Consider the following 53585-nt stretch of genomic DNA (forward strand, 5'->3'; position numbering starts at 1 on the left):
CAGGGCAGAGGGGGGTATCATTGGCGCCAGGTGTATCAACGGCGCAAGAGCTAACCATACTCATCACTCCGCCTCATCCTCATACCCCACCAGATGCAGCGGCTTGGCCTTGATGCCCTGCAGCTCGCACCAGCGCACCAGCGCCTCCTCGCGCCCATGCGTCACCCAGACCTCGGCGGGGTGAAGCTCGGAGATCGTGTCTGTCAGTTCCGGCCAGTCGCAATGGTCGGAGATGACGAGCGGCAGTTCGACGCCGCCCTGCTTGGCGCGCTGGCGCACCATCATCCAGCCGGACGCGAAGGCAGGCAGCGGGTCGTTGAAGCGGCGGGCCCAGCGGTCGGCGAAGGCGGATGATGGGCCGACGACGACGGCGCCCTTGAACAAAGACTTATCGCGCCCCTCGACGGTTGCCGGGCGCAGTTCGCCGAGGTCGATGCCTTGGCTGACGTAGTAGTCGCAGAGCCGTTCCATGGCGCCGTGGATATAGATGGGCTGATCGTAGCCGGTGTCGCGCAGGAGGCGGATGACGCGTTGGGCCTTACCGAGCGCGTAGGCACCGATCATGTGGGTGCGCTCGGGAAACTGGCGGAGCGACGCATAAAGCTTGGCCATCTCGCCCGCGGGGTCCGGGTGGTGGAAGACAGGCAGGCCGAAGGTCGCCTCGGTGATGAAGACGTCGCAGGCAACAGGTTCATAGGGTGCGCAGGTCGGGTCCGGGCGCCGCTTGTAATCGCCCGAGACGACGATGCGCGTCGCGTCCTTTTCGATCGCGATCTGGGCGGAGCCGAGCACATGGCCGGCGGGGTGGAAGCTCACCTTGACGCCGTTGACGACGATTTCTTCGCCGAAGGCGGCGGCCTGCTCCGAGCCGCAGAAGTCCTCACCGTAGCGGATGCGCATGATATCCAGCGTCTGGCGGGTGGCGAGCACATGGCCGTGGCCGGAGCGGGCGTGGTCGGAATGGCCGTGGGTGATCAGCGCGCGCTCCACGGGCCTGACCGGATCGACATAAAATCGGCCCACCGGGCAATAGAGGCCCTCGGGCGCGGGATAAAGCAGCGCGTCAAATCTCATTAACATAGAGATAGCGGCAAATGGCGGAAGAACCAGAGGCCAGCATTCGACATGCCGCGCTGGAGGCTGTGCCCGATGCCTCGTATCGCCATGGCCTTCCAGCAAGCCGGGAGCAACGCGGCACCGAGATGCTAACAAAGCGTAACCGCGATGCGTGGGCTGTCCCGAAACGGAACAGAAATCGCGGCACGGTTCCTGCATGAGAAAGGCCATGAACAGATCGCCGCTCCTTTCGTCCCTCCCCCTGGCGTCCCGCCGCAACCTCTTGCGCCTTGCCGCCTGCTCCACCGTCGCGATGCTCACGCCACCCGTCTTCGCGGCGAGCCGGCAGCCGGATCTGCGCGGGTCGATCGATGCGGTGAAATACAAGGCCGCACCCGATCCCGGCGATCGCAAGAGCAGCAGCCTGCAGAAGATGATCGACGACGCATCGGCGGAGAACGTTCCGGTGTTTCTGCCGCCGGGTGTCTACAAGGTGTCGAACCTGACCTTGCCCGACAATACGCGCATCACCGGCGTGCCCGGCGCATCGCGGATCGTCTATACCGGCGACGGACGGCTGTTTACCGCCGAGAACGTCAAGCGCATCGAGCTCTCCAATATCGTGATCGACGGGCAGAACCGCTGGCTTGGCGATAATGCATCCGCGTTGGTGCAGTTCACCGGCGTCGACGACGTCGTGATCGACAATTGCGAGATCTCGGGAAGCCGCAAGCATGGGCTGCAGCTGGAGCGCTGCGGCGGGCGGGTCGAGCGCAGCCGGATCTCGGGGGCCGCGCAATCCGGGCTCTACGCGGTGGAATCCTCGGGCCTTTCGGTGACCAACAACGAGGTGTTCGATTGCGGCAATGGCGGCATCCTGATCCATCGCTGGAAGAAGGCGGCCGATGACAGCATCGTCAGCGGCAACCGGATCTACAGGATCGGCGCGACCGATGGCGGCACCGGGCAGAACGGCAACGGCATCAACCTGTTTCGCGCCGACAATGTCATGGTCGCCAACAACCATATCTCCGACTGCGCCTTCACCGCGATCCGCGCCAACTCGGCCTCCGACGTGCAGATATCGGGCAACCAGTGCCGGCGATCGGGCGAGACGGCGATCTATGTCGAATTCGAGTTCGAGGGGACCGTGGTCGCAAACAACATGATCGACGGGGCCGCCAACGGCATCTCGATCGCCAATTTCGACAAGGGCGGCAGGCTCGCCAGCGTCACCGGCAACGTCGTGCGCAATCTGAAGCTCGACGGACCCTACAAGCCGGATGTGAGCTTCGGCATCGGCATTGCCGCGGAGGCCGACACGCTGGTTTCGAACAACATCATCGAGGGTGCGCCAAGATGGGGCATGCAGCTCGGCTGGGGTCCCTACATGCGCAACCTGGTGGTCACGGGCAACGTCATCCGCAAGGCGCCGGTCGGCTGTGCGGTCTCCATTGTCGATGGGGCTGGGACGGCCGTCATTACCGACAATGTGTTTCAGGATATGGCCGAGGGCGCGGTGGTCGGGTTCGAATGGGACAAGAAGATGTCGGGAGAACTGGCGGATGGCGCCGGGGGCTACACGCATCTGACGGTCGAGCGGAATCGCGTGTCCTAACCCCCTATCAAAAGCTTTGATTGACCCATAACCCGTGGAAGCTTCCGCTTGATCGCCCTAGCCTCTAGGTTCGCGGCAGATTTCAAGAGGGGCACATCATCATGCTGACAATCTACGGCGTTTATCGCTCGCGCGCCTCGCGCGTCTACTGGATGGCTGAAGAGCTCGGGCTGGAGTTCACCTCCGTCCCCGTGCTGCAGGCACGGCGCCTCGACAACCCGCTGGCGTCGGATGCGCCGGTCAATACGCTGTCGCCTGATTTTGCCGCCATCAATCCGATGGCGATGATCCCGGCCATCAAGGACGGCGATCTCGTCATGCACGAGTCGCTGGCGATCACGCTCTATCTCGCCCGCAAGCACGGCGGCTCGCTCGCCGGCCAGAGCGTGGAGGAAGACGGCGTTCTGACCATGTGGACGATGTGGGCCGCGACCGAGGTCGAGATCCACACGATCAAGCTGGTGATGACCTACGACAATGAAAAGGAAGACACCGACGAGGGCCGGGCGACAATCGCGGTGGCCAGCCGCTCGCTGAAGCGGCCGCTGGCGGTGCTCGAGAAGCATCTCGCCACCACCGACTATCTCGTCGGCAACCGCTTCACCGCCGCCGATCTCAACCTCGCAGAAGTGCTGCGCTATGCCCAATCCGAGCAGGCACTGTTCGACGCGCACCCCAAGGTCGATGCCTGGATCAAGCGCTGCCAGGCCCGCCCGGCCTATATCGCCATGCAGGCAGCACGGTCCAAAGAGGCGGTGTGATCAGATAAAGAGCTTCAAGGTCTCGGCCATTTCGGCGCGGATCCAGGCCTTGAAGTCCCTGACCTTCTTCGGTTCGCGCACCCCGTGCGCGGTCACGAAATAGTGGCCGAAGCCGGTTCTGGCGCGAATGCCGAAGGGCGCGACCAGCTGGCCCTGCTGCAGCGCATAGCCGGCCAGCGTCTGCCAGGCGAGCATCACCCCTTGCCCGGCGATGGCGGCATCGAGGCAGAGCGAGGCGTCGTTGAAGACGTGGCGGGTCTCGAGCGCCGCACCCTCAAGTCCCGCCGCGCGCATCCAGACGTCCCAGCCGAACATCGCGCGACCATCGATGATCGCGGGCAGCGCCAGGAGGTCGGCGGGTTCGCGCAAGCGCTCGGCCATAGAAGGCGTGCAGACGGGAAACACCTCCTGCTCCAGCAGCAGCTCCGCCTTCACATCCGGCCAGCGACCATCGCCGACGCGGATGCCGATATCGACATCGCATAGCGCCGGATCGACCAGCTTCATGGTCGCGTCCATGCGCAGGTTGATATCAGGGTGGTGTTCGGCGAAACGATCGAGGCGATAGACCAGCCAGCGCGCGGCGAAAACGGGCGCCACCGAGATCGTCAGGATGCTGTCGTCGCGGCGCTGCGCAAGCGCCACCGCCCGCGACAGATGCGAAAAGCCTTCATTCAGCGCCGCCAGCAGCGGAGCACCCGCTTCGGTCGCCAGCATGCCCTTGGGCGTGCGCTCGAAGATCGTTCGATCAAGCTGCGCCTCGGCTTTGATCACCTGCTGGCTGACTGCGCCGACCGACACCCCAAGCTCCTCGGCCGCCGCCTGCAGCGAGCCCAGCCGTCCAACCGCTTCAAGCGCGCGCAAGCCGTTCAGATGTACCGAGTTCAGATTTCTCATATAGATTTTCTATATCAGAATTCCGTTATTCTCAATTGAAACCCTCCCCGCGTCGGGAGGATATTGCCTAGCATCACGCGTGCATCTTTCGCCTGCCAAGCGATCACCCACCGCAGGCAGAGACCGAGAAAGCGAGGTATCCCATGCAATGGCTAAAGTTTTTCTTGAACGAAGAGGCCGCCGAACCGCCTTATGGGGCGGACCCGGCAGGCGATCCGCTCTCCCATCCCGATCTCGCGCGGATGTCGCTGAGGGAGTTGGCGGACCTGCCGCTTGAGCGTTGCGAGCAGCCCAGCCACAGTCGTGACCAGCCCGAACTGGCGCTCTGCGCATAGGCTCCGAAATCTGCTAGGCTATCCCGGACGAGCACCGGGAGTTGACGCATGGCTGAGGATATCGACGCGATCTTCAAGCGGCTGCTGCGGCTTGTGGCCGAGGCGAAACTGCCGGGCGTCGAGGAAGGCACGTCCTACGGCAACCATGCGCTGAAGGTGGGCGGAAAGTCCTTCGTGGCCGTGAAGGATAACGAGACGATCGTGATCTCGATTTCGCTCGACGAGAAGGAAGCACTGCTTGCGCTGGCGCCCGAGATCTATTTCCAGACCCCGCATTATGTCGGCTGGCAGTATCTGCCCGTGCGTGTCGATGTCATCGGCGATGCGGAACTGACGGATCGGTTGATCGGCGCGTGGCGATTGCGCGCGCCGAAGAAGCTTGCGGCAAGTTACCAGAGGTGAAGCGGCTTACGCCTTTTCGCGGGCGAGCGCGCGCTGCACAGCCGGGCGCTCGAGCATGCGGGCGTAGTGGTCGGCGACCTTGGGGAAGCGTGCCGGGTCGACATCGTCGCTCGGCAGCCAGCCGGTCATGACGAAGAGATAGGGATCGGCGACGGAGTAACGCTCGCCCATCACCCAGGGACCGGCGAACATGCCGTCCTCGATCAGCGCGAAGCTCTCTGTCATGGTCTCCGGCATCTTGGCCTTCATCGCCTCATGCGCAGCAACGTCATCGGCCCAGCGGCTGGCGCGGCGGCCGTGGGCGTGGTTCACATGCACCGTAGAGCAGATGTAGCTGTTGAAGGCCTGCAGGCGGGCGAATTCGAAGGGGTCGTCGAGCGGCGCAAGGCCGGCCGCCGGCGCGATCGCAGCGATATAGGCCAGGATCGCCGGCGTTTCGGTGAGCACGCCCTTTTCGGTCATAAGTGCCGGAACGCGGCCCTTGGGGTTGATCTTGAGATAGGCTTCGGAGCGTTGTTCGCCATTGGCGGTATCGACCCGCTTCGCCTCGAAAGGAAGGCGCGATTCCTCGAGCGCGATGAGGCTGGCGCGGGAACATGCGCCGGGCGCGAAATACAATGTCAGCATGACGACTCCTGTTTTTCAGGAGAGCATAGAGCGCGCGCGACGGATTGCGAGCGAGAAAGAGAGACCGCATGCGCGGCCTCCCCGATTTGTCTCTGGCGCAGCTTCAAGCGGCCTTTGCGCAGCCCGGCACGTCTTCCAGACGGTACCAGACGGGAATGCCGCGCTCTCTCGCGATGCGGACATCGTTGTCGGCGCCCTTGGATTCGCCTTCCAGCCGCAGCACGCCTTCGCACAGTTGCAGCAGGCGGCCCGCAACGGGGTGGAATATCCGCTCGTAGAGATCATCGCCCACGCTCTTGCCGCCGGCGGCATGCCAGACCGGCAGGGCGACCCATTCGCCGATCATCGGCACGTGGCCGGCCTCGAACAAAGCGTGCGACGGGGCTTCCAGCCGCTGCAGGTTGGCCGCCATCTTCGCCGGATCGTCACCGGTGCCCGACCGATAGGGGCCCGCAATCAAGATCAACATGTCTCTTCTCCTCAACTCCCGGCTTCATGCACGGGATTGCGTGAAAATGCATGATATTTCTTGATTGTCGAATCGTTTCGTGCAAACTCAGGAAAATTCATTCAACTTCGTGAGCCTTATGCTGACCTCCCAACGCAAGACACTGATCCTCGACCTGCTGCGCCGCGACGGCCAGGTGATTGCCAAGCGGGTGGCCGAGGACCTCTCCGTGTCTGAAGACACGATCCGTCGAGACCTGCGCGAGATGGCGGCGGAGGGGCTCTTGAAGCGCGTGCATGGCGGCGCGATGCCACTCTCGCCGGAGCTGCCCGATTTTTCGACCCGCAAGGATGTGTCGCGGGACGCGAAGCAGCGGCTTGCGGCAAAAGCGATCGGGCTGATCAAGCCGGGCCAGATGGTGTTTCTCGACGGCGGCACGACCACGGCGGAGATCGCCCGGCAGCTGCCGCGCGGGTTATCGGTCACCATCGTCACGCACAGCCCGACGATCGCCGCCGAGCTCGAGCATCATCCGACCGCCGAGGTCATCCTGATCGGCGGCAAGCTCTACAAGCATTCGATGGTGGCTGTCGGCGCCGTCGCGATGGCAGCGATATCGCAGCTGCGGCCGGACCTGTTCTTCCTCGGGGTGACGGCGGCGCATCCCGTGCACGGGCTGTCGACGGGGGATTTCGAGGAGGCCGCGATCAAGCGGTATATCGCCGGCTGCGCGATCGAAACCTATGTGCTGCTGACGGCGGACAAGCTCGACCGGGCATCCGCCTGCCAGGTTCTCCCAGTCGCCTCGGTTTCGGGGTTGATCGTGCCTGACGATATCGACGAGGCGCAGCTTGCGCCCTATCGCAGCCTCAACGGCGCGATCCTTTCAGCATGAAGGGCGTCATCAGGCGGGCACGGAGGTCCTCGATGCGAGGGCCGAACAGGCTTGCCGCGAGTGCTGTCGAGAAGACGGCAAGGGCGAGATAGGCCAGCCGATCATCCAACGCACCGAGCGTGAGTGCCGTCTCCAGCTTCGGCTGCCAGATGGCCAGCAGGACCGAGAGTGAGGGCATGTCGAGCAGCCGGCCGGGCATCCAGGCAAACGTCGGTGTCTGCGCGAGCGCTATCATGGCGCCATACAGGGCCGAAAGCCGGATCGCGACGCGCAGCCAGCGCCAGGGACCGAGCGGCCTGCCCCCTCCATCCTCGAACGACCAGCCGATATAGGTGCAGAACACCACGAGGAAGGGGAAAGCCACCGGCAGGTTCTCCATCACCATTTCCGCGTTCATCTGGCCGGTCCAGACATTGGCGAGCAGGAGCGGAAACGGCGCCGAGGCGCCGAAGAGGACGAGCAAGAAGAGGCACCATAGCCAGCTCATGCCGATGTGGTGAATGCGGGCGAAGGTGACGACGAGGATGATGCCGCCGGCGATGTAATAGCCGATCGGCTTGATCGTACCGGTCATCAGCAGGATCAGCGGCCCACAGGAGCCGGCAACCCGCGCGCAGCTCGATGTCGCGACCGTTGCCCAGGTGACGTAATCGAAGCTCATGGCAAAGAACAGGAAGACCGCCAGAGCGATCAGCATCCACCAGAGATAGCGGCCTGCAAACATATCCTGCCCTCATGGCAATCGATGTACTGCGCCAAGAGTAGCTTAACCGGATGAAAGCGCACGCGCCGTCATCCGGTTCAGTTTCGCATATATTAGAATTGGCTATCTTTGATATTCAGAATGTATCGTTCCGGCACGCCTTAATCAAAGAGTACCGCCGCCGCGCGAATGTCGCCAACGTGAATACCATTCCAGTTGTGCATGCTTGAAGTCGCCAGCTCTGCCAGACCGACGCCGATGGCGCTGTCCTTGTCGAAGAAGCGGGCAAGGGCCGCGGCAACCATGCTTTCGGCGGCGCGCGCATGGCCGTCGTCGCATTTGACGGCGATCGAGATGCCCTGGTCGGGAATGGCGGCGCAGAAGACGCCCTCGGCACCGGTCTTCGCGAAGATGCGGCCGGGCTCCAGCTGCATCAGCTTCGTGCAGAAACGGCCGGTGCCGGCGACATAGAAGGGCTCGGCCATGCAGGCATCGAACAGCCGGCGCGAGGCTTTCGCGCGCAATGGCTTGAGGCCGTTGCCGGTCGCCATCCTGGCGAAGCCATGGGCCAGCCCCTTCAGCGACACGGCGTAAGTCGGGATCGAGCAGCCGTCGGTGCCGCAATTATCATGGCCGAGCACGGCGCCGGTCAGGTTTTCCATGGTGGCGCGGATCTCGCGCTGCAGCGGGTGATCGTAACCGATATAACCCTTGGGATCGACGCCCTGGTGGACGCAGGTGCAGACGAAGCCGGAATGCTTGCCGGAGCAATTGTTGTGCAGCGCCGTCGGCTTCTCCATGGTGCGGGCCTGGTGGATCAGCACTTTCTGGCTCGACGACCAGTGGCCGCCGCATTCGAGCGTTTCGACATCGCGGCCGGCACGCGCCAGCATAGAGGCTGCGACGGCGACATGCTCGTCCTCGCCATTATGCGAGGAGCAAGCCAGCGCCAACTCCTTGTCGCCGAAACCGTAAGCATCGGCGGCGCCGCTTTCGACCAGCGGCAGCGCCTGCATGGCCTTGCAGGCCGAACGCGGAAAGGTGGGCGCCTCGACATCACCCAGCGAGAAGACGACCTCGCCATCGCCATCGACCGCGATGACGGCGCCGCGATGCCGGCTTTCGACGCGCGCGCCGCGGGTGACTTCAACGGTGACGGGATTGGTCATGGGCTTATCCTGATATTCTGAACAGGCTGTCACGCATAAATGATGGGCGCGATAAAGCAATCGGGTTCATGTTGAAAAAGAGCGGCGCAATTGCGCCATCTTGCTCGTCACATCCTTGGCCGCAACCGCACGTCAGCAAAGGTCCCCGGCGTTTCATGCGTCATCTCAAACGGCTCCTTCTTCTCATCCTCGTCGTCTATCTGCTGCCGGCCCTGGCGTCGGCCGGGTGGTGGTCCCTGCAAAATCATCCGAACTCGTGGCGGGAGGCCGAATGGGGCACATCGGGCGTGCTGCCGAAGGCCGATGCCAGCGGCGACGCCAAGATCTACATCATGTCGGCCAGCACCGGCGGGCTGAAGGGCGCGGTCGCCAGCCACTCGTGGATCGTCACGAAGGCCAAGGGCGACGCGACCTACAATCGCTACGACAAGGTCGGCTGGGGCTCGCCGATCCGCCGCAACAACTATGTCGCGGACGCCTACTGGTATTCCAACACGCCTCATATCGTGAAGGAGATCTCGGGCGACGAGGCCCAGAGGCTCATTCCGGCCGTCGAGGCGGCGATCCAGTCCTATCCCTATGCCGGCGTCGGCGACTACCGGATCTATCCGGGCCCGAATTCCAACAGCTTCGTCGCGCATGTGCTGCGAACCGTGCCCGATCTCGACGCCGTGCTACCGCCCGATGCGGTCGGGCGCGATTTCCTCAGCGACGGGCGGATGTTCGCGATCGATGCCGACGGGCGCGACATGCATGCGACGCTCTACGGCCTGGTCGGCATCGCCGCCGGCCAGCGCAGCGGCTTCGAGGTGCACTTCATGGGCTTGGTCGCCGGCATCGATGTCGCCAATCCCGGCGTGAAGATTCCGGCGATCGGGAGGATCGGGCTTTAGCGGGCTAGCCCACGCTAATCCGATACGCACAACGCCGCGCGCCGTGGAGGATGTGTTCCTCGCGCTCGACGTTCGCGCCAAGGATGCTGCGGAAGGTTTCGAGTTCGGAGCGGCAGAAGCCGGCGCAGGCGGTGGCGGCGGCGCAGATGGGGCAGTGGTTTTCGATCAGGAGCAGCGAGTCATCCTCTTCCTGCCAGCTGTCGGCCATGTAGCCTTCGTCGGTGCGGATGCCGGCCAGCTGGCGGACGCGGGTGGGGAGATCTTCTGCCGTGATCTCGCTGAGGTAGCGCGCCAGCGTATCAGCCTCGCGGGCGGCGATGACGGTGTCGAGCGCCTGGGGGCCGAGGCTCTCGACCATGGTTGCGAGAAGCGTCGCGGTCAGTTCGGCGTGACGGTCTGGGAAGCGGGCGTTGCCTGATGGCGTCAGGTGCCAGAGCTGGCGGGGGCGGCCCCTGCCCGGCGCGGGCTCGGAAACGGGTTCTACCAGTCCCTCCTCGGCCATCTTCGCCAGTTGCTGGCGCGCGGCCTCGCCGGAGATGGACAGCGCCTCGCCGATGGCCGATAGGAGTTGCGGCCCTTCGGTCTTGAGCAGCATCAGGATTCGGTTGGCTGATGATTGGCGCATAGGCTGATATTTTTCCAAGCTTGTTCTTGCTTTAATAGCGCGGCTGTGTATTTTTTCCAAGCTATAACTTGTAAAAAACTTTCCCAAAAACTCTCCAGGAAACATTCAAGGCATTCCGCATGAGCAGCATCGACGACGTCGCGACGGAGCGCTCCTCCGTCTTCCATCTCTTTTCAAGACCGGTCCTGGCAGCCACGCTGATGCTCGGCGGCGGCGTGACGCTCTATGCGGTCGAGGCCTATATCATGGCGACCATCGCGCCATCGATCGTGCGCGATATCGGCGGGCTGGAGCTGCTCTCGTGGGTCACCACCCTGTTCGTCGCGGCTGCCGTGCTCGGCTCCATCTTCGTCGCGATGCGGCCGCGCGGCATCGGCCTGCGCACGGTTTACGTGGCCGGCGCGCTTATGTTTGCGGCCGGCAGCCTAATCTGCGCGCTGGCGCCCTCGATGCAGGTCATTCTGGCCGGACGCGCGGTGCAGGGATTTGGAGCAGGCGCGCTGGGCGGGCTTGCCTATGCATTCATCCGCTTTGCCTATCCCGAGCACCTGTGGCGCAAGGCCTCGACGCTCTATGCGGCGATCTGGGGCGTGGCGACGTTGCTCGGACCAAGCCTCGGCGGCCTGTTCTCCGATGGCAGCACCTGGCGCCACGCCTTCATGCTGCTTGTTCCCGTGAGTGTGCTCATGGCTATCCTTGCGCCCGTACTGCTGCCGTCGGCGCATGATGATCGGGCTCCCGGGCGCACGCCGATCACGCAGATCGCGCTGCTTCTGGCGGCCGTGCTTCTGGTCAGCATCGCCGGCACGATCGAGACGACGCAATCGAAGGCGCTGCTGGTTGCGGCATCGCTCATCGCCGTGGTCGCCATGCTCGGCATAGAGCGGCGAAGCGAGAACCGGCTGCTGCCGACAGGCGCCGTGGCCCTCAGCATGCCGATTTCACGCGTCTACCTGATGATGTTTCTGCTGATCCTGGTGCTGACCAGCGACATCTACATCCCCTATTTCCTGCAATCGCTGCACAATGTCAGCCCACTGGAATCCGGGTACCTCACGGCGCTCGTCGCGCTCGGCTGGACGGTGGCAGCGTTCCTCAGCGCCTCGTTCTCCGGTCCCCGCGCCGGACGCGCGATCGTTATCGGCTGCGTGATCGAGACGTTTGCGGTCGCGGCGCTGGCGATCTTCCTGGCACGCGACAATCAGGCAGGCAGCATTGCGCTGCTCGCGCCGGCCGTCGTCTTCATGTTTCTCATGGGGTTCGGGGTCGGGCTCGGCTGGGCGCATCTGGTGACCAAGGTGCTGCGCCTCGTGGCGACATCGGAGCAGGACAAGGCCTCGGCGGCGATCACCACCGTGCAATCGCTCGGAAGCGCATTCGGCGCAGCCTTCGCGGGCGTCATCGTCAACAGCACCGGCCTGCTTGCGCCAGGCGGCGTTACTGGCGGCATATCCGCGGCGCATTGGCTGTTCGTGCTGATGGCGCTGCCGGGGATCGTGACGATCCTGATCTCGCTGTCGATCCAGAAGTCCGGCAACGAGACGCAAGTGACGGCAGCGGCGTGATCGTCAGACGCGCAGCATGATCTTGCCGATATGGCTGCTCGATTCCATCAGCTTGTGGGCTTCGACGACATCTTCGAAGGCGAAGGTCTTGTGGATCACGGGGGCAAGCTTGCCCTCGTCGAGCAGCGGCCAGACCTGCGACAGGAGATCGTCGCGGATGGCGCGCTTTTCTTCCGGCGTGCGCGGGCGCAGCGTCGAGCCGGTTACCGTCAGCCGCTTGACCATGATCGGCGCGAGGTTGGCCGTTTCGGCAACCGCGCCGCCGAGGAAGGCGATGATCGAGAGGCAGCCATCCTTCGCCAGCGAGGCGAGGTTCTTCTCGAAATAGGCAGCGCCGATCATATCGAGGATCATGTCGACGCCCTGGCCGGTTTCGGCCTTGATCACCTCGGCGAAATCCTCGGTCTTGTAGTTGATCGCCCTTCTCGCGCCGAGCTTGACGCAGGCGTCGCATTTCTCCTGAGAACCAGCGGTCGCGTAGACCTCGGCGCCGAAGGCGCGGGCAAGCTGGATCGCGGTGGTGCCGATGCCGCTGGTGCCGCCGTGGATGAGCACCTTTTCACCTTCGGTGAGGCCGGCCATCTGGAACATGTTTGCCCAGACGGTGAAGTAGTTTTCAGGAAGTGCTGCCGCCTGGACCGCATCGTAACCTCTTGGGAACGGCAAGGCTTGCCCTGAGGGAATGAGGCAATATTCGGCATAGGCGCCGCCATTGGTGAGGCCGCAGACCTTGTCGCCGACAGAATAACCACTGACGCCGGGCCCGATCGCGACCACTTCACCTGCGATCTCGAGGCCGAGGATCGGGCTTGCGTCCTTCGGTGGCGGATAGGTGCCCTGGCGCTGCGCGACATCGGGACGGTTGACGCCGATCGCCTGGGTGCGCACGAGGATCTGCCCCTCGCCCGCCACGGGTATTGGCCCGCTCGATATGGTCATCACGTCAGGGGCGCCGAAGCGGGGCAAATCGACAAAACGCATAAGCGCAGGCAAAGACATCACCGGTCTCCTCATTCGGATAGCAGTGAGATAGTTCAGCAACGCGGCGTTGAGAAGGGCGGAAACGCCGGAGCGTCAATTCGCCTCGCCCAACCGATGGAAGACCAGGCCTTCCGCGCTTTCCTTCGCCAGTGCCTTGATATGCGCGATGGCGGCGGAGACGCGGCTGATGTCGTCGATGACGAGACCCTTGGGGAGCTCCAGAACGCCGATCGAGCAGCGCATCAGCGGGAAGAAGGCTTCGACGCCGGCGCGATCGTGGCCGCGAATGCGGCCAGCGGCGCGGTCGATCTCGGAATAGAGATCCTGGGCATCGTCGTGGAAATCGCCGATCAGCCGGTCGAGGATTTCCGTGAGCTCCTCCTTGGTCCAGCCCTGCACGCCGATGAAGAAATCATCGCCGCCGACGTGGCCGAGGAAATGGCGCTCGGCGAAAAAGTAGCGTCGCATCAAGGCTGCGAAGAGCGAGATCGCGTGGTCGCCAAGATGGAAGCCATAGGCATCGTTGAAGGGCTTGAAGTTGTCGAAATCGCAATAACAGAAATGGCGGGTCTCATCGCTGTCGCGGCTCGCCTCGCGCATGAAATCGCGGATGGCGTGGTTGCCGGGAATGCCGGTCAGCGGGTTCTGGTCCTGCGCGGTCTTCAGCTTCTTCTCGTTCATCACCTTGATGAGCGAGGCGGCCGAGACGACGCCGGCATAGCGCATGTTTTCCGTCAACAGCAGACAGTTGGCGCCTTCCATGTTGGCGAAGATGGTCATCAGCTGCTCTGCATCGGAATCGAGGCCGACGATCGGCGCCATTTCGACGAAGTGCGAGATGGTGCGCTCATACATCTTGTTCTTCAGCAGATCGCGGCCGAAGGGGTGGTAGATATATTCCTTTAGATGGCGCTCGTGCAGGATGCCGCGCGGCTCGCCATTGGCGTTGAGGACCGGGAAGAAGGCGTTCTGCGGATGGCGGCGGAAGACCTCGAAGACGCTGTCGATCGTGTCGTTTTCATAGACCGTCGGCAGCACTTCGATCTGCTTGCGGATAAGGATTTCGTCGAGCGACTGGTTGTTGCGCTTGCTCTTGCCGAGTTCCTGCAGATGCGGGAAGGACGGCACCAGCTCGGAGACATGCGTGGTCGGGCGCGAGATGAACCAGCCCTGCACGAGATCCACACCATATTCGCGGCAGGTGATGAACTCGGCCTCGGTCTCGATGCCCTCGGCAATGACGCGGGTGCCAAGCACGTGGGCGATGTGCACGATGTTCTTCAACAGGTGGCGCTTGCGCGCGCTGCCATCGATATCGGCGATGAAGTAGCGGTCGATCTTCAGGTAATCCACCGGATGATCGCAGAGCAGCTTCATCTCGCCGTGGCCGACGCCGAAATCGTCGATCGCCAGCTTGAAGCCGCGCTTGCGCAGCAGCGACACCAATGCGGCGAATTCGGGAACCGAGGTGTTGTCGAAGCGCTCGGAGAATTCGAAGCAGATCGAGGATGGCGGGATATTGGCGAGCTTCAGATGCTGCAGCAGGTTTTCCACCAGCTGCTCGCCATGCGGAATGAGGCGGACATCGAGATTGAGGAACAGCGTCGCCGTGGCGAAATTCGGCAGTGACGCGAACTTGGCGAGCGCACGGCTCGCCACCATCTGCTCAAGCTGCAGCAACTGATCGCCGCGCTGGGCCTCGTCGAGAATTTCGAGCGGCGAATTGAAGCCCAGCCGCTCCTGGCCGCGCATCAGCGATTCATAGCCGAAGGCAACACCGGTGCTGGCTTCGACGATCGGCTGGAAGGCGTTTTCGATAACGAGTTTGGCGAGGGTAATGATTTGATCGCTGGTGTAGCGACGAATAAGGGCGGGCTCTACGGTGGCAGCCAACGACATGCCATTCTCCACTATACGGCATTCATATTATTATTTTTCGCGCGGAGACTAAGGGCGAAGCGTCAACGAACACTTTCCCCAATGTGAAGCTTTTGTGAAAACTGGCGTTTTATCAAATGCATGCCGCAACCGCCGCACGGGCGGCGGTCATAAATAGGCCGCGTTCAGGCGGTGCGGCGATGCTCGTGGTCGGCGAACATGTCGGCGACGCATCTGGCATCGGCGGGGGCGCAATCGCGCGCTTTCGGCAGGCCATCGACCTTGCGGGCGGCATCCCACAGCCGGAGCGCTTCGCGCACCACTTCGCTGCTGGAAACATAAGTGCCATCGTCGATCGCCGCGCGGATATCGGCCGCCTGCAGCGGAGAGATGGAAACGGTTACCATCGGCATGACATCACTCCCATTGCCTCGTGGTCTCCCATCGCCTCGTCGGGCAGACGCCTGCCCGGTCGAGGAACGGATACACACTCGCTTCGGCCGCCCTTCCGGTCGCGGGTGCTGGGCTGTTAGCAGCGTCGCTTCACACGTTTGCGACCTCTGCTATGAGGTTAATTTTAGTCTTCACTCACATTCTTGTCAAAAAAGAAACAGTGCGTGATGAACAGGCTGTGAATAGCGGGCACAATCAGCGGCGGATGGCGAGGCCGAATGCGAGCATCGACCAGCCCTGCAGCAGCAGGTCGCAGGCAAGGAAGAGGCCGAGGATCCACAGGCTATTGACCGGCCAGCCGAGCACGATGACGAAGCCCGCGAGCGCCGTGATCAGCCCGCTCAAGAGCACCCAGCCCCAGCCTCTCGACGGGCGCATGCGCCAGCCGACGAAGACACGGAAGATGCCCGCCACCAGCAATGCCATGGCCAGAAACAGCGTGAGCGCCGCCGATGCCAGAATGGGATTCATGAAGGCGAAGACGCCGGCCAGCACATAGAGCACACCGCTCAGCGCCCAGAAGAGCAACTGCTCCCACTCGCGCACCTGAAAGGCATGGGCGAGATAGACGATGCCGCCGACCAGCATGAGCAGGCCGACGTAATAGACGGAAACGACAGTGGCGAGGAAGACGTTGGCGGCGGCGATGGCGCCGAAGACGATCAGCAGCGCGCCAAGGACCACGAACCAAACCCATTTCGATCGCAGCGAGGAAGACGAAGGCATTTCATTGGACATGTCTGTCATCATGCACCTCCCGGTTGTTCATTGAGTATGGCGCAGAAACGGCGGATGGAAAGAGATATCTTACGGAAAAGGCGATCAGATTTTTATTGATTGATCAGTCAATCAAAATTATGCTGGCCCTATTGCAGGAGAAAGACCGTGCCGAAAGTCGGAATGGAACCGATGCGCCGCAAGGCGCTCGTCGATGCAGCGCTGCGCGTGATCGGGGATCACGGCTCGCTCAGCGTCACCATGTCCGAAATCGCCAAGCAGGCCGGCGTTTCACCGGCGCTCGCGCACCATTATTTCGGCAGCAAGGAGCAGCTGCTGATCGAGACGATCCGCTCGCTTCTAAAGCAGCTGCGCGACGACGCGGTGACGGCGCTGAAGGCGGCCCCCACGCCGCGCGCGCGGCTTTCGGCGGTGATCCGCGTCAGCTTCCACGCCGACCAGTTCGCGCCGCAGACGATCGCCGCCTGGCTCGCCTTTTACGCCGAGGCGCAGCGCTCGGAAGAGACGCGCCGCTTCCTCGTCATCTACGCCAGGCGCCTGCGCTCCAACCTCGTCGCCAATCTGAAGCCGCTCTGCCCCGCCGATGTCGCGGAACATATCGCCGAGGGCGTGGCCGCGATGATCGACGGGCTCTACATCCGCCAGAGTCTCGGCTCGACGCGTGTCGGCGCCGAGGCCTCAATCGCGCTGACGGAGGATTATGTGACGATACAGTTGGCTCGCCATTTGCCTTTCTTTGAGCGAAGCAAACGCGGCCCCCTCATCCCCGGTGCAACTTGTTGCACCTGAGCCTTTCAGGCCACCTTCTCCCCGAGGGGAGAAGGGAAAGCGAACTCAAGCACCGCAAGGACATCTGACATGAGAGCCCAGCCCACAGCATCGCACTTCATCGACGGCGAATATGTCGAGGACGATGCCGGCACCGTGATCGAAAGCCTTTATCCGGCGACCGGCGAAGTCATCGCGCGGCTTTACGCGGCCACGCCCGCCATCGTCGAAAAGGCGATCGCCGCTGCCAAGCGCGCCCAGCCGGAATGGGCGGCAATGAGCCCGACGGCGCGTGGTCGCATCCTGAAGCGCGCCGCCGACATCATGCGCGAGCGCAACCGCGAACTCTCGGAGCTCGAAACGCTCGACACCGGCAAGCCGATCCAGGAGACCATCGTCGCCGATCCGACGTCCGGCGCCGACAGCTTCGAGTTCTTCGGCGGCGTGATCGCCGCCGGCCTCAACGGCTCCTACATCCCGCTCGGCGGCGATTTCGCCTATACCAAGCGCGTGCCGCTCGGCGTCTGCGTCGGCATCGGCGCCTGGAACTATCCGCAGCAGATCGCCTGCTGGAAGGCTGCACCGGCGCTTGCCGCAGGCAACGCCATGGTGTTCAAGCCCTCCGAGAACACGCCGCTCGGCGCACTGAAGATCGCCGAGATCCTGATCGAGGCCGGCCTTCCGAAGGGGCTCTTCAACGTCATCCAGGGCGACCGCGATACCGGCCCGTTGCTGGTCAACCATCCCGATGTCGCCAAGGTCTCGCTGACCGGTTCGGTGCCGACCGGCCGCAAGGTGGCGGCTGCGGCTGCCGGCAATCTCAAGCATGTGACGATGGAGCTCGGCGGGAAATCGCCGCTCATCGTCTTCGACGACGCCGATATCGACAGCGCGGTGGGCGGCGCCATGCTCGGCAATTTCTATTCGACCGGCCAGGTCTGCTCCAACGGCACCCGCGTCTTCGTGCAGAAAGATATCAAGAACGAATTCCTGAAGCGGCTGAAGGCACGCACCGAGGCGATTGTCATCGGCGACCCCATGAACGAGGCGACGCAGATCGGCCCGATGGTCTCCTGGGCGCAGCGCGAGAAGGTTCTCGACTACATCGAAAAGGGCAAGGCCGACGGCGCGACGCTTGTGGTCGGCGGCGGCATTCCGAACAATGTCTCGGGCGAAGGCTACTATGTGCAGCCGACAGTGTTTGCCGATGTGACCGACGAGATGACGATTGCCCGCGAGGAGATCTTCGGGCCTGTGATGTGCGTGCTCGATTTCGAGGACGAGGCGGAAGTGATCGCACGCGGCAACGCTACCGAATTCGGCCTGGCGGCGGGCGTCTTCACCTCGGACATGAGCCGCGCCCACCGGGTGGTCGATCTGCTCGAAGCAGGCACGCTGTGGATCAACACCTACAATCTCTGCCCGGTCGAAATCCCCTTCGGCGGCTCCAAGCAATCCGGCTTCGGCCGCGAGAATTCGATTGCCGCGCTGGAGCATTATTCGGAGCTGAAGACGGTTTATGTCGGCATGGGGCCGGTTCAGGCGCCTTATTGATATGAACTCAGCCGACAACGAGATCGTCGAGATCGACATTCAGGGCCGACGCGATGCGCTTCAGCACATCGACGGACCCCGTCTTCTTGCCGGTCTCGATTTCGGAGAGATAGGGCTGCGAGATGCCGGCGGCAGTGGCAAGCTCGGAAATCGTCAAGCCGCGGTAATTGCGAAAGCTGCGGATGCGGCTGTCGCTTTCCGTGAGTTCCTTGACGAATTCATAGGGCCAGGTTTCCTCACCAGCAGCAACGCGTGCCATTATGGCGTCGGCCTGCAATCCATCGACCAAGTCCTCATAGTCTTCTTCAGTCAGAAGGACGTAATTCTTCCCATCGATCGTCAGCTTCTGGATATCGCCCATCGCGTCTTATTCCTTGTAGATACTGCCGCGCGGGCCGGCCTCGATGACCATGACGACCCTGCCCTGATCGTCAATAATGATGCGGTCCCGACCAACGCGGATGCGATAGTAGTCCCTGCCTTCCAACTTCTTTATGTCGACCGGTTGCCCAAGGGCATAGGCGTCGAGCTTCGCATAGATCGCAGCCCGACGCTTCGGTTGCATGAGGCTCAGGCTCTTTTGCGCCTCGCGGCTAATGACAATCTGCTTCATCGCAATATAGCTCTCAGCGATAAGATCGACCAGCATAAAAATAGCATTCCGCAATACACCCACTAGTAGCAGAATTCCAGAGATATGGGAATGACCATGCAGGCAGATTTCGTCATCATCGGTTCCGGCTCGGCGGGCTCGGCGCTTGCCTATCGTCTGTCGGAAGACGGCAAGAACAGCGTTATCGTCATCGAGGCGGGCGGGTCGGATTTCGGGCCGTTTATCCAGATGCCGGCGGCTCTGGCCTGGCCGATGAGCATGAAGCGCTACAATTGGGGCTATCTTTCCGAGCCAGAACCGAACCTCAACAACCGCCGCATCACGGCGCCGCGCGGCAAGGTGATCGGTGGGTCGTCGTCGATCAATGGCATGGTCTATGTGCGCGGACATGCGGAGGATTACAACCGCTGGGAGGCGCTCGGGGCCAATGGCTGGGCCTATGCCGACGTGCTTCCCTATTTCAAGCGGATGGAGCACAGCCACGGCGGCGAAGAGGGATGGCGCGGGACGGACGGGCCGCTGCATGTGCAGCGCGGCGGCTTCCGCAACCCGCTGTTCCACGCCTTCGTCGAGGCCGGCAAGCAGGCGGGCTTCGAGGCGACCGACGACTATAACGGCTCGAAGCAGGAAGGCTTCGGGCTGATGGAGCAGACGATCTTTCAAGGGCGCCGCTGGTCGGCCGCGTCGGCCTATCTGAAGCCGGCGCTGAAGCGGGCGAATGTCGATCTCGTCTACGGCCTTGCCCGCAAGGTGGTGATCGAAAACGGCCGGGCTGTTGGCGTCGAGATCGAGCGCGGCGGCAAGGTCGAGGTCGTCAAGGCCAACCGCGAGGTGATCGTCTCGGCTTCGTCGTTCAATTCGCCGAAGCTGCTGATGCTCTCGGGCATCGGCCCGGCGGCGCATCTGAAGGAGATGGGGATCGAGGTGAAGGCGGACCGGCCGGGTGTCGGCGCCAACCTGCAGGACCATATGGAATTCTATTTCCAGCAGGTCTCGACCAAGCCGGTATCGCTTTACTCGTGGCTGCCCTGGTTCTGGCAGGGGGTTGCCGGTGCGCAGTGGATGTTCACCAAGTCGGGGCTCGGCACCTCCAACCAGTTCGAGGCCTGCGCCTTCCTGCGCTCAGGCCCCGGCGTCAAGCAGCCGGATATCCAGTATCACTTCCTGCCGGTCGCGATCAGCTATGACGGCAAGGCGGCGGCCAAGAGCCACGGCTTCCAGGTGCATGTCGGCTATAATCTGTCGAAATCGCGCGGGAACGTGACGCTCGCCTCCGCCGATCCGAAGGCCGACCCCTTGATCCGCTTCAACTATATGAGCCACCCCGAAGATTGGGAGAAGTTCCGCCACTGCGTGCGGCTGACCCGCGAGATCTTCGGCCAGCAGGCCTTCGACCAATATCGCGGCTCCGAGATCCAGCCGGGCGAGAACGTCCAGACGGACGACGAGATCGACGCTTTCCTGCGCGAGCATCTGGAAAGCGCCTATCATCCCTGCGGCACCTGCAAGATGGGCGCCAAGGATGATCCGATGGCGGTGGTCGATGCGGAAACGCGGGTGATCGGCGTCGACGGCCTGCGCGTCGCAGACTCATCGATCTTCCCGCACGTGACCTATGGCAACCTCAACGGCCCGTCGATCATGACCGGCGAGAAGGCCGCCGATCACATTCTCGGCAAGCAGCCGCTGCCGCGCTCCAACCAGGAGCCCTGGATCAATCCGCGTTGGGAAGTGAGCGATCGGTAGGGGTTGAATGCCCTATTTCGATTTCATCGCGAGTGCCTCGTCGAGCTTCGCTCTCAGTTCGGCGAGGACCTCCTCGACGGTGTAATACACGCCGGTCCGCCTTGCCTCTTCCGCGGAGGCAAGGCCGCGTGCAATGAACTGGCGGCGCTCGATCCGAGCGCGCATGGCGTCTTCGACAAAGGAGTGCAACGTCTCGCCGTCCCGCAAGACGCTTTCGGCGGCGGCGCGCAGGTCGGGCGCGAGGTCAATTGCAAAGGAGCTTGCGGGTTTCACGGCATCCATCTCAACGTTGCCATTGCTGCCCAGAATGCAGGACAATCGGCGACGTGGAAACCTTCGCTTTTAAGGGGTTTTGTCTTGCCACTCGCACCTGATCGCCTCCTGATAGGCGAGACCATCGACCGTCCGGCTTCTCCAAAGGCCGAATGCCTCGCTCCGATCACTCGGCGAATTCCCGCTGAGGAATTTGCCGATCGCCCGGCGAATGAGAGATGAGCGCGAGACATTCTCGAGCGTTGCGATGGAATCCAGAGCCTTCAGGTCATCCTCGCCGATATCGACGCTTATTCTCATCTTTGCTCCCCCTGTTTGGTCGGAGGATAACACATATCTCAAAACCGCAACCGCACCCGCATATTCGCCAGGGCTTGCAAACACCGGCCACGGGGCAGATAAGACCGGTGCCCCCTCTCCTGCCCCCACGCCCAAGTGACCGATATGCCACCTCTCTATCGCAAATCCAAGCTGCTCCGTCGTTCGCGCGTGTTTCGGGGCTCGTTCTCGCTCTGGCGTCCGCGTCTGGTGTTCTGGTGCGGGGCGCTGGCGATCGGGTTGATCAGCGTCGCCTTCGCGGAACTCGCAGACATGGCGCAAAAGGCATTCGTGTCGGTGACGACGTCAGGGCGCTGGTCGTTTCTCTTGCCGCTCGTCATCACGCCGGCCGGTTTCGTGCTGTCGGCCTATCTGGCGGCGAAGCTGTTTCCGAATTCACAGGGGAGCGGGATTCCGCAGGCGATCGCGGCGCGCCACCTGCATGACGAAGCGGACCGCACGCGGCTGCTGTCGCTCAGGATCGCGGGCGGCAAGATCCTGCTCACGGTGCTCGGCCTCTTCTCCGGCGCATCGATCGGCCGCGAGGGGCCGACGGTGCAGGTGGGCGCGTCGATCATGCTGGCTGTCGCCCGCTTCGGCGGCATGGCGCAGGCGCGCGGGCTGATCCTGGCGGGCTCGGCCGCCGGCATCGCTGCCGCCTTCAACACGCCGCTCGCGGGCATCGTCTTTGCCATCGAGGAGATGAGCCGGACGTATGAATCGCGGTCGAACGGGCTGGTGCTGACCGCCGTGATCCTCTCCGGTCTCGCCGCGCTCGGGCTGTCGGGCAGCTACAACTATTTCGGCTCCACCTCGGTGGCACCGATGCATATGGCCGATTGGGGCCTCGTCATCATCTGCGGCGTCGGCGGCGGGGCGCTCGGGGCAGGCTTCAGCGGCCTTGCGCTCCATGTCGGCCAGCGCGTGCGTCGCTGGGCGCAGCCGCAGCCCTTGAAGCGCATGCTCTTTCTCGCGGGCGGCTGCGGTCTGGCGATCGCCGTGATCGGGATCGCGTCGGGCGGCAACACGTTCGGCACGGGTTACGAGCAGGCCAGAGGTGCCGTCGAGGGACATGCGCTGCCGCTATTCTTCTTCGTGGAGAAGCTGCTCGCCAGCTTCCTGTCGATGATCTCAGGCATTCCCGGCGGCATCTTCGCGCCGTCGCTTGCCGTCGGCGCCGGTTTCGGCAGCACGGTCGGCTCGCTGATCGGCAGCAGCATCGCGCTGGCCGCGATCCTTGGGATGGCTGGCTATTTCGCCGGCGTCGTGCAGGCGCCGATGACGGCCTTTGTGATCATCCTGGAGATGACCGGCGATCATGAGGCGGTGATCCCGATCATGGCGGTATCGATGATCGGCTATGTGACGTCGCGCTTCCTGTCGCGCGAGCCGCTCTATCATGGCCTGTCGCGTGTGTTCATCGCAGCCGCGATCAGGGCGCGGCGCGCGGCGGAGAAGGCGTCACATCAGGAAGAGCCGGCCCACTAAGGTCGGCGTTGCGCGTCAGGCCAGCATCCGCGTGACTTCGGCACCGCGGGGCGCAACGGCGTCGGCGATGGTGGTGGAGAACAGTACCTTGCGGGTGGCGTCGGCGACCCTGGCGAACACATGGCGGATTTCGCAGTTCTGCTCGCCGTCGCAATCGTCGCACTTGCGGTAGGCGGTGATCGACAGGCAGGGCAGCGGGGCGATCGGGCCATCGATGATGCGCAGCACTTCGCCGAAGGTGATCATGTCGGCCGGCTTCAGGAGCAGATAGCCGCCCTGCTTGCCACGACGGCTGACGACGATGCCCTGATGCTTGAGGTCGAGAAGGATTTGCTCGAGGAACTTCTTCGGGATCTTCTGCTGCGCCGCGATATCGGAGATCATCACAGGTTCGCCGTCATCGGCCTCGGCCAGTACCGTCAGCGCACGGAGCGCGTATTTCGCCTTCTGCGTAATCATTTTCAGCCATCGACACACAAGCGGCAGGGTGCCATCAGCACCCGGCAGCAATTTTCCATCTTGCCTTATGGCATAGCCGGGATGAACGGAGTTTGAACAACAGCGAGAAAACCCTTGCGTGGCAAGGCTTTCGCGCGTGTGTTTCCGGAACAATTCAGCACAGTAGAATGTACGTCAAAATGCACAATGGCGATCATCAAAACACATTTCTGGTTGACAAACGGCGTGTTAGACTACTAAATCAATAGACATTAAGGCTCACGGGCGCCGTTGTGCGCCGGCGCGGCTGCTTTTCTGCATTGCAGCGGCCGGGGAGAGATATTTGCTCCTTTCCAGCCCGCTTTCGAAACGCCTGTTTCTGTCCTCTCCATCCCCAAGCTGCGATACTCCTGTCAACATCTAGGACAGGATTCCCATGACTGTTGCTCATACAATCGAAGAAGCGGAAACGCTGAACACGAAGCTTGCAAGCCTATCTCTGGCGGAACGCCTGTCGTTCGTCGCCGGCCTTGGTGGGCGGGTGGTGTTCACGACCTCGCTTGGTATCGAAGACCAGGTCATTACCGCCGAGATCGGCAATCACCGACTGCCGATCGACGTCGTGACGCTGCAGACCGGCCGCCTCTTTGCCGAGACGCTCAACCTGATCGACGAGACGGAAAAGCAGTACGACATCCAAATCAGCCGCTACGAGCCCGAGCAGGCCGATATCGACGCCTATGCGGCGCAATACGGCCTGAATGGTTTCTACGAAAGCGTCGAAGCCCGGCATGCCTGTTGTGGCGTGCGCAAGCTGAAGCCGCTTGCGCGCGCGCTCAATGGGGCAACCATCTGGATCACCGGCCTGCGCCGCGGCCAATCGGCCAATCGCTCCGAAACGCCGTTCGCCGAATATGACGCCGATCGCCATCTCCTGAAGGTCAATCCGCTGGCCGATTGGGACATCGACGTCATCAAGGCTTACGTCGCCGACAACAGCGTGCCGATCAACCCGCTGCATGCGCGCGGCTACCCGTCGATCGGCTGCGAGCCGTGTACCCGCGCCATCAAGCCCGGCGAGCCCGAGCGCGCCGGCCGCTGGTGGTGGGAACAGGACCAGACGCGCGAATGCGGCCTGCACGTGGCTGAAGAGGCGTCCGCCATTTCCATCCAACAGTAACCCCTCGGCATCGGGATCAGAGCGCGGCAGCCGCCGGCGCTCCCCGATGCATCGTCTCATCGCATTCCGGGCCAGGGGCCTGCGAATGATCGAAGTCTGGAGTAAGACATGCCCGATAGCCGTCCGGATACGGAACTCAGCAATCCGCAGAGCACCAAGCCGCCGCTCGACCCTCATCTGAAGGCGCTCGAAAACGAATCCATTCATATCTTCCGCGAAGTGGCGGCCGAGTTCGAGCGTCCCGTGATGCTCTACTCGATCGGCAAGGATTCATCCGTGCTGCTGCATCTGGCGCGCAAGGCCTTCTATCCCGGCCGCGTGCCCTTCCCGCTGCTCCACGTCAACACCGGCTGGAAGTTCGCGGAGATGATCACTTTCCGCGACAAAATCGTGAAGGAATATGATCTCGATCTGATCGAGCACATCAATCCGCGCGGTGCGGCCGAAAACATCACGCCGTTCACCTACGGCTCGGCGCGCTACACCGACATCATGAAGACGGAAGCGCTGCGCAATGCGCTCGACGCCGGCAAGTTCGACGCGGCCTTCGGCGGCGCGCGGCGCGACGAGGAAGCATCCCGCGCCAAGGAGCGCATCTACTCCTTCCGCACGCCCGACCACCGCTGGGATCCGCGCAACCAGCGCCCCGAGCTCTGGAACATCTATAACGGCCAGATCCGCAGCGGCGAGAGCGTGCGCGCCTTCCCGCTGTCGAACTGGACCGAGGTCGATATCTGGCGTTACATCCAGGCCGAAAACATTCCGATCGTGCCGCTCTACTTCGCCGCCAAGCGTCCCTATGTCGAGCGCGACGGCATGATGATCGATGCGACCGATCCGCGCCTGGAGCTGTTGCCCGGCGAAACGAAGCAGGAGGATTACATCCGCTTCCGCACGCTCGGCTGCTTCCCGCTGACGGGCGCGATCAAGTCCACCGCCACGACGATGGACGACATTATCGCCGAACTTGAAATTGCCACTGTCTCCGAACGCCAGGGCCGCGCCATCGACCGCGACCAGTCCGGCTCCATGGAGAAAAAGAAGCGTGAAGGATATTTCTGAGATGACTGCAGCAGCAACAGCAAGCGCCATCGCCGCCCCCGCCGCCGAGCCCGCCCAGGCCGTGCGCGACACGCGACCGTTGCGCCTCATCACCTGCGGCAGCGTCGATGACGGAAAGTCCACGCTGATCGGCCGCCTGCTCTGGGACACCAAGGCTGTCAAGGAAGACCAGGCAGCGACGCTGCGCCGCGATTCCACCGGCAAGCAGAACGATCTCGGCCTGCCCGACTTCGCGCTGCTTCTCGACGGCCTGCAGGCCGAGCGCGAACAGGGCATCACCATCGACGTCGCCTATCGCTATTTCGCGACCGACAAGCGTTCCTTCATCGTTGCCGACACCCCCGGCCACGAGCAGTACACCCGCAACATGGCAACCGGCGCCTCGACTGCCGACCTCGCCATCCTGCTGGTCGACGCCCGCGCCGGCATTCTCGAGCAGACGCGCCGTCACGCGACGATCGCCTCGCTGCTCGGGATCAAGCAGTTCGTGCTTGCGGTCAACAAGATCGACCTCACCAACTACGACCGCGCCGGCTTCGAGAAGATCGTCCACGAATTCCGCGAATTCGCGCTGTCGCTCGGCGTCAAGCAGATCACCGCGATCCCGATGTCGGCGCTGAAGGGCGAAAACGTCGTCTATTCCGGCGAGGCTTCGATGCCTTGGTATGCCGGCCCGACGCTGGTGGAAACGCTGGAGCTTGCCACCGTGCGCTCGTCGCAGACGGTCGGCTTCCGCCTCTCCGTGCAGCGCGTGTCGCGTCCGGGTGAGAGCTTCCGCGGTTATCAGGGCACTGTTGCCGGCGGCTCGGTAAAGCCGGGTGACAGCGTCATGATCCTGCCGTCGGGCATGGTCGCCAACGTCACCAAGATCGTCACCTTCGATCTCGTGCGCAACGCGGCGGTCGCGGGCGATGCGATCACGCTGGTGCTAGACCGCCAGGTGGACGTGGCGCGTGGCGACATGATCGTTTCGATCGACAGCCAGCCGCAGGTGGGTCTGTCCTTCGACGCGCAGATCGTCGCCTTGCAGCCCGAGGGCATCGAGTCCGGCAAGCGCTACTGGCTGAAGAGCGGCAGCCGCCGCCAGCGCGTTCAGGTTCAGCCTGTCGCGCAGCTGCAGCTGAAGACCGGCACATGGACCTCGGCCGAGACGCTCTACATGAACGCCATCGGCAAGGTGCACCTGACCTTCGACGAGGCGGCGATCTTCGACCCCTATGAGCAGAACCGCTCCTCGGGCGCCTTCATCCTGATCGATCCGGAGACCAACAATACGGTGGCCGGCGGCATGGTGACGGGCAAGCGCTCGGAGCTCGGCGGCCTTCACAGCGGCGACGGCCGCGTGATCCTCTCACTGCCGGCCGACCTTGCCGACCAGATCATGGCCAGCGAGCTGTTTTCCAGCCGCCGCGACGAAGCGGAGGTGCGCCGGATGACGGCGGCGGAGGCCGCCAACCTCTGGACCAACGCCGGCGGCGATATCTGAGATGACGACTTGAGACGGGGCCGATCGGCCCCGTTTTCTTTTGGGGAGGCAAAAGGCATGCGTGGCATCGCAACACCGGTAAGGCCTGTCTCGTCACACAGCATTGTCGTGCCTGTCACGGCGGGGCGCGCCATGTCCTCACAGGATTGGAGCCGGCTTTTACTGCTCGGCGCGCTGTGGGGCGGTTCGTTCTTCATCGGGCGGATCGCCGTTTCCGAGATTTCGCCGCTGGCTCTCGTCTTCTACCGGGTGTCGATCGCGACGCTGGCGCTGCATCTCTGGCTTCGCATTCGCGGCCTCTCCTTTGCCCCGGTGCTTGCGCACCCGGCCGGCTTCCTCAGCTTGGCGCTTCTCAACAACGTCATCCCCTTCTCGCTGATATTCGCCGGACAGACCGAGATCGGCGCCGGCCTCGCCTCGATCTTCTACGCAACGACGCCGCTCTGGACGATCTTCGTCGCCACGGTGCTTGCGAAAGACGAGAGGCTGTCAGTCACGGCACTCGCTGGCATCGCGCTCGGCATCGCCGGTGCTGCGGTGCTGATCGGCCCCGGTCTGATCTCCGATCTCGACGGGCCGCTATGGGCCAAGCTCGCGGTCATCGGCGCCTCCATCTCCTATGCGTTCGGCGTCGTGCTTGCGAGGCGCTGCCGCAGCATCGGCGCCGAGGTGATCGCCACCGGCCAGCTGACAGTCTCGAGCCTGCTCATGCTGCCCGTCGTCGCCGTCTTCTGCGCGCCGCAGAACATCATTCCCATCAGCGGCTCGACATGGGTGGCGATCGCCATCCTCGGGCTCATGTGCACGGCACTCGCCTTCATCCTCTATTTCGGCCTCATCGCCTCGGCCGGCGCGACCAACGCCTCGCTGGTGACGCTGCTTGTGCCGGTGAGCGCCACGCTGCTCGGCGCGTTCTTTCTCGGCGAGCGGCTGCGGATGTTCGAGCTTGCGGGAATGGCGCTGATCATGAGTAGCCTTGTTGTGATCGATGGTCGGGTGTTGCAGCGGCTCATCGGTGGCGGCGGGGTGCGGCAGATGACGGCGGCGCAGGCTGTGCGGCGCTGGCCGTATGCGGCGGGCGATATTTGATGTGAAGATATGGGATGGGTTTCGTTTTCGTAGGCGAACGCCCCCAACACTCCCTCATCCCTTTGCCCGGACTTCGTCCGGGCGATGTCACAGGGATCCAGCGCATTCACGTCCGTGAATGCAATAGAGTCTTTTCACGGCGCAGACGCGCCGTGGCTGGATTCCTGTCACAAGGACAGGAATGAGGGTGGAGATGTTGGCCAGCGCTAGTTGGCGAACCGCGCAGTCACATCCCGTTCCATGACGATATCTGTCTGCACGTCATCGCCCACCGTGAAGGTCGTGCTGCCGACCGGCGTGAAGCCGACCTTGTTGTAGAAGGCGATGGCGCGGGCGTTCTTTTCGTAGACCGTCAATTGCAGGCGCTCCACGCCGCGGGCGGCACATTCCGACACGACGGCATCGAGCAGGCGGTTGGCGAGGCCCTGGCCGCGCCAGGCGGCGTCGATGTAGATGCGGCTGAGCAGGCTGGCATCAGCCTTCGATGGCGAGACAACGAGATAGGCGTAGCCGGCAAGCGTGTCGCCATCCGCAGCAAGGAAGACGGCTGCCTCGGGGTCGGCGATCTCGGCGGCCTGGATGTCCGGCCGGAAGGCCTTGGCAACATAGGCTTCGAGATCGGCGGCTGGCGTATCCTCGCCATAGGTGGCGCGGAACAGGCGGGCAGCGAACTGGCTGAGTGCTGCCGCGTCCGCCGCTTCGGCCCGCCTGATCTCGATCGTTGCCGTCATCCCTGTTGCCTCCGCCTAGAACAGCGGCATGTGCCGGTTGACGTCCTTGTAGAGCAGATAGCGGAAGCGGCCGGGGCCGCCGGCGTAGCAGGCCTGCGGGCAGAAGGCGCGCAGCCACATGTAGTCGCCCGCCTCGACCTCGACCCAATCCTTGTTGAGCCGATAGACCGCCCTGCCCTCGAGCACATAGAGACCGTGCTCCATGACGTGGGTTTCCATGAAGGGGATGACGCCGCCGGGCTCGAGCGTGACGATGGTCACATGCATGTCGTAGCGCAGGTCGGACGGGTCGATGAAGCGGGTGGTCGCCCAGACGTCGTCGGTATCCGGCATCGACTGCGGCGGGTTCTGGTCTTCATGGGTGAAGAGCGCGGGTGGCGGCTCCAGGCCTTCGACCGGCTGGAAGGCCTTGCGGATCCAGTGGAACTTGGCCGTAGCAGCACCCTTGTTCCACAACGTCCATGTCGAGCCGGCCGGCAGGAAGGCGAAGGAGCCGGGGCGCAGCACATGCGTGGCGCCTTCGTGATCGACGGTGACCTCGCCATCCACGACGAAGAGCACGCCTTCGGCGCGCTTTTCCGGCTCCGGCCGGTCACTGCCGCCGCCGGGCTGCACTTCCATGATGTATTGCGAGAATGTCTCGGAGAAGCCGGTCATCGGGCGTGAGATCACCCAGGCGCGCGTACCCTGCCAGTGGGGAAGATAGCTGGTGACGATATCGGTCATCACGCTGCGCGGGATGACGGCGTAGGCCGTCGTGAACACCGCCTTGCTCGACAAAAGATCGGTCTGCGGCGGCAGGCCGCCCATGCTGGAATAGTAATCTCTGCTCATCGTCCCGCCTTCATGACATTTGTGACAACAAGCTTTAAGCGCGCGGTCCGGGCGAGGCAATATGCGGATTGGCGGAAGAGTTTTTCCGTATATTGCCGGCGGCGCGGCTGGGATGGCCGAAAACACGCCCTCCCCCGATTGGCGATCAGGAGAGGTTGTCAGCTCGGCGGCGCACGCCACTCTGGCGCGATTTTCAGCGTCTACTCATTGAAAATGGCGATCAAAAACAATCAGTAATTGCTGAAAAATAAGCTATTAGCGGTAACGCCAATCTGCGAAGGGCGTAATTTCAAAACTGCTTTTCTCAAGATATCAGTTTCAGCGGGGCGTCTTTTGTGAGCGTCGGCAACGGGGATGCCGACGGACAGTTCTTCTTTGCGTATGCAAACGACGCCTTTCGATGAGGCCCTGTCGCCCCGGCAGGACGTGGCCGGCTTTGATCGGCCGGAGCATCACGTGGGCAAAGCATCACGTGGACAAGGCAAATTACAGCGAGGAAGATTCGGCCCGTGAAGAAAATCATCGGAACTGTCGTTTTTTGCCTGCTCGTCGCAGCCGCTGCGGTGGGCGTCTCCGCGGTATCGAAAGAGGAACCGCAGGTCGCTTCGACCTATCCGCTTCCCGGCTCGGTCAACGTTCCCGGCGTGCGCATCCAGATCGCCTTCAGCCAACCTGTCGATCCGGGCGCGATGGTGCTCGACGTGTCGGCCCACAAACCCGACGGCTCGACGACTGATATCGCCGGCGCCGTGGAGGTGAACGAGCAGCGCACCGCCGCGATCTTCCGCAGCTACCAACCGCTGCCGGAGGCCGACATCCAGGTGCGCAGTTCGCTGCAGGGCAAGGCCGCTCACGACTGGACATTCTCCGTTCTGGCAAAGGCGCCGCTCGACCAGGGTCGCGGCGGGCCGATCCTGCTCGTGCTTGGCGAGGATGCGCCGTTTGGACCTTATCTTTCCGAAATCCTGCGAGCCGAGGGGTTTACGAACTTCCTGACGATCGGCGCCTCATCGCTGCAGTCCACGGTCCTTGCCGAGCATCGGCTGGTGATGACCGCAGGCGCTGTGCCGGCCGCTGCGGCATCGGCGCTTGAAAGCTGGGTCAATGGCGGCGGACACCTGATCGCGATCCGGCCGTCCGCGGAACTCGCGAAGCTTGCGGGGCTCGAAACAACGGGCGCGCCCATTGCCGAGGGAGAGCTCTCGATCGACACGCAGCAGGCGCCCGGACAGGGGCTCGTGGCGGATATCAGGTTTCACGGTCCTGCCGATCGCTACAGCACCGGCGCCGGCACGCAAACGCTGGCCACGCTTTCGAGCCACACCGACAAGAGCCCGATGCCGGCCCTGACGCTTCGAAGCGTCGGCACAGCGGGGGGAGAAGTTGCCGCATTCGCCTTCGACCTGCCGCAGTCGGTCGTTCTCACCCGGCAGGGAAATCCGCAATGGGCGGGACAGGAGCGCGACGGACTTGCGCCGATCCGGCCGAACGATCTCTTCTACGGCAAATCCGCCACCGACCCGCAGCCCGACTACATCGACATATCCCGCGTGCACGTTCCCCAGGCCGACGAGCAGATGCGATTGCTGACGAACCTGATCGAGCACCTGCAGCGCGACGGCGCGCCCATCCCCCGCTTCTGGTATTTCCCGAAGCACCACAAGGCGGTGCTCGTCATGGCCGCCGACGACCATGGAACGGAACGCGGCACGCGCGATTCCTTCGAGCGCATGCTTTCTCTGGATGCCAAGAATTGCGACGTGGCGAAATGGGAGTGCGCGCGTGCGACCTCCTGGCTCTACGCCGAATCGGGACTGACTGCCCATGCGGCCAAGGATTATGCGGCGGCGGGCTTCGATCTCGGCTCGCATGCCAGCACCTATTGCCAGAACTGGTCCAGAGCCTCTCTCGACCTTGCCTTTGCAAAAGACATCCTGCGCTTCCGGGCCGCCTATCCCGACGTGCCGGTGCAAGAGGCGAGCCGGCTGCACTGCATCGTGTGGAGCGACTACACCTCCCAGGCCAAGATCGGCCGGGACTGGGGCATTCGCTTCGACATGAACTACTATTACTGGCCGAAGGCCTGGGTGAACGGCCGCACCGGCTTCCTGACAGGTTCGGGCATTCCGATGCGGTTCAGCACCGAGAAGGGCGAGCTGATCAATGTCTATCAGCAGGAAACGCATCTGGTGGACGAGATCTTCGACGACGATCGCGCTGCCGTCGAAGGGCTTATCCAGCGGGCGCTTGGGCCGGAACAGTTCTTTGGCGCCTTCGGAACGCATTACGACTTCCACAACGAGTTCGACAAATTCCTGATGGAATTGGCGCAGAAATACGAGGTCCCCATGGTCTCCGCGCGGCAGATGCTGGACTGGATGGACGGGAGGTCGCGAACGGACATTCTCAACCAGCAATGGGACGGCGAACGCCTCGCCTTCACGATCGCCGGCGATCAGCGAACGCATGGCATGCTGACGGCGATGCTGCCATCGTCAACCGAACGCGGCCGGCTTCAGGAACTCACTCACAACGGCGCACCCGTGCCGCTTGAAACGGCGGTGGTGAAAGGCGTGGAGTACGTGCTCTTCCCGGGAACCGACGGCACCTATCGCGCCAGCTACGGCAACAAGGTGGCCGACAATGTGGCGCCGGATGCTCGGCCCGCGAAGGTCACGCCGTAAGAGCCGGATACGAACGGGTTGATGCGGGCGGACGACGACGCGGTCCGCAATCGGTCCGTTGCGATAGAGCTAGATATTCGGTGAAATTCGGGATCGGGTGGAAAATCCTGCAATGCCGGGATTTTCAGCTGGTCGGAGTGAGAGGATTCGAACCTCCGACCCCCACGTCCCGAACGTGGTGCGCTACCAGACTGCGCTACACTCCGTGACCAGCGGCGCCTCTATAGACCGGCCCAACGGCTTGCGCAAGCACCAAAATCCAAAGCGGGTTGCATTTTTATGACGGCGGCGGCGGCAAGCGCGCCCGGGCTTGCGCGCGAGCAAAAAGCCACACCCGCCGCAAATTTTGCAATCGCGAAAAAGAGCTGATTTTCTTTTGCCGGGTTCCGCGCTAAAGCGCTGGTCAGGACAGGCTGAAACGCTGCAGGGGCAGTGATTCCCGCCGCCGAATGCGCGACAAATCCAGGGACGACACCATGAAACTCCGCACTTTCGCAGCCGCAGCGCTGGCCATCACCTTGGCCGGCTGCACGACCATCCCAACGGCCGCCGATCCGATCTCCAGCCGCTGGGTCGGCCAGTCCGCCGGCAAGTTCTTCGCAGCCTTCGGCCCGCCGCTCACGGATGCCGACAATGGCAACGGCAACGTCTACACCTGGAAGGGCGGCTACAAGACCGTCACCGTTCCGGCGAAGTACGCCGACGGCACTGAGGGCAAGCGCGGCAAGCAGATCTCGCCCGCCCGCAAGCAGTACCTGCGCTGCCAGGTTACCATTACCACCAGCGCGGACTACACGATCCGCAGCATCAAGGTCGCTGGCGACATCCCCGGCGTGAACGGCCCCTCCTACTGCGCCGAATTCCTGGCGCCTGCCCAGCCGGCCGCGCAGTAAGGCACAACGGGGGTGAGAGATGCGAAAGGCGGGACGCGGGTTCCGCCTTTTTTGTAGATGCAGTAACGATACGCAGGCTGGCAAAGGGCGCGCACTTGAGATCGCGGCTACTGGTTACTCGTTGCCTTGTTGGTGGTCTTATCCATTTCAGCCTGAAACTCACGGGCTGTCTGAGGAGGTTCTTTAGACCAAACGCCGAGAAATTTCTGAACTTCTGGGTCTCGTCGTGCAGCGGCGATGTCAGCGGTAAGAGAGTCGGTCCACTCTTGGACTTTCTCAAGTAACACCTCGTTTGCATTATCACCGCGGCTAAACAAGCTGTGCTTCCGCCACATGACCTGCGGCCCCTTAACCCGATACACTCCACGAGTATAAGTCAGGCTCCCGAGGTCTGTCTCACTGCCAAATTCAACACTCATCTCCGCTGATGCAACGCACGGACCGTTTCCGGCCCTAAAGCCAAGAACGACGACAAAGAGTTTGGGGTTAAAGGGCAACGGACTCGCCAGAGGCTCGCTGTAGACGGGTATCCCAGCGTTCTCAAGTAGCGCACGAATTCGAGCTGATACTGCGCCCACATTCGTAAAACACTTGTCGTCAACCTGATCGCTTACCACAAGTTCCACAGCGCGAATCAACCCCACCGAGGCGTCAGAGGAGATGGTGGTCGATCGGTCAAACCTGTCCTTTAAATATTCAAGCTCACTTGAATAAGGCCCTGTGGCCATTTCTTCCCCGAGCACTATAGAAGTACTGGCCAGAAGGCATAACAGGCTGAAGATGCTTTTGCGCCCCATTGTTCCTATCTCGTACGTGAGAAGCGGCTACTTCATTAGTCGATCCAAACCCGCTCACCCGGTTCGCCACTACTCTTACACGAATGAAGAGAAATCGGCGCTCCCTACACTCAATCTTCAGCGTACGGGCGTTATTTTGCAAGAACGATGATGGAAGATGGTTTCCCGAAACACACTGCGGAAACAAAAGAAAAATTGCATTTTTCGCCATGCTCAACGACTGAGCGCAACTAACATGTAATACTGGCGACCTCAGAATACACGATTTTACTTGAATATTACGGGGTGGCTGGGGCGCCAGGATTCGAACCTGGGAATGCCGGTACCAAAAACCGGTGCCTTACCGCTTGGCGACGCCCCACCAGAGACTGGCAGCGAGAAACGCTTGCCAATTGCGTCGCCTGATTAGCAAAGGTCCGTGAACGTCACAATCATTAAGTTTCGGGGCGAGCATATTTCTGTGCGCTCTTCTCTCTGCGCTGATTCCTATGCACTCCGGCGGGCGGCGTGCTAGGTCTCTTGCGAGACAATATTGCGCCGGAGTGACAATGAGCCAGTATCGTGCCCGCCCGCCTGCCCTTGCCACGCTTCTCCTCGACGATGCCGTCGTCAAGATCACCCGTTGGGACTTCGAGCCCGGCGCCGATACCGGCGTGCATACGCATGGGATGGGCTATGTCGTGGTGCCGATGACGGACTGCCAGTTTCTGATCGAGGAGAAAAGCGATAGCCGACGGGTGGATATCGCGGCGGGTGCCGCCTATCGGCGCGATGCGGGTACCGAACACAATGTCGTCAATGCCGGCGACAAGCCGATGTCCTTCATCGAGATCGAGTACAAGTAGGTCGTTACAAGATACGACCGGGTGGACGACCGCAGGAACGACATGGCCAATCCAGACTTCAATCGCGCCTTCGAGCCAGCCTACGGCCAGGCCGTGCCCATCGCGGCGGGCGTCCAGCGGATCACGGTCAACAATCCGAGTGCCTTCACCTTTCACGGTACCAACAGCTATATCGTCGGCGACCGCTCGGTTGCGGTGATCGATCCCGGCCCCGAGGACGACGCGCATTTTTCGGCGCTGATGGCAGCGCTTAAGGGGCGCGAGGTCACGCATATCCTCGTCTCGCATACGCACCGCGACCACTCGCCGCTCTCTCGCCGGCTCAAGGAGGCGACGGGGGCTATCGTCGTCGCCGAAGGGCCGCACCGGGCGGCGCGGCCGCTTCATGCGGGGGAGACCAATCCCTTCGCGGAGAGCTCCGACATGGCCTTTCGCCCCGACATCGCACTTGCCGACGGCGAGGCGATCGAGGGCGATGGCTGGCGGCTGACGGGCGTGCATACGCCGGGGCACGCGGCCAATCACATGGCATTCGCGCTTGAAGACACCGACATCCTGTTTTCGGCCGATCATGTCATGGCGTGGGCGACCTCGATCGTCGCGCCGCCGGATGGCTCGATGGCCGATTACATGGCCTCGCTCGACAAGCTGATCGCACGGCGCGATCGGCTGCTTCTGCCCGGCCATGGCGGCCCGGTGCGCAAGCCGATCTCCTTCATGCGGGCGCTGAAGACGCACAGGCGGATGCGCGAGCGCGCGGTGCTGGGGCGGATCAGGGCCGGCGATACCAATATCCCCGACATGGTAAAGGTGATCTACCGCGACACCGATCCGCGGCTGCATGGCGCGGCAGCACTTTCCGTGCTCGCGCATATCGAGGATCTGATCGAGCGCGGCGAGATCGAGACCGACGGCCCGCCGGCGCTTTTGGGGTCGTATCGCGTGGCCGGGAGAGGATGAGCCGATGCGGGCTGACTACAGCTATCGAAAGGATGCGGCCGTTCCCGATTTCCCCGACGACCGACCGCTGATCGTGTTCGACGGCGAATGCGTGTTCTGCTCGGCTTGGGTGCAGTTCGCGCTGAAGCACGACAAGCGCCAGCGCTACCGCTTTCTTGCCGCGCAGACGCCGCTCGGCGAGGCGCTCTACCGGCATTATGGGCTCAACGAGCGCGACTACGAGACCAACATCCTGATCGAAGGCGGGCGGGCCTTCTTCAAGTCGGACGGCTCGATCCGCATGGTGGCCGGGCTCGGTGCGCCGTGGTCAGCTGTGAGGGTATTCCGGCTTTTGCCACGAAAGCTCGCAGACCGGCTCTACGAATTCGTGGCGCGCAACCGGCTGAAGATTGCCGGGCGGCGGGCAAGTTGCTTCGTGCCGACGCCGGCGCAACGGGCTCGCTTTCTCGGATGAGTGACGAGGCCGTACAATCCCACGCTGCGGATCAGCTGCCGGCGATGCCGAGCAGTTCGGCGTCCAGCGCTTTCAGATAGTCCTCGGCGATATCGGCGCTGAAGCCGAGGTCGGAGGGGCCGTAGCGGGAGGCGACGCGGACGTCGACGAAGGTGGTCTCGGCCTCTTCGCGCAGGCGGATGATCACATCGAAGCGCAGGCCGAGAACCAGCGTGCGGGTCTCGCCCTGCAGCGTCACGCCATTGGCACGGCGGATCAGCTGGGCGACGTCGTCGTCATAGGGGCGCGGCGTCGGGACGGGCACGACATCGGGGGCCTCGTCGGGCACGGCGGTGTTGTCGGCGGCTTGGTTCTGGGCTTGGGTCTGGGCCTGGGGCTTGGCGGCCGGTTTGTCCTCGGGGTCGCGCGTCGGCACGCTGTCGCCTTCGGCGCGCGTGATGCGGATACCGTTCAGCTTGGCGACCTTCTTGACGGCCTCCAGCACGCGGTCGATGGCGCCGTCGTAGCGGCGGCCGGTGAGTTCCGGATAGGCTTCCAGCTGCTTTTCGCGATCCTCGGGCGTCACCGGAACCCGCTTCAGCCAGATCTGGTCGGCGCTTGGGGTCTTCAGCCAGTCCGGCACAGAGACGGGATCGGTGGAGACGTCATAGATGACCGGCATGGTGAGATAGCGCTCGACGGCCAGCCCGCCGATGAAAAGCGGCAATGCCGCGAAGATCAGCGCCTTCAGCGCATCATGTCCGCCTTCCGCGCCTGTGAGCCACAGGCTGCGCAGGCCGGCTGCGGCGAGAACCGCGGCCAGGATGCTGAAGCCGGTGGCGACGATGAGGATAAGCACGAGATAGGGCGTGGCGAGGCCAGCGAAGCGGTGACCGATCAGCGCCGCCAGGCACAAGACCAGCGCAAAGGCCGCGAACCGCCTGGAAAAGCGGGCGGCACTGGAAATGGGGCGGTCGAAACGGATTGCCATCAAACTTACCGGTTAGTCGCAAGCGGCGCGTCCCGCATGAACGCGCAAATCGCCCAAGCACTTGTTTAGTGCAAGATTCGCCTAAATTGAAACTGTTGTCTTACGCGAGCGTGTCCAATTCACGATGAACCCACGTTTTAGACCACCAAAGCGGGCATGGATTACGTGAGCATTTTCTGATATTGAGTTGATTTCCCGCAGTTGCAGCATGTTCATCGGTCACGGACGAACAGGAGAAAAGCAATGATCGCATCCGAGCTTGCAGTGGAAAGCCCCATGCCGACGCTATCAGGGGCCGATGCGAGCGATCCGCTTTTGCCGATGGAGCTTCTGGAGCTTGAGCTTTCGCTCGAAAGCTACGATGGCGACAGCGACTTCTGCGATGCGGTGCGCACGGCAGCTGGCAAGAGCGGTGGCGAGTTCCTGTTCGACCTGCCTGCCGAAGGGCTGATCGACGATTGCAAGCGGATCGCGGTGCTGCGCATCCCATCCGCTTCCACCGACATGCGGATCGTGCTCGCGGTGCTCGATCAGAACGGCACCGATATCCGCATGGAAAGCCCGGCGCCGGAGACTGCCCATATCGCGCAGTTCGCCGATGCTTTTATCGAGGTGCTTGAGCGGTTCTAGTCTAGCCTAGTTTAGTCGCGGCCCGATGCGGCTTCCGCCAGCGTGCGGAAGGCGAACTTGCGGCCGCATTCGCACTTGATCACACTGGTTTCCTGAAAATTGGTCTGGCGCTGGACGAAAAGCCCGCGCGGCAGCTGGTCGATGTTGAAGCCCGGGTGCTTGCGCTTCGGATCGTCCGTCTCGGAGGCTTCGGCAAAGCCGCTATTGCCGCATTGCGGGCAGGTCAGCTTTTTCGAGAATCGATCACGCAGTGCCATCAGTCGCTTCCATTTCCGTGAGGCGCCTTCTTATAGCGGTTCTCATCCGGGCGAAAGCCGGAACCAAAGCTTGGGGGCATCGTTTTCCCTTGAAAGGAGACAATCATGCCCAATCGCGACCCGATCCCCGTGCCCACGCCAGAGACCCCGCGCGGCCCGACTCCGACACCCGGCATTCCCGACCGCGTGCAGGAAAAGCCGCCGCTGACGCCGGCACAGGATCCCGGCGACAGCAAGAACCCGAACGACCCGACGCTTGATCCGGCGCTGCTGCCGATCGGCGATCCCGCCGGCGCTGCGTGACAAGTTTTGCGGCTGACGGAGTTTTTAGTTGACGGTTAGACAGGCTTGGCGTCTGCTATTTCAGCAAGATCAATCCGTTGAAGATAAAACCATGCGTATTCTCCCGCTAACGCTCACCATCGCCGCCATTGCGATCGGCCTTTCGGCCTGCCAGACGATGACGCCTGAAGAGCGGCGCGCGGCCGATGAGCGGCAGTGCTTGGGTTATGGCTTCAAGCGCGGCACCGAAGGCTTTGCTACCTGCCTGCAACGCATCGATCTCAACCGGCAGGCGCAGATGCGGGCCGACAGCGACTACGTGATGCGGGACATGTCATGGCGCATGGGCGGCCCCTATTACGGCGGCCCGTACTATCGCTATCGATAAGTTCTACCGAAGCGACCTCTCCTTGATCGCCGCCTGCGCCGCCGCCAATCTGGCGATCGGCACGCGGAAGGGCGAGCAGGAGACGTAGTCGAGGCCGATACCCTCGCAGAAATGGATCGAGGCCGGATCGCCGCCGTGCTCACCGCAGATGCCGAGCTTCATGTCGGCGCGGGTGCGCCTACCGCGTTCGGTGGCGATGCGGATCAGTTCGCCGACACCATCGAAATCCAGCGAGATGAAGGGGTCATGCTCAATGATGCCCTTGCGCTGGTAGGTCGGGATGAAGGCCGAGGCGTCGTCGCGCGAGATGCCGAAGGTGGTCTGCGTCAGGTCGTTGGTGCCGAAGGAGAAGAACTCGGCGGCTTCGGCGATGATATTGGCGCGCAGTGCCGCGCGCGGCAACTCGATCATCGTGCCGACGAGATAATCGATCTGCATCTCGGCTTCCGTCATCACATCGCGGGCGATGGCATCGATGCGATCCTTGACGTAATCGAGCTCTGAGCGAAGGCCGACGAGCGGCACCATGATCTCCGGCACAACGGCGGCACCCGTCTCGCGCGCCGCATGGACGGCAGCCTCGAAGATGGCCCGTGCCTGCATCTCGACGATCTCCGGATACGAAATCGCCAGGCGGCAGCCGCGATGGCCGAGCATAGGATTGAACTCGTGCAGCGCATCGACGCGCTGGCGAAGCGCTGTCGCGTCCATGTTCATGGCGGCCGCGACATCGGCGATTTCCTCGTCGGTCTTCGGCAGGAATTCATGCAGCGGCGGATCGAGAAGGCGGATCGTCACCGGCAGACCGTGCATGACGTTGAAGAGGCTCTCGAAATCCTCGCGCTGCATGGGGAGCAGCCTGTCGAGCGCCGTGCGGCGGCCCGCCTCATCTTCCGCCAAAATCATCTCGCGCATGACATGGATGCGCTCGCCTTCGAAGAACATGTGCTCGGTGCGGCAAAGGCCGATGCCCTCGGCGCCGAAGGAGCGGGCGGCGCGGGCGTCGGCCGGCGTATCGGCGTTGGTGCGCACCGTCATGCGGCGGACGCGATCGGCCCATTCCATGATGCGGCCGAAATCGCCCGAGAGCGCCGGCTGCACCATCGGCACCTCGCCCTTCAGCACCTGCCCGGCCGATCCGTCGATGGTGATGATATCGCCCTTCTTCAGCGTCACGCCCATGCCGATCAGCCGCTCGTTGCGCAGATCGATGCGCATGGTGCCGGCGCCGACGACGCAGGGTATGCCCATGCCGCGGGCAACGACGGCCGCGTGGCTGGTCATGCCGCCACGGGTCGTGAGGATGCCTTCGGCGGCATGCATGCCGTGGATGTCCTCGGGGCTGGTCTCGACACGGAGCAGGATGACCTTACGCCCCTCCTCTTCCGCCATGACCGCCTCTTCGGCGGTGAAGACGATCTCGCCAGATGCAGCACCCGGCGATGCCGGAAGACCGGTGCCGATCACCTCGCGCGCAACGCGGGGGTCGATGGTCGGATGCAGCAGCTGATCGAGCGAGGACGGCTCGATGCGCAGCACTGCCTGCTCCTCGGTGATCATCTTCTCATCCACCATATCGACGGCGATCTTCATTGCCGCGCGGGTCGAGCGCTTGCCTGATCGCGTCTGCAACATCCAGAGCGTGCCGCGCTCGATGGTGAACTCGATATCCTGCATGTCGAGATAATGCGCCTCGAGACGATCGCAGATCGCCACGAACTCCCGGAAGGCTTCCGGCATCAGCTTTTCCATCGACGGCCGGTCGGAGCCGGAGGAGATGCGCGCCTCTTCGGTGATGCTCTGCGGCGTGCGGATGCCCGCGACGACATCCTCGCCCTGGGCATTGACCAGAAACTCGCCGTAGAGCGACTTTTCGCCGGTCGACGGGTTGCGGGTGAAGGCGACGCCGGTGGCCGACGAATTGCCGAGATTGCCGAAGACCATGGCCTGAATATTGACGGCGGTGCCCCAGCTCTCGGGAATATTGTGGAGATGGCGATAGGTGACGGCGCGGGCGCTCATCCAGCTCGAAAACACCGCGCCGACCGCGCCCCAGAGCTGCACCTGCGGATCCTGAGGAAACTCCTCGCCGAGTTCTTCTTCCAGCACCGCCTTGTAGAGATGGACGACGTGCTGCCATTCGCTCGCAGTCATCTCGGTATCGTATTCGTAGCCGTGGCGGGCCTTCTCGTCTTCCAGGATCTCCTCGAAGACCTCGTTGTCGAGGCCCATCACGACATCGGCGTACATCTGGATGAAGCGACGGTAGCTATCCCAGGCGAAGCGCGCGTCGCCGGCATCATGGCCGAGCGCCTGAACGGTCTCGTCGTTGAGCCCGAGGTTCAGCACCGTGTCCATCATACCCGGCATCGACACGCGCGCACCGGAGCGGACCGACAGCAGCAACGGGCTGGCACCAGCGCCGAAGCGACGGCCGGTGACGGCCTCTATGCTCGATATACCCGACAGCACCTGCTCGCGCACCTCTTCCGAGATACGGCGGCCATCGCGATAATAGGCGGAACAGGCGTCGGCGGTGATGGTCAAGCCGGGGGGAACGGGCAGGCCGAGGCTGCACATCTCGGCGAGATTGGCCCCCTTGCCGCCCAGCATTTCATGGTCGAGCGCTCGCCCCTCCGCCGCGCCATTACCGAATGTATAGACCCACTTGGTCATGCTCTCCCCAACACCAAAATCGGGATCAGCTTAATCCCTTGGTGTTAAAATGAAAATCGCACAAATACGGCCAAAATGTTGCAGTGCACAACATCCGCACATTCTAACCGTTTGAACTTTTGGGAAGAGTAATAAAGCTTTGCGGGACCGCAACAAAGTCCCGCAAAGCCTTATTTCCGTCCGGCCAGGAAAACCGGACGGGGGGTTCAGCATGCCGACACGACGTGGAGGAAGCCTCAACACATGCGCACGGCAATCTGTACGCAAAACCGGTGGCGCGATCCCTGCGGACCGCACATACAGTTTCTTCTAATGCAAGATGGGTAAAAAGGCATCACCTTATTGGGTGAGAAAGCTACTCAGAGGCGACCTTTTTTGGGTGTTTCGCCTTGACCTCAGGCGATCTCGCGCAATTGTTCGGCGGTTTGCAGGTCGACGGAGACCAGCTGCGACACGCCCTGTTCCGCCATCGTCACGCCGAAGAGGCGGTTCATACGGGCCATGGTGATCGGGTTGTGGGTGATGATGACGAAGCGCGTCTCGGTGGAGGCTGCCATCTCGTCCATCAGGTTGCAGTAGCGCTCGACGTTGTGATCGTCGAGCGGCGCGTCTACTTCGTCGAGCACGCAGATCGGCGCCGGGTTGGTGAGAAACACCGCGAAGATCAGCGCCATCGCCGTCAGCGCCTGCTCGCCGCCCGAGAGCAGCGTCATGGTCTGTGGCTTCTTGCCCGGTGGGCGGGCGAGGATTTCGAGGCCTGCTTCCAGCGGATCGTCGGATTCGATCAGCTGCAGCTCGGCCGTGCCGCCGCCGAACAGGTGGGTGAAGAGACGCTGGAACTGGGTGTTGACGACATCGAAGGCGGCGATCAGGCGCTCGCGGCCCTCGCGGTTCAGGCTCTGGATGGCGCCGCGCAGCTTGCGGATCGCGTCGATGACGTCGTCGCGCTCTTTGATCAGCGCCGCCAGCCGGTCGCTCAATTCCTTTTGCTCTTCCTCGGCGCGCAGGTTGACCGCACCCAGCCGCTCGCGCTCCATCTTCAGCCGCTCCAGCTCGCGCTCGACCTCGCGCAGATCAGGCATCGCCTGCATGACGTCGAGGCCGGCGAGCCGGAAGGCTTCGTGCGGGGCAACGTTAAGCGCCTCGCGGATGCGCGCCTCGCCCTCCACGCGCTTTTCGCGGGCCGAAACCAGGCGCTCTTCGGCGCGGCCGCGGCGTTCGCGGCTTTCGGCAAGCTCGGAGAGCGCAATCGCCGCCTTGTGATCGACGTCGCGCTGCATCAGCTCGGCCTGAGCCAACAGATCGGCGGCGGCGCGTCTAGCATCATCGGCCTTTTGCAGCTCGTTCAGCAGGCCACGGCGCTTGTCGTCGAATTCGTCCGGCGCCATTTCGAGATCGGCGGCTTCCTCGCGCGCCTCTTCCTCGCGGTCGCGCAGTGTCGCGATGTGGTCCTCGGCGCTTGCCGCGCGCTGGCGCCAGGTCTCGCGCTCCTGGCCGATCGCGATGATGCGGCGCTGGCGGGCGTCGTTTTCGCGGTTCAGGCTCTCGTGGCGGGCACGGGCTTCGGCAAGGGCGCCGCGATCGGTCGCCACATCGGCCTGCTGCAGCCGCAGGCGCTCGTCGAGTGCGGAGAGATCCGGCGCGTCGTCGAGCTCGATGCGGGCGTTTTCTTCCTGGATGGCGATGTCTTCGAGCTGGCTCTGCAGCTGGCTGACGGCTTCGGCGATGACATCGCGGCGACGGATGAGATCGCCGGAGGCGCGCTCGGCGGCCGCCAGAGCCTCGCGCGCTTCCGCCAGCTGGCGTGCGGCCATGCGCGCGGTATCGCGGGCCTCGGCCAGGCGATGTTCCTCGCCCGAGATGGCTTCCGCCGCGATCGCCAGCTGCTCTTCGGCCTCGGCCAACACGTCGCGGGCGATCGATGCTTCACTCTCGAGCTCGGAGAGACGGTTCTTCTGGGCAAGCCGGAGTGCTGCGGCACTCGGCGCATCGGCGCCGGTGACGTGGCCATCCCAGCGATAGACGGCGCCATCCCGGGTGACGAGGCGCTGACCGGGCTTCAGGCTCGCCATCAGGCCCGGTGCATCCGCGTCGGAGACGAGGCCGATCTGCTTTAGACGGCGGGCAAGGGCTGCGGGCGCGCGGACATGCGTGATCAGCGGCGTGACGCCTGACGGCAGCGCCGGATCGGCCGCGCCATCGCCGTTTTCCGACCAGTGGGCGGGCGCCTTCGGGTCGAGCGGGGATTCGAGATCATCGCCAAGGGCAGCACCCACGGCGGTCTCGAAGCCGCGATCGACCTTGAGATCATCGGCGACAGGCGCGAATTCGCCGGCCGTGGCGCCGGATGCCAGCATGCGGGAAATGGTGCGCGCTTCGGTCTCGATGGCGTTCAGCTGGGCGCGGGCCTGATCGACCGGCGCACGCGACATCGCCTCCGTCTGGCGGGCAGCGGCCAGCGCCTGCTCGACCGCCTGGATGGCGGCTTCAGCCTCGGCGACAGCGCTTTCGCCGGCTTCGACCACCATGCGCTTCTCATCGGGATCGGGCAGCGTCGCGATACGCTCGCCGATGCCTGACAGCTCGCGATTGGCCTCATCCATCTGGCGCTCGAGGCGCATCTTGCGATCGGAGAGATCGCGGATGGCGCGTTCGAGCTGGTTGCGGCCGGCGGCGGCCTCGGCGCGTTCCGATGTCAGGCCGGCGAAGATGCGCTCGCTGTCGGCAAGCCTGGCGGCGGCTTCCTCGAAAGCCTCGCGGGTCTCTTCCGCGTAGCGGCCGGAATCGGCGAGGATCTCGTTGATCTCGGCCTCCTCAGCATCGAGGCGCTGGAGGATTTCAGCATTGTCTGCGACGAGCCGCTCCTCGCGCCTGATATCCTCCGAGAGCTGTGCCAGGCGGCGGGTTAGCTCATCGCGGCGGCGCAGGATGCGGTTGGCGTCTTCTTCCAGCTGGGTCTTGGCGATCTGCAGGCGCTGCAGGGCAGCCGCGGCGCGGGCTTCGCCCTCGCGCAGTTCCGGCAGCTTGAGGCTCGATATGCCCTGCGACTTGGCGGCCTCCATCTGCATCTGCGCCTTTTCGGCGACGATGGAGGTGGCCTGGTTGAGCGCGCTGTCGGCCTCGGCTTCCGCCTCCTTGGCCTGCACCCAGCGGATATGCAGGAGCATCGCCTCGCGGGCGCGGATATCGGCGGAAAGCGACTTGAAGCGATTGGCCTGGCGGGCCTGGCGCTTCAGGCTCTCGATCTGGCTTTCGAGCTGCGACGTCACGTCGTCGAGACGTTCGAGATTGCTTTCGGCCGCGCGCAGACGAAGCTCGGCCTCGTGGCGGCGCGAATGCAGGCCGGAAATGCCGGCGGCTTCTTCCAGCAACTGGCGACGGGCCTGCGGCTTGGCCGAGATCAGCTCGCCGATACGCCCCTGCCCCACCATAGACGGCGAGCGGGCGCCGGTGGAGGCGTCGGCGAAGAGCAGCTGCACATCCTTGGCGCGGCTTTCCTTGCCGTTGATGCGGTAGACCGAGCCCTGCTCGCGCTCGATGCGGCGGGTGACCTGGATCTCGTCGCTATCGTTGAAGCCGGCGGGCGCGGTGCGGTCGGCATTGTCGAGATAGAGCGCCACCTCGGCGGTGTTGCGGGCGGGACGATTGCCGGAACCGGAGAAGATCACGTCGTCCATGCCCGACGCGCGCATGTTCTTGTACGAGTTCTCGCCCATCACCCAGCGCAGCGCCTCGACAAGATTGGACTTGCCGCAGCCATTCGGCCCGACGACACCGGTCAGGCCGCGCTCGATGACGAATTCAGCGGGTTCGACGAAGGATTTGAAGCCGACGAGGCGGAGCTTGTTGAACTTCATGCGGTCGCCTCAGCCGGGCGCTGGCCCAACGAAAAAACGGGCGCACGGCTTCCGCCGTCGCCCGTCTTATAGGAACGGCTCAGCTTAAAGCAGGCTGTCGATAAGGGCCGACATGATGTCAACCGACATGTCTCCAGAGTAGCGCTTCCCGTTGATGAGGAAAGTCGGCGTGGCGTTGACGCCGAAATCCTTTGAACCCCGTTCCCGCGTCGCGTTCACTTCATCCAGCAGCTTCTGGTTCGTCAAGCACTTCGTGAAGCTTTCCTCACTAAATCCAGCGAGTTTGGACATCTGCAGCAGTGCGGCGCGGCCATCTTCGGCAGCGGCCCAGGTCTGCTGCTGCTTGAAGAGCATCGAGACCATCGGGAAATACTGCTCCGGCGTGCTCAGATCTTCAGGCTTGGACGGATTGCAGCGAGCCAGCATGAAGGCTGCGGCAGCGCGCGGGTCGAAGGGGAATTCGCGGATGATGAAGCGAGCCTTGCCGGTGTCGACATACTTCTTCTTGATCTCGTCGAAGGTGGTGGTGTGGAAGTGCGCGCAGTGCGGGCAGGTCATCGACATGTATTCGACGATGGTGACCTTGGCGTCGTCCTTGCCCAGCACCATTTCCGGCAGAGCGCCCGGCTTCAGCACGGCTTCCATGTCGACATCGCCGTCGGACTTCGGAATTTCCACAGCCGCATTGGCGCTGCTGAAGACCGCCATGCTGGCGGTCGCGGCAGCAACGCCGCCCAGGAGCTGGCGCTTGGTCAGTTGCATTTCGGACATCTGCATAATTTCCTCATAAACGAGAGTAGCGGCTGGAAGTGCGATATAACGGCTGACGGCCGCGAACAAGGCACGCATGAACGAGTTTCTTCAAACAATTGTGACCTTGATGGGACGAAGGGGCGGGAGTGGCAAGCAACTCTTGATTTTATTTGGCACGGAAGGCGGCGCTTAGTCCTTGCCTTCGCGTCTCATGCGCTCAGCGTGGCGACGCTCGATGCGATCGAAAACAACGTCGGCATCGATATCAGGCCTCGGGTCGTCGATTGCTTCGTTTATGTAGCGACGCATCATTTCTTCAAGGGGAATGCCTTCTCGTCCGCTTTTTCGAGCCTCCTCAAGACGTTCCTCGGCGAGGTAAAAGTCTTCGAGATCATCCAGATATTGGGGCGAGAGCTTCTTGAACATGAAAGGTCGTGGAGCGGCCTGTGCGTACAGCAAGGCGTTCGAGTCGCTCTTCGAGTTCTTCGAGCAGGAGTATGGAAAGCATGGCATTCCTCCTTGCTAGACGCGTACGCGTCGATGTCTCGTCAGCGCCCCTTCTTCCCCAACACCGCCGTGCCCAGCCGCTTCACCGCCTCGCGCAGTTTTTCATTGTCGATGCCCTCCATCATCCCCTCCAGGCGGCGCGCCGCCTCGCCTTTCAGCGGCGGCGGGGTGCGCGAGCGTTTGAAGGCTTGGGAGACCGGCTTCTGGACGATGCGGATCTGGTGGACGGCGGAGAAGCCGAAGAAGCTGTTGATGCGCTGGATGAGTTCGCCCTGCGCATGCGTGAGAAACAAGGCGCGGGCGCCTTCGCAGGCGATGGTCAAGACGCCGGGGCGGAAGCTGCCGTCATCGCCGCCGCGCGCCCAGGCGATCTTTTCGGGGCGGGTGCAATCGGCGAAATCCTCGCCGGCGATCTCGTCCCAGGAGCCGAGCAGCGCGGTGTTGATGCCGGCGCGCTTGGCGAGCACGGGGTCGATCAGGCCGTTGGCCAGTTCGGAGATCTGTTTTTCACCTTTGCGTGGATAACTCATGGAAACCTTTGGATGCCGCCGCTATCGGGCGCCGCCGCCTTGATCGGGCGGCAATGCTTCGCCAAGTATAGGGCACGTCCCCTCCGCACGGCAAATGATGACCTTAAAGACCACCACCGCGCCCTCAGCAAAGCCCCTGCTCGACTGGTACGATCGCCATCACCGCGACCTGCCCTGGCGCGTTTCGCCGCCGATGGCAAAGCGCGGGATCAAGCCCGATCCCTATCATGTGTGGCTTTCCGAGGTCATGCTGCAGCAGACCACGGTTCCAGCAGTCAAAGCCTATTTCCTGAAATTCCTCGCGCGCTGGCCGACGGTTGGCGATCTTGCTGCCGCACCCAGCGAGGACGTGATGGCGGCATGGGCGGGGCTTGGCTATTACGCGCGGGCCCGCAACCTGAAGAAATGTGCCGAGGCCGTGGCATACGATCATGGCGGTATCTTTCCAGATACGGAGGAAGGGCTGAAGGCGCTGCCGGGGATCGGCGATTATACGGCAGCGGCGGTGGCGGCGATCGCGTTCAACCGGCAGGCTGCCGTGATGGACGGCAATATCGAGCGGGTGATTTCGCGTCTCTATGCGATCTCGACGCCGCTGCCTGCAGCCAAACCCTTGATGAAGCAGAAGGTGGCGCTGCTGACGCCGGCGGACCGGCCGGGCGATTTCGCGCAGGCGATGATGGATCTCGGCGCCACGATCTGTACGCCGAAGCGGCCCGCCTGCGCGCTCTGTCCCTTCAACGGATCGTGCGAGGCGCTGGCGCTGCACGATCCCGAGCATTTTCCGGTCAAGGCCGCCAAGAAGGCCAAGCCCGTTCGCGTTGGTGCTGCCTTCGTGGCGGTGACATCAGATGGCGAAGTGCTGTTGCGACGCAGGATCGAGAGCGGGTTGCTCGGCGGCATGACCGAGGTGCCGACGACGGGTTGGACGGCGCGGATCGACGGCGAGACCTCGGCGGACGCCGCCCCCTTCGCGGCCGACTGGCAGCCATCGGGCATCGTCACCCATGTCTTCACCCATTTCGAGCTCAGGCTATCGATCTGGCGCGTGGCGATCCCCGACAGAATCGAACGGGATGACGGATGGTGGGAGCCGGTTACAAATCTTGACGCGCAGGCATTGCCCACAGTCATGAAAAAAGCGATCACAACGGCTATTCCACGCGCGTTTCAACAGTCCAAGGACGGATAAATGCCTATTGATCATATCGTTTTCGATATCGGGAAAGTTCTTATCCATTACGATCCGAACATTCCCTTCAGCCGCATCATTCCGGATGCAGCCGAGCGGCAGTGGTTCTTCGACAATGTCTGCACCCACGACTGGAACATCGAGCAGGATCGCGGCCGCACATGGGCGGATGCCGAGGCGCTTTTGATCGAAACGCATCCCGATCGCGCGGAACACATCCGCGCCTTCCGCAAGCACTGGCACGAGATGGTATCGCACTCCTACGACGACAGTGTCGCCATCATGGAAGGGCTGATCGCCGAGGGCCGCGACGTGACGATGCTGACCAACTTCGCCTCCGACACGTTCCGCGAAGCTCAAGCGCGCTTCCCCTTCCTCACCAAGCCGCGCGGCGTCACCGTCTCGGGCGATATCGGCCTGATCAAGCCTGATATCGCGATCTACGAAGCGCACACAGCGAGCTTCGGCCTCAATCCGGCAACGACGATCTTCATCGACGATTCGGCGCCCAACATCGAAGGCGCCAAGAAGGCGGGATGGGACGCGGTGCTCTTCACCGGCGCCGAGCAGCTGCGCGCCGATCTTGCAGAACGCGGCGTGAGGGTCTGACCATGGCATTCGATCCAGTCAAGGAAATCACCCTGTTTCACGATGCGATCAACAGGCTCGACTACCAGATGATCGAGGACTATTTCGCCGAGGACGCGACCTATGTCTCGAACGGCGTCGGCAGTCTTTCGGGCCGCGACGAGATCATGACGGCGTTCCGCAAATATTTCGACGACTATCCCGACCAGACGGCCTTCAACACGCTTGTCGAGCGCGTCAGCCCCTATGCCGGGCGCGCCGTATGGTCGGTGCGCGCCACCCACAGCAAGACCGGCAAGCCGCTGGTGCGCGAGGGCGAGGAGACGATCACCTTCAACGAGGAGGGACGTGTGACGCGGGTGGATGTGAAGGATTATCGGGACTTCTAAGCCGGAGAAGCTTCCAGGCCTCCCTCCCGGCGCGAAGAGAAACCGTAAATCTCTCATCGCCTTAGGAACAATCAGCGCCGTTGACGGTTTTGTGAGGACCCGCGCATGACGCGGTTTTGAGCAAACGATAAGTCAGCCGTGCTGACGGGAGGTTATGATGGGTAGAGGTATCTTGCTGTGGTTTCTGGGCGTTCCGATTCCGCTGATCCTGATCATCCTGCTGTTCTGGCACTAGGGGGTCGGCGATGTCCTTTACCTCCTCCACCGTGGTGACCGATGCACCACTGGAATCATCGGCTCCCGCCGTCAGCTGGGGGCCGATCATCGCCGGCACGCTGGCCGCGACCGCGATCTCGCTGATCTTCATCCTGATCGGCTCAGGCCTTGGCCTGACCATGGTATCGCCCTGGTCGCATGACAACGCCTCGCTGACCACGATCGGCGCAACGGCCGCGATCTGGCTGATCGTCGTGCAATGGGTTTCGGCCGCACTCGGCGGTTATCTGACCGGCCGGTTGCGCACCAAATGGGTCGGTGTCCACACCTACGAGGTCTTCTTCCGCGATACCGCGCATGGTTTCCTCTCCTGGGCGCTGGCAACAGTGGTCGTTGCCGGATTGCTGGGATCGGCGCTGTCGTCGGTGATCAGCACCGGCACGCAGGCCACCGCGACAGCGGTGGGTACGGTCGGCGCCGCGGGTGCCGGGGCGGCTGTCAGCGCCAGCGATGGCACGAGCGGTTTCTCGCCGGCCTACTTTACCGACGCCTTGCTGCGCCCCGCCAACACGGCGCCGGCGGCCGGCAACCAGAGCGACGAAGCGGTCAATGCCCAGGTGACGCGCGTGCTGGTGAACGGCATTGTCGACGGCAAGCTTTCGGCCGATGACCAGGCCTTTGTCGAGCAGGTGGTTGCTGCCCGCACCGGCCTGTCCGCGACCGATGCCAAGGCACGCGTCGACGCCGTCATGAAGCGCATCGACGACGCCAAGCTTGCCGCCAAGGAAGCTGCGGATAACGCCCGCAAGACGGCTTCGGCGGTTGCCCTGTTCGGCGCGCTGTCGCTGTTCGTCGGCGCCTTCATCGCCAGTGTCGCCGCCGCGATCGGCGGGCGCCAGCGCGACGAGGACGAAGAGCGGACGGCGTTGCTGCGCCGCTAGATGACAAAGCTGAAAACTGAAAAGACGCTCGGAGCGATCCGGGCGTCTTTTGTTTTTCTCGGAAGTCCAGAACTGAAGACGCCCGGGGTATGATCCCGGGCGCCTTTTGCCGTCTTCCGCAACTGGAGGTACAAAAACCGGTCGACGGCAGTCTCGATCGGGCCTTTCGCGGATCAGCCCGCGTTTGCCAGATCACTGCGGATGACGGCCCTGAGATCGTCGATCGGGCGCAGGGATTGCCCATCGTCGAAGTGCCAGAATGTCCATCCGTTGCATGCGTCGAAACCCTGGACCTTTGCGCCCATTCTATGGATCGAACCCGCCTCGCCGCCAGCCGTAACCGTGCCGTCGGCGCGAACGATCGCGCTATAGCGACGCTTGGCGTCGGTCAGCACCTGGCCGGGCTTGATCAGGCCGCTTTCGACCAGCGTGTTGAAGGCCACGCGGACCTCCTGCTTCTTGCCGGTCATGACAGTCAGCTCCGCCTTGCCGAGCGGCTCGACGGCCTCGATGCGGGCGGACGCCGCGTCGATGTAATCCTGCTCGCGCTCGATGCCGACGAAGTGGCGGCCGAGGCGCTTGGCGACGGCGCCCGTCGTGCCCGAGCCGAAGAACGGGTCGAGGATGATGTCGCCTGGCTTTGACGAGGCCATGATGACGCGGGCAAGCAGCGCTTCCGGCTTCTGCGTCGGATGCACCTTCTTGCCGTCCTCGCCCTTCAGGCGCTCGTGGCCGTTGCAGATCGGGAACAGCCAGTCGGAGCGCATTTGCACGTCGTCGTTGGAGGCCTTCAGCGCATCGTAGTTGAAGGTGTAGCCCTTGGCCTTGGCGTTCGGGCTCGCCCAGATCATCGTCTCATGGGCGTTCTGGAAGCGACGGCCCTTGAAGTTCGGCATCGGGTTGGTCTTGCGCCAGACGATGTCGTTCAAGATCCAGAAATTCAGATCCTGCAGCGTCGCGCCGACGCGGAAGATGTTGTGATAGGAACCGATGACCCAGAGCGTGCCGGTCGGCTTCAGCACGCGGCGGCAGGCGAGCAGCCAGGCTCGGGTGAAGGCATCATAGGCTTCGAAGGAGGCGAACTGGTCCCATTCGTCATCGACCGCATCGACCAGCGACTGATCGGGACGATGCAGATTGCCGCCGAGCTGCAGGTTATAGGGCGGATCGGCGAAAATGACGTCTACGGAATGGGTCGGGAGGGCTTCAAGAGCGGCAACGCAATCGCCCTTGATGATCGTGTCGATCCAGGAATCCGGCTTTGCGGAGGCCTTGAGATCGGCAAGCGGAAATACAGACGCCATCTTTTAACTCGCTCATACACATTACGCTCTTTACTGTCTGTTATGGTTACTCATCTTGGTTACCAAAGCCTGAACCGGGGTACGATTTCGGGAAAATAAAATCGCCAGCCCGCGCCATGGGGCACCCACTTGCCGGTTTGCGGGCCATTGCCTATGATTGAATTCTGAGGAGCGAACACGCGATGCGATCGACCAAGGCAGCCGAAAGCTCAGGAAAGCAACCGTCCCGGAAGAGCATTCTCGCGGGAGAGTTGACCGACGAAGAAATTCGGCTGATCCGCAATGCGCGCTTTGAAACCGACGCGACTTACGAACTTGACGATCTTGATGAGGATGGAAAGCTCAGCCCTTCGAAGCGGCCGAGCTGATCCCTTGAAGATACCGCCTCGTCCGCCCGTAGGATGCCTGGTCGCCTACGAGTTCCTGTGGCGCTCACAGAGCCAGTATCGGGAGGATGGCTTCAAGGTCTATCCGGCCGCGATCGTCTTTGCCCGCGATCAAGGTGACAACGAAATCCTGACCTACGCGCTGGGCATGTCTCATAGCGCTCCTTCCGACACACAACGCGCTGTTGAAGTGCCGATAAAGCTGAAGAGGCATTTGGGACTCGATGACAGCCCCTCCTGGATCTACACCGATCAGCTGAACGTCTTCGTGTGGGCGGGCGCCGATCTGCGCCCTGCCTCCTGGCTTTCGGACAGGCCCAATCTCGACAGCTGTGTGATCGGCGCGCTGCCGAAAGGGTGGTTCCAGGACCTGCTGCAACATCTCGAAGACAGCCGCCAAATGCAGCGACTGCAGGCCACCAAGCGCACGTGAATTACCTCACCACATCATGCACCGCCCGGCTATCTGCCGGCGCCTCGTCCCGCTCGTTCATCCCGTAATCACGCACGACATGGCCGATGCGCAGGCGGTAATCGGCGAAAATGCCGCCGCGGCCGGCGGCCTGGGCGGCGCGGTGGCATTCTAGGTTGCGCCAGCGTTTGACTGCTTCCTCGTCGCGCCAGAAGGAGAGCGAGAGCAGCTTGCCGCGCATCGTCAGGCTTTCGAAGCGCTCGATTGAGATGAAGCCGTCCATCTTCTCAAGCTCGGCGCGCAGTTCGCCGGCAAGGTCGAGATAGGTGTGGCGCTCGCCCATATAGGGCAGGACTTCGAAGATGACGGCGATCATGGCAGCACCTTTGCGACGTGGGGGAGCGAGACGTTCTTCAGGAAGATGCGGTCCTCCTTGAGGATGAAGCGTTCGCGTCTTGCGAATTCATAGTTCTCGCGGCCAAGCGGATCGGCGGCAAGGCGGGCGCGGTAGGCTTCGTAGGCGGCAAGGCTTTCGATGTTGTAGACGCCGTAGGCCGTGGTCGCGGAACCCTCATGCGGGGCGAAATAGCCGATGAGGTCGGCGCCGTTGCGGGGGATGGCCTGGCCCCAGTTGCGCGCGTATTCGGCGAAGGCATCCTTCTTGAACGAGTCGATTTCGTAGCGGATGAAGCAGGTGATCATCACTCTTTCTCCTTGGTTGCAGAATGGTTTTGCCATGTTGCGAGACGGAGATGCTTCGGCTACGGTCGAAGTATGGAAGATGACATCCTGAGGAGGTGAGCCGTGAAGGAAGGACCTGATATCGCCCAGATCGGCGCGCTGATCGGCGACCCCGCCCGCGCCAACATGCTGGCCGCGCTGACGGGTGGCAAGGCGCTGACCGCGACCGAGCTCGCCGCGGTCGGCGGCATCACACTGCAGACGGCGAGCGCGCATCTCGCCAAGCTCGAGGCCGGCGGGCTGCTCCTTCCCCGCAAGCAGGGGCGGCATCGCTATTTCACGCTTGCCGACGAGACGGTGGCTCGGCTG

The 53585-nt window shown here is 63.0% G+C and carries 59 protein-coding genes and 2 tRNA genes (1 of these 61 cut by a window edge); 30 read left to right on the top strand and 31 right to left on the bottom strand.

The window, feature by feature from the left end:
• Positions 1-63: 63 nt before the first annotated feature.
• Positions 64-1074 (bottom strand): ligase-associated DNA damage response exonuclease, encoded by a 1011-nt coding sequence (locus B3605_RS10025; RefSeq protein ID WP_112944461.1) that lies wholly within the window; start codon positions 1072-1074, stop codon positions 64-66.
• Between the two features lie 244 nt (positions 1075-1318).
• On the opposite strand from B3605_RS10025, the gene B3605_RS10030 reads away from it, so the two are divergent.
• Positions 1319-2674 (top strand): TIGR03808 family TAT-translocated repetitive protein, encoded by a 1356-nt coding sequence (locus B3605_RS10030; RefSeq protein WP_112944509.1) that lies wholly within the window; start codon positions 1319-1321, stop codon positions 2672-2674.
• A 101-nt stretch (positions 2675-2775) separates the two neighbouring features.
• Entirely contained in the window at positions 2776-3435 is a 660-nt protein-coding gene (locus B3605_RS10035; protein WP_112944462.1) for a glutathione S-transferase family protein, read from the top strand.
• On the opposite strand, the gene B3605_RS10040 is transcribed toward B3605_RS10035, so the two are convergent.
• Complete coding sequence (locus tag B3605_RS10040) at positions 3436-4332, bottom strand: LysR substrate-binding domain-containing protein (protein ID WP_112944463.1); 897 nt, start codon at positions 4330-4332, stop codon at positions 3436-3438. It lies immediately after the preceding gene.
• A 143-nt stretch (positions 4333-4475) separates the two neighbouring features.
• Here B3605_RS10040 and B3605_RS10045 point away from each other — a divergent pair, with 143 nt between their 5' ends.
• Together B3605_RS10045 and B3605_RS10050 are read left to right on the top strand one after the other, a co-directional pair.
• Positions 4476-4667, top strand: coding sequence for a hypothetical protein (locus tag B3605_RS10045; RefSeq protein ID WP_112944464.1), 192 nt, complete (start codon positions 4476-4478; stop codon positions 4665-4667).
• Between the two features lie 48 nt (positions 4668-4715).
• Complete coding sequence (locus B3605_RS10050) at positions 4716-5069, top strand: MmcQ/YjbR family DNA-binding protein (RefSeq protein WP_112944465.1); 354 nt, start codon at positions 4716-4718, stop codon at positions 5067-5069.
• 6 nt (positions 5070-5075) lie between these two features.
• On the opposite strand, the gene B3605_RS10055 is transcribed toward B3605_RS10050, so the two are convergent.
• Both B3605_RS10055 and B3605_RS10060 read right to left on the bottom strand, forming a co-directional pair.
• On the bottom strand, positions 5076-5696 hold the full coding sequence (locus tag B3605_RS10055; RefSeq protein ID WP_112944466.1) for a glutathione S-transferase family protein: 621 nt from the start codon (positions 5694-5696) through the stop codon (positions 5076-5078).
• Positions 5697-5799: 103 nt separating this feature from the next.
• Positions 5800-6165, bottom strand: coding sequence for a hypothetical protein (locus B3605_RS10060; protein ID WP_047507802.1), 366 nt, complete (start codon positions 6163-6165; stop codon positions 5800-5802).
• Positions 6166-6283: 118 nt separating this feature from the next.
• On the opposite strand from B3605_RS10060, the gene B3605_RS10065 reads away from it, so the two are divergent.
• A complete protein-coding gene (locus tag B3605_RS10065; protein WP_112944467.1) occupies positions 6284-7039 on the top strand; it encodes a DeoR/GlpR family DNA-binding transcription regulator in 756 nt (251 codons plus the stop codon).
• On the opposite strand, the gene B3605_RS10070 is transcribed toward B3605_RS10065, so the two are convergent.
• Together B3605_RS10070 and B3605_RS10075 are read right to left on the bottom strand one after the other, a co-directional pair.
• Positions 7014-7763, bottom strand: coding sequence for a hypothetical protein (locus B3605_RS10070; protein ID WP_112944468.1), 750 nt, complete (start codon positions 7761-7763; stop codon positions 7014-7016). The two genes, B3605_RS10065 and B3605_RS10070, sit on opposite strands and share 26 nt — an antisense overlap.
• A gap of 140 nt (positions 7764-7903) precedes the next feature.
• Entirely contained in the window at positions 7904-8911 is a 1008-nt protein-coding gene (locus B3605_RS10075) for an asparaginase (RefSeq protein WP_112944469.1), read from the bottom strand.
• Positions 8912-9066: 155 nt separating this feature from the next.
• Here B3605_RS10075 and B3605_RS10080 point away from each other — a divergent pair, with 155 nt between their 5' ends.
• Complete coding sequence (locus B3605_RS10080) at positions 9067-9804, top strand: DUF3750 domain-containing protein (protein WP_112944470.1); 738 nt, start codon at positions 9067-9069, stop codon at positions 9802-9804.
• A gap of 4 nt (positions 9805-9808) precedes the next feature.
• On the opposite strand, the gene B3605_RS10085 is transcribed toward B3605_RS10080, so the two are convergent.
• Positions 9809-10429, bottom strand: a complete 621-nt coding sequence (locus B3605_RS10085) for a helix-turn-helix transcriptional regulator (protein WP_296433642.1) — start codon at positions 10427-10429, stop codon at positions 9809-9811.
• Positions 10430-10548: 119 nt separating this feature from the next.
• On the opposite strand from B3605_RS10085, the gene B3605_RS10090 reads away from it, so the two are divergent.
• Complete coding sequence (locus tag B3605_RS10090) at positions 10549-11994, top strand: MFS transporter (RefSeq protein WP_112944472.1); 1446 nt, start codon at positions 10549-10551, stop codon at positions 11992-11994.
• A 3-nt stretch (positions 11995-11997) separates the two neighbouring features.
• On the opposite strand, the gene B3605_RS10095 is transcribed toward B3605_RS10090, so the two are convergent.
• The 4 genes from B3605_RS10095 to B3605_RS10110 form a co-directional block, all read right to left on the bottom strand.
• Positions 11998-12993 carry an NAD(P)H-quinone oxidoreductase gene (locus B3605_RS10095; protein ID WP_112944473.1) on the bottom strand — a complete coding sequence of 332 codons (996 nt, stop codon included), beginning with the start codon at positions 12991-12993 and terminating at the stop codon, positions 11998-12000.
• 75 nt (positions 12994-13068) lie between these two features.
• Positions 13069-14874: a GGDEF domain-containing protein gene (locus B3605_RS10100; RefSeq protein ID WP_112944474.1), complete on the bottom strand. Its 1806-nt coding sequence runs from the start codon at positions 14872-14874 to the stop codon at positions 13069-13071.
• 164 nt (positions 14875-15038) lie between these two features.
• Positions 15039-15266, bottom strand: a complete 228-nt coding sequence (locus tag B3605_RS10105) for a ribbon-helix-helix domain-containing protein (protein ID WP_018899011.1) — start codon at positions 15264-15266, stop codon at positions 15039-15041.
• 235 nt (positions 15267-15501) lie between these two features.
• Positions 15502-16053, bottom strand: coding sequence for an HdeD family acid-resistance protein (locus B3605_RS10110; RefSeq protein ID WP_112944475.1), 552 nt, complete (start codon positions 16051-16053; stop codon positions 15502-15504).
• 138 nt (positions 16054-16191) lie between these two features.
• On the opposite strand from B3605_RS10110, the gene betI reads away from it, so the two are divergent.
• Positions 16192-16833, top strand: coding sequence for a transcriptional regulator BetI (betI, locus tag B3605_RS10115; protein ID WP_296433645.1), 642 nt, complete (start codon positions 16192-16194; stop codon positions 16831-16833).
• Between the two features lie 69 nt (positions 16834-16902).
• Positions 16903-18366 (top strand): betaine-aldehyde dehydrogenase, encoded by a 1464-nt coding sequence (gene betB, locus B3605_RS10120; RefSeq protein ID WP_112944476.1) that lies wholly within the window; start codon positions 16903-16905, stop codon positions 18364-18366.
• 7 nt (positions 18367-18373) lie between these two features.
• Here the strand turns inward: betB and B3605_RS10125 are convergent, their stop codons facing one another.
• Positions 18374-18727, bottom strand: a complete 354-nt coding sequence (locus B3605_RS10125) for a helix-turn-helix domain-containing protein (protein WP_112944477.1) — start codon at positions 18725-18727, stop codon at positions 18374-18376.
• 6 nt (positions 18728-18733) lie between these two features.
• Positions 18734-19015, bottom strand: a complete 282-nt coding sequence (locus B3605_RS10130; RefSeq protein ID WP_296433648.1) for a type II toxin-antitoxin system RelE family toxin — start codon at positions 19013-19015, stop codon at positions 18734-18736.
• A gap of 60 nt (positions 19016-19075) precedes the next feature.
• On the opposite strand from B3605_RS10130, the gene betA reads away from it, so the two are divergent.
• Positions 19076-20725, top strand: a complete 1650-nt coding sequence (betA, locus tag B3605_RS10135; RefSeq protein ID WP_112944511.1) for a choline dehydrogenase — start codon at positions 19076-19078, stop codon at positions 20723-20725.
• 12 nt (positions 20726-20737) lie between these two features.
• Here the strand turns inward: betA and B3605_RS10140 are convergent, their stop codons facing one another.
• Together B3605_RS10140 and B3605_RS10145 are read right to left on the bottom strand one after the other, a co-directional pair.
• Positions 20738-20998: a YlcI/YnfO family protein gene (locus B3605_RS10140; protein ID WP_112944512.1), complete on the bottom strand. Its 261-nt coding sequence runs from the start codon at positions 20996-20998 to the stop codon at positions 20738-20740.
• Positions 20999-21067: 69 nt separating this feature from the next.
• Positions 21068-21298, bottom strand: a complete 231-nt coding sequence (locus B3605_RS10145; RefSeq protein ID WP_112944478.1) for a ribbon-helix-helix protein, CopG family — start codon at positions 21296-21298, stop codon at positions 21068-21070.
• A gap of 144 nt (positions 21299-21442) precedes the next feature.
• Here B3605_RS10145 and B3605_RS10150 point away from each other — a divergent pair, with 144 nt between their 5' ends.
• On the top strand, positions 21443-22804 hold the full coding sequence (locus B3605_RS10150; RefSeq protein ID WP_112944513.1) for a chloride channel protein: 1362 nt from the start codon (positions 21443-21445) through the stop codon (positions 22802-22804).
• Between the two features lie 15 nt (positions 22805-22819).
• On the opposite strand, the gene B3605_RS10155 is transcribed toward B3605_RS10150, so the two are convergent.
• Complete coding sequence (locus tag B3605_RS10155) at positions 22820-23263, bottom strand: RrF2 family transcriptional regulator (protein ID WP_112944514.1); 444 nt, start codon at positions 23261-23263, stop codon at positions 22820-22822.
• 415 nt (positions 23264-23678) lie between these two features.
• On the opposite strand from B3605_RS10155, the gene B3605_RS10160 reads away from it, so the two are divergent.
• The 4 genes from B3605_RS10160 (at position 23679) to B3605_RS10175 (ending at position 28059) form a co-directional block, all read left to right on the top strand.
• A complete protein-coding gene (locus tag B3605_RS10160) occupies positions 23679-24422 on the top strand; it encodes a phosphoadenylyl-sulfate reductase (protein WP_112944479.1) in 744 nt (247 codons plus the stop codon).
• A gap of 108 nt (positions 24423-24530) precedes the next feature.
• Complete coding sequence (cysD, locus tag B3605_RS10165) at positions 24531-25484, top strand: sulfate adenylyltransferase subunit CysD (protein ID WP_112944480.1); 954 nt, start codon at positions 24531-24533, stop codon at positions 25482-25484.
• Position 25485: 1 nt separating this feature from the next.
• The gene (gene cysN, locus B3605_RS10170) at positions 25486-26970 is read left to right on the top strand and encodes a sulfate adenylyltransferase subunit CysN (RefSeq protein WP_112944481.1); all 1485 of its coding nucleotides are present in this window, start codon (positions 25486-25488) and stop codon (positions 26968-26970) included.
• A 57-nt stretch (positions 26971-27027) separates the two neighbouring features.
• Entirely contained in the window at positions 27028-28059 is a 1032-nt protein-coding gene (locus B3605_RS10175) for a DMT family transporter (protein WP_112944482.1), read from the top strand.
• Between the two features lie 206 nt (positions 28060-28265).
• Here B3605_RS10175 and B3605_RS10180 read toward each other — a convergent pair whose 3' ends face one another.
• Both B3605_RS10180 and B3605_RS10185 read right to left on the bottom strand, forming a co-directional pair.
• Positions 28266-28790: a GNAT family N-acetyltransferase gene (locus B3605_RS10180; RefSeq protein ID WP_112944483.1), complete on the bottom strand. Its 525-nt coding sequence runs from the start codon at positions 28788-28790 to the stop codon at positions 28266-28268.
• A 15-nt stretch (positions 28791-28805) separates the two neighbouring features.
• Positions 28806-29624, bottom strand: a complete 819-nt coding sequence (locus B3605_RS10185) for a bifunctional allantoicase/(S)-ureidoglycine aminohydrolase (protein ID WP_112944484.1) — start codon at positions 29622-29624, stop codon at positions 28806-28808.
• 509 nt (positions 29625-30133) lie between these two features.
• Here B3605_RS10185 and B3605_RS10190 point away from each other — a divergent pair.
• The gene (locus tag B3605_RS10190) at positions 30134-32308 is read left to right on the top strand and encodes an Ig-like domain-containing protein (RefSeq protein ID WP_296433660.1); all 2175 of its coding nucleotides are present in this window, start codon (positions 30134-30136) and stop codon (positions 32306-32308) included.
• Positions 32309-32437: 129 nt separating this feature from the next.
• Here B3605_RS10190 and B3605_RS10195 read toward each other — a convergent pair.
• Positions 32438-32514: transfer RNA gene (locus B3605_RS10195), tRNA-Pro, on the bottom strand.
• Between the two features lie 270 nt (positions 32515-32784).
• On the opposite strand from B3605_RS10195, the gene B3605_RS10200 reads away from it, so the two are divergent.
• Positions 32785-33201, top strand: a complete 417-nt coding sequence (locus tag B3605_RS10200) for a hypothetical protein (protein WP_112944515.1) — start codon at positions 32785-32787, stop codon at positions 33199-33201.
• Positions 33202-33308: 107 nt separating this feature from the next.
• Here the strand turns inward: B3605_RS10200 and B3605_RS10205 are convergent, their stop codons facing one another.
• Together B3605_RS10205 and B3605_RS10210 are read right to left on the bottom strand one after the other, a co-directional pair.
• Positions 33309-33998 (bottom strand): hypothetical protein, encoded by a 690-nt coding sequence (locus B3605_RS10205; RefSeq protein ID WP_112944486.1) that lies wholly within the window; start codon positions 33996-33998, stop codon positions 33309-33311.
• Between the two features lie 286 nt (positions 33999-34284).
• Positions 34285-34359: transfer RNA gene (locus B3605_RS10210), tRNA-Gln, on the bottom strand.
• A 187-nt stretch (positions 34360-34546) separates the two neighbouring features.
• Here B3605_RS10210 and B3605_RS10215 point away from each other — a divergent pair.
• The 3 genes from B3605_RS10215 to B3605_RS10225 are packed head-to-tail and all read left to right on the top strand — an operon-like array spanning position 34547 to position 36257.
• On the top strand, positions 34547-34843 hold the full coding sequence (locus tag B3605_RS10215; RefSeq protein WP_112944487.1) for a cupin domain-containing protein: 297 nt from the start codon (positions 34547-34549) through the stop codon (positions 34841-34843).
• 42 nt (positions 34844-34885) lie between these two features.
• On the top strand, positions 34886-35803 hold the full coding sequence (locus tag B3605_RS10220) for an MBL fold metallo-hydrolase (protein ID WP_112944488.1): 918 nt from the start codon (positions 34886-34888) through the stop codon (positions 35801-35803).
• A 4-nt stretch (positions 35804-35807) separates the two neighbouring features.
• Entirely contained in the window at positions 35808-36257 is a 450-nt protein-coding gene (locus B3605_RS10225) for a thiol-disulfide oxidoreductase DCC family protein (RefSeq protein ID WP_112944489.1), read from the top strand.
• Positions 36258-36288: 31 nt separating this feature from the next.
• Here B3605_RS10225 and B3605_RS10230 read toward each other — a convergent pair whose 3' ends face one another.
• Positions 36289-37227 (bottom strand): DUF1499 domain-containing protein, encoded by a 939-nt coding sequence (locus tag B3605_RS10230; RefSeq protein WP_112944490.1) that lies wholly within the window; start codon positions 37225-37227, stop codon positions 36289-36291.
• 243 nt (positions 37228-37470) lie between these two features.
• Between B3605_RS10230 and B3605_RS10235 the strand changes: the two genes are divergently transcribed.
• Positions 37471-37857 (top strand): hypothetical protein, encoded by a 387-nt coding sequence (locus B3605_RS10235; protein WP_018899033.1) that lies wholly within the window; start codon positions 37471-37473, stop codon positions 37855-37857.
• Between the two features lie 11 nt (positions 37858-37868).
• Here the strand turns inward: B3605_RS10235 and B3605_RS10240 are convergent, their stop codons facing one another.
• A complete protein-coding gene (locus tag B3605_RS10240; protein WP_018899034.1) occupies positions 37869-38114 on the bottom strand; it encodes a hypothetical protein in 246 nt (81 codons plus the stop codon).
• A 105-nt stretch (positions 38115-38219) separates the two neighbouring features.
• Between B3605_RS10240 and B3605_RS10245 the strand changes: the two genes are divergently transcribed.
• Both B3605_RS10245 and B3605_RS10250 read left to right on the top strand, forming a co-directional pair.
• Entirely contained in the window at positions 38220-38417 is a 198-nt protein-coding gene (locus B3605_RS10245; RefSeq protein ID WP_018899035.1) for a hypothetical protein, read from the top strand.
• Positions 38418-38508: 91 nt separating this feature from the next.
• Positions 38509-38784: a hypothetical protein gene (locus tag B3605_RS10250; RefSeq protein WP_112944491.1), complete on the top strand. Its 276-nt coding sequence runs from the start codon at positions 38509-38511 to the stop codon at positions 38782-38784.
• 3 nt (positions 38785-38787) lie between these two features.
• Here B3605_RS10250 and ppdK read toward each other — a convergent pair whose 3' ends face one another.
• From ppdK to B3605_RS10275, 5 genes are all read right to left on the bottom strand, one after another.
• A complete protein-coding gene (gene ppdK, locus B3605_RS10255; RefSeq protein WP_112944492.1) occupies positions 38788-41460 on the bottom strand; it encodes a pyruvate, phosphate dikinase in 2673 nt (890 codons plus the stop codon).
• Positions 41461-41855: 395 nt separating this feature from the next.
• A complete protein-coding gene (gene smc, locus B3605_RS10260) occupies positions 41856-45317 on the bottom strand; it encodes a chromosome segregation protein SMC (protein WP_112944493.1) in 3462 nt (1153 codons plus the stop codon).
• An 84-nt stretch (positions 45318-45401) separates the two neighbouring features.
• Complete coding sequence (locus tag B3605_RS10265; RefSeq protein WP_112944516.1) at positions 45402-46094, bottom strand: DsbA family protein; 693 nt, start codon at positions 46092-46094, stop codon at positions 45402-45404.
• A gap of 165 nt (positions 46095-46259) precedes the next feature.
• Positions 46260-46496 carry a hypothetical protein gene (locus B3605_RS10270; RefSeq protein ID WP_296433672.1) on the bottom strand — a complete coding sequence of 79 codons (237 nt, stop codon included), beginning with the start codon at positions 46494-46496 and terminating at the stop codon, positions 46260-46262.
• 122 nt (positions 46497-46618) lie between these two features.
• Complete coding sequence (locus B3605_RS10275) at positions 46619-47107, bottom strand: DUF721 domain-containing protein (protein WP_111564363.1); 489 nt, start codon at positions 47105-47107, stop codon at positions 46619-46621.
• Between the two features lie 94 nt (positions 47108-47201).
• Here B3605_RS10275 and mutY point away from each other — a divergent pair, with 94 nt between their 5' ends.
• From mutY to B3605_RS10295, 4 genes are all read left to right on the top strand, one after another.
• Positions 47202-48299, top strand: coding sequence for an A/G-specific adenine glycosylase (gene mutY / locus B3605_RS10280; protein ID WP_112944495.1), 1098 nt, complete (start codon positions 47202-47204; stop codon positions 48297-48299).
• Positions 48300-48908: an HAD family hydrolase gene (locus B3605_RS10285; RefSeq protein WP_112944496.1), complete on the top strand. Its 609-nt coding sequence runs from the start codon at positions 48300-48302 to the stop codon at positions 48906-48908.
• Positions 48909-48910: 2 nt separating this feature from the next.
• Positions 48911-49276, top strand: coding sequence for a nuclear transport factor 2 family protein (locus B3605_RS10290; protein ID WP_112944497.1), 366 nt, complete (start codon positions 48911-48913; stop codon positions 49274-49276).
• 245 nt (positions 49277-49521) lie between these two features.
• On the top strand, positions 49522-50433 hold the full coding sequence (locus B3605_RS10295; RefSeq protein WP_112944498.1) for a hypothetical protein: 912 nt from the start codon (positions 49522-49524) through the stop codon (positions 50431-50433).
• Between the two features lie 173 nt (positions 50434-50606).
• Here B3605_RS10295 and B3605_RS10300 read toward each other — a convergent pair whose 3' ends face one another.
• Complete coding sequence (locus tag B3605_RS10300) at positions 50607-51737, bottom strand: site-specific DNA-methyltransferase (RefSeq protein ID WP_047507873.1); 1131 nt, start codon at positions 51735-51737, stop codon at positions 50607-50609.
• 182 nt (positions 51738-51919) lie between these two features.
• Here B3605_RS10300 and B3605_RS10305 point away from each other — a divergent pair, with 182 nt between their 5' ends.
• Complete coding sequence (locus tag B3605_RS10305) at positions 51920-52105, top strand: hypothetical protein (RefSeq protein ID WP_112944499.1); 186 nt, start codon at positions 51920-51922, stop codon at positions 52103-52105.
• On the top strand, positions 52071-52556 hold the full coding sequence (locus B3605_RS10310; protein ID WP_296433677.1) for a hypothetical protein: 486 nt from the start codon (positions 52071-52073) through the stop codon (positions 52554-52556). Before B3605_RS10305 ends, B3605_RS10310 begins: the two co-directional genes overlap by 35 nt.
• A 1-nt stretch (position 52557) precedes the next feature.
• Here B3605_RS10310 and B3605_RS10315 read toward each other — a convergent pair whose 3' ends face one another.
• Both B3605_RS10315 and B3605_RS10320 read right to left on the bottom strand, forming a co-directional pair.
• Complete coding sequence (locus B3605_RS10315; RefSeq protein WP_112944501.1) at positions 52558-52911, bottom strand: antibiotic biosynthesis monooxygenase family protein; 354 nt, start codon at positions 52909-52911, stop codon at positions 52558-52560.
• Positions 52908-53237, bottom strand: a complete 330-nt coding sequence (locus B3605_RS10320) for an NIPSNAP family protein (protein WP_112944502.1) — start codon at positions 53235-53237, stop codon at positions 52908-52910. The genes B3605_RS10315 and B3605_RS10320 overlap by 4 nt, the downstream gene beginning before the upstream one ends.
• A 102-nt stretch (positions 53238-53339) precedes the next feature.
• On the opposite strand from B3605_RS10320, the gene B3605_RS10325 reads away from it, so the two are divergent.
• Positions 53340-53585, top strand: partial view of an ArsR/SmtB family transcription factor gene (locus B3605_RS10325; RefSeq protein WP_112944503.1) — the 5' end (the start) only. Its footprint extends 453 nt past the window's final position; the window shows 246 of its 699 coding nt (coding positions 1-246); the start codon lies at positions 53340-53342; its stop codon lies off the right edge, out of view.

The organism is Rhizobium sp. UBA1881, from assembly GCF_002338015.1.
Classification (GTDB): Bacteria; Pseudomonadota; Alphaproteobacteria; order Rhizobiales; family Rhizobiaceae; genus Rhizobium.

Bases quoted from the DNA above. Each gene is read 5' to 3' on its own strand.
- B3605_RS10025 (WP_112944461.1), bottom strand. From the start codon at position 1,074: ATGAGATTTGACGCGCTGCTTTATCCCGCGCCCGAGGGCCTCTATTGC.
- B3605_RS10035 (WP_112944462.1), top strand. From the start codon at position 2,776: ATGCTGACAATCTACGGCGTTTATCGCTCGCGCGCCTCGCGCGTCTAC.
- B3605_RS10040 (WP_112944463.1), bottom strand. From the start codon at position 4,332: ATGAGAAATCTGAACTCGGTACATCTGAACGGCTTGCGCGCGCTTGAA.
- B3605_RS10045 (WP_112944464.1), top strand. From the start codon at position 4,476: ATGCAATGGCTAAAGTTTTTCTTGAACGAAGAGGCCGCCGAACCGCCT.
- B3605_RS10050 (WP_112944465.1), top strand. From the start codon at position 4,716: ATGGCTGAGGATATCGACGCGATCTTCAAGCGGCTGCTGCGGCTTGTG.
- B3605_RS10055 (WP_112944466.1), bottom strand. From the start codon at position 5,696: ATGCTGACATTGTATTTCGCGCCCGGCGCATGTTCCCGCGCCAGCCTC.
- B3605_RS10060 (WP_047507802.1), bottom strand. From the start codon at position 6,165: ATGTTGATCTTGATTGCGGGCCCCTATCGGTCGGGCACCGGTGACGAT.
- B3605_RS10065 (WP_112944467.1), top strand. From the start codon at position 6,284: ATGCTGACCTCCCAACGCAAGACACTGATCCTCGACCTGCTGCGCCGC.
- B3605_RS10070 (WP_112944468.1), bottom strand. From the start codon at position 7,763: ATGTTTGCAGGCCGCTATCTCTGGTGGATGCTGATCGCTCTGGCGGTC.
- B3605_RS10075 (WP_112944469.1), bottom strand. From the start codon at position 8,911: ATGACCAATCCCGTCACCGTTGAAGTCACCCGCGGCGCGCGCGTCGAA.
- B3605_RS10080 (WP_112944470.1), top strand. From the start codon at position 9,067: ATGCGTCATCTCAAACGGCTCCTTCTTCTCATCCTCGTCGTCTATCTG.
- B3605_RS10085 (WP_296433642.1), bottom strand. From the start codon at position 10,429: ATGCGCCAATCATCAGCCAACCGAATCCTGATGCTGCTCAAGACCGAA.
- B3605_RS10090 (WP_112944472.1), top strand. From the start codon at position 10,549: ATGAGCAGCATCGACGACGTCGCGACGGAGCGCTCCTCCGTCTTCCAT.
- B3605_RS10095 (WP_112944473.1), bottom strand. From the start codon at position 12,993: ATGTCTTTGCCTGCGCTTATGCGTTTTGTCGATTTGCCCCGCTTCGGC.
- B3605_RS10100 (WP_112944474.1), bottom strand. From the start codon at position 14,874: ATGTCGTTGGCTGCCACCGTAGAGCCCGCCCTTATTCGTCGCTACACC.
- B3605_RS10105 (WP_018899011.1), bottom strand. From the start codon at position 15,266: ATGCCGATGGTAACCGTTTCCATCTCTCCGCTGCAGGCGGCCGATATC.
- B3605_RS10110 (WP_112944475.1), bottom strand. From the start codon at position 16,053: ATGACAGACATGTCCAATGAAATGCCTTCGTCTTCCTCGCTGCGATCG.
- betB (WP_112944476.1), top strand. From the start codon at position 16,903: ATGAGAGCCCAGCCCACAGCATCGCACTTCATCGACGGCGAATATGTC.
- B3605_RS10125 (WP_112944477.1), bottom strand. From the start codon at position 18,727: ATGGGCGATATCCAGAAGCTGACGATCGATGGGAAGAATTACGTCCTT.
- B3605_RS10130 (WP_296433648.1), bottom strand. From the start codon at position 19,015: ATGCTGGTCGATCTTATCGCTGAGAGCTATATTGCGATGAAGCAGATT.
- betA (WP_112944511.1), top strand. From the start codon at position 19,076: ATGCAGGCAGATTTCGTCATCATCGGTTCCGGCTCGGCGGGCTCGGCG.
- B3605_RS10145 (WP_112944478.1), bottom strand. From the start codon at position 21,298: ATGAGAATAAGCGTCGATATCGGCGAGGATGACCTGAAGGCTCTGGAT.
- B3605_RS10150 (WP_112944513.1), top strand. From the start codon at position 21,443: ATGCCACCTCTCTATCGCAAATCCAAGCTGCTCCGTCGTTCGCGCGTG.
- B3605_RS10155 (WP_112944514.1), bottom strand. From the start codon at position 23,263: ATGATTACGCAGAAGGCGAAATACGCGCTCCGTGCGCTGACGGTACTG.
- B3605_RS10160 (WP_112944479.1), top strand. From the start codon at position 23,679: ATGACTGTTGCTCATACAATCGAAGAAGCGGAAACGCTGAACACGAAG.
- cysD (WP_112944480.1), top strand. From the start codon at position 24,531: ATGCCCGATAGCCGTCCGGATACGGAACTCAGCAATCCGCAGAGCACC.
- cysN (WP_112944481.1), top strand. From the start codon at position 25,486: ATGACTGCAGCAGCAACAGCAAGCGCCATCGCCGCCCCCGCCGCCGAG.
- B3605_RS10175 (WP_112944482.1), top strand. From the start codon at position 27,028: ATGCGTGGCATCGCAACACCGGTAAGGCCTGTCTCGTCACACAGCATT.
- B3605_RS10180 (WP_112944483.1), bottom strand. From the start codon at position 28,790: ATGACGGCAACGATCGAGATCAGGCGGGCCGAAGCGGCGGACGCGGCA.
- B3605_RS10185 (WP_112944484.1), bottom strand. From the start codon at position 29,624: ATGAGCAGAGATTACTATTCCAGCATGGGCGGCCTGCCGCCGCAGACC.
- B3605_RS10200 (WP_112944515.1), top strand. From the start codon at position 32,785: ATGAAACTCCGCACTTTCGCAGCCGCAGCGCTGGCCATCACCTTGGCC.
- B3605_RS10205 (WP_112944486.1), bottom strand. From the start codon at position 33,998: ATGGGGCGCAAAAGCATCTTCAGCCTGTTATGCCTTCTGGCCAGTACT.
- B3605_RS10215 (WP_112944487.1), top strand. From the start codon at position 34,547: ATGAGCCAGTATCGTGCCCGCCCGCCTGCCCTTGCCACGCTTCTCCTC.
- B3605_RS10220 (WP_112944488.1), top strand. From the start codon at position 34,886: ATGGCCAATCCAGACTTCAATCGCGCCTTCGAGCCAGCCTACGGCCAG.
- B3605_RS10225 (WP_112944489.1), top strand. From the start codon at position 35,808: ATGCGGGCTGACTACAGCTATCGAAAGGATGCGGCCGTTCCCGATTTC.
- B3605_RS10230 (WP_112944490.1), bottom strand. From the start codon at position 37,227: ATGGCAATCCGTTTCGACCGCCCCATTTCCAGTGCCGCCCGCTTTTCC.
- B3605_RS10235 (WP_018899033.1), top strand. From the start codon at position 37,471: ATGATCGCATCCGAGCTTGCAGTGGAAAGCCCCATGCCGACGCTATCA.
- B3605_RS10240 (WP_018899034.1), bottom strand. From the start codon at position 38,114: ATGGCACTGCGTGATCGATTCTCGAAAAAGCTGACCTGCCCGCAATGC.
- B3605_RS10245 (WP_018899035.1), top strand. From the start codon at position 38,220: ATGCCCAATCGCGACCCGATCCCCGTGCCCACGCCAGAGACCCCGCGC.
- B3605_RS10250 (WP_112944491.1), top strand. From the start codon at position 38,509: ATGCGTATTCTCCCGCTAACGCTCACCATCGCCGCCATTGCGATCGGC.
- ppdK (WP_112944492.1), bottom strand. From the start codon at position 41,460: ATGACCAAGTGGGTCTATACATTCGGTAATGGCGCGGCGGAGGGGCGA.
- smc (WP_112944493.1), bottom strand. From the start codon at position 45,317: ATGAAGTTCAACAAGCTCCGCCTCGTCGGCTTCAAATCCTTCGTCGAA.
- B3605_RS10265 (WP_112944516.1), bottom strand. From the start codon at position 46,094: ATGCAGATGTCCGAAATGCAACTGACCAAGCGCCAGCTCCTGGGCGGC.
- B3605_RS10270 (WP_296433672.1), bottom strand. From the start codon at position 46,496: ATGTTCAAGAAGCTCTCGCCCCAATATCTGGATGATCTCGAAGACTTT.
- B3605_RS10275 (WP_111564363.1), bottom strand. From the start codon at position 47,107: ATGAGTTATCCACGCAAAGGTGAAAAACAGATCTCCGAACTGGCCAAC.
- mutY (WP_112944495.1), top strand. From the start codon at position 47,202: ATGATGACCTTAAAGACCACCACCGCGCCCTCAGCAAAGCCCCTGCTC.
- B3605_RS10285 (WP_112944496.1), top strand. From the start codon at position 48,300: ATGCCTATTGATCATATCGTTTTCGATATCGGGAAAGTTCTTATCCAT.
- B3605_RS10290 (WP_112944497.1), top strand. From the start codon at position 48,911: ATGGCATTCGATCCAGTCAAGGAAATCACCCTGTTTCACGATGCGATC.
- B3605_RS10295 (WP_112944498.1), top strand. From the start codon at position 49,522: ATGTCCTTTACCTCCTCCACCGTGGTGACCGATGCACCACTGGAATCA.
- B3605_RS10300 (WP_047507873.1), bottom strand. From the start codon at position 51,737: ATGGCGTCTGTATTTCCGCTTGCCGATCTCAAGGCCTCCGCAAAGCCG.
- B3605_RS10305 (WP_112944499.1), top strand. From the start codon at position 51,920: ATGCGATCGACCAAGGCAGCCGAAAGCTCAGGAAAGCAACCGTCCCGG.
- B3605_RS10310 (WP_296433677.1), top strand. From the start codon at position 52,071: ATGGAAAGCTCAGCCCTTCGAAGCGGCCGAGCTGATCCCTTGAAGATA.
- B3605_RS10315 (WP_112944501.1), bottom strand. From the start codon at position 52,911: ATGATCGCCGTCATCTTCGAAGTCCTGCCCTATATGGGCGAGCGCCAC.
- B3605_RS10320 (WP_112944502.1), bottom strand. From the start codon at position 53,237: ATGATCACCTGCTTCATCCGCTACGAAATCGACTCGTTCAAGAAGGAT.